Raw genomic sequence first — 55,393 nt, 5'->3', positions numbered from 1 at the left:
GGTCGGCTCGATAGGCGCGACCGGTTCGCTCGCGATGGGCGCGACCGGCGGCGTCGGCAAAATCAACGGCACGCGTGGTTCCTGGGTCGGCTCGAGAGGCGCGACCGGTTCGCTCGCGATGGGTGCGACCGGTGGTTGAATCGGCGCACGCGTGTCTGACGAGTCGGCTGGTTTTGGCGCTGGGGTAATCGGCGATTTGCGTCGCGCCACCGAGTCTGCTAGTTTCTGCGCGACCGTTTCACTCGGCGGTTCAATTTTCTTGCGCGTGACACTTGAGTCGGATGGTTTCGGCGCGGTGACTTGACTCGGTGTAATTTTTTTGCGCGTGACACCCGAGTCGGATGATTTCGGCGCGGCAGATTCACTCGGCGGCGCGATTTTCTTACGCGTGACACCCGAGTCGGATGATTTCAGCGCGCCAGGTTCGCTCGGCGGCGCAACATTTTTGCGCGTCACACTCGAATCGGATGATTTACGCGTGATTCTTTCCGGGGGCGGTTCTGCTGGGAGCATGGACTCGGGCGGAAGTGATTCCGGGGCGCGGCGACGCACGCGTAGCGGCGCGACTGGCTCGGATCTTTCGGGCGCTACCGCAGGAGTAGGTCGCGCGGCAGAGCGTGTCTCAGGAAGCAGTGGCGTGGCATGCGCGGGCTTGCGCATTTCCGGCGCGCTCGCCGGCGCGTGGCTTGGCGTGACTGGCTTGGGTTCGACGCGCGACTCTTCTTTTTTCCGGCGCATCCGAGAACGCGCTCCCGCTGGCACTACCGCAAGCATATCGGGAGTAGACGCGGATTCTTCGCTTTCCGCGCGCGCTGTTTGAACGATCGTCACCCCCTGATAATAGTGTTGCAGGATGCGGTCGAAAGCCGCGCCGCGTCGCGCCATCACAATCGCGCCGCGCTTGCACATCCCGACGCCGTGTCCACGCATCGCGAGAAAACCGCACGCACAATCTACCCCGCGCAAGTACGGCAGCGCCGGCATCAACATCTCTTCCGAATTCCGCGTATGTCCATCGCAATGTTCAAAGAAAAACGCGTTGATCAGTTTATCGTGATGGGTGAGCACCATGCCCCAGGTTTCGCTCACCGCGCGAAATACTTCGGGCGCGGTCACGGGATCAATGCGTTTCCATTTTTGGCAGTGCGAGGTCGTACAAACATCCGCGCCATGCTCCTGGTGCCGTTGCGTCGAAACGACATACGTGCGCGACGCGACTGCTTGCGCTTTCAACGCTTCGAGCGGCGCGGTCGCGCCAATTTCCGCGGCAACCGCGCCGGCAAGGTATGTTTCGATTTTCATTTCCTCGACGAAACCGGTCGGCATCAAGACACGAACTGAGTCGGGCAACATGATCGGCATAATCCATTTCCTACCTGATTTTAGAAATAATCCATTCCGCGTTCTGCAGGGCAATTCCACGCGCGCACAATTCGCCCAGCGTTTCGCGCGCCGCCTCGCGCGACCAACCGAACACGCGACCCAGCATCGGCGCGGACGTCGCGTACACGGTGGCGATGTATCGCCGCGCGATCATTCGCCGCGCTTGCTCCACGTCGAGTTTCTGCGCGTGCGCGGCTTGACGCGCGAACCAGCGCGCGGTGATTTCGAAAATCTGCGAGGTCCACGCGCCGCGTTCGTTCAGCGCGCCGACCGGCGAAACGACCAAGCGTTTTTGCAGTTCGTCCAACGCGCGGTGAAAATCGGCGCGCCGCACACCCGACGCTTCCGCCAACGCCATCGTCGGCGTCGGACCGAGCGCGGTGAGCGCATCGGCGACGCGTTTGGCATCGCGACTGAAATCGCCACGCGCATACGCGCGCGTCAAATCGTCCGGCGCGTTCACCGCCATGAGCGCCGGCAACATGGCGAGCGACACGAACGCCGGCTTGCCGTTTCCCAACACCTTACCGTAAAACGCGCGGCGCGTCGCCGGCAAATCATTTTTCCACACCCACACGCGCTCCGAATCCGCGTCCCAGTCTTCGATGTGCGCGTCGCGGCGACCCTTCACCGCTTCAAAGAGCGACGGCAATTCAATCGTCTGCGTCGAAGCGAACAGCCACGCAAAGCCGACGGCATCAATGAATTGCGCCGCGTGTTCCATCGTGCGAACGCGCCGCGTGGGGGTGCGCCGATAAAGCAGATCGCGTCGGCGTTCGATTTGTTCGAGCGTGATTGTCTTGGTCACAATAAAAAAACCAGCGCGGATTGGCTGGGGATGAAAACCGCGCGTATGCCGGGGTTGCCTCTCAATTGCAGAGGTCGTGCGGAATGAATATACCACGCCAACAAAGTGCTGTCAAACTTATTTCGATTCCGTTTCGAGTTGCGCGAAATCTGCCGGCGTGTCCACGTCAAAGCCAAGTCGCGCGTCGTCGAAATCCACGCGCGCGATTTCATCGCGATATAAATTCAGCACTTCGCGTCCACCCTGCTCGCCGGTCAATTGCAACAACGCGTCCATGTGTGTCCGGTCGAACAAGACCGGACTGCCGCGCTTGCCCGCGTAAAACGGCACGACGATGTGGGCGTCCGTTTCGTGGCGTCGCTGGATGATCTGCTCCAACACGCGCGGCGTCAGCAACGGTTGATCCGCGTTGACAAATAACACCGCGTCCACATACGGGGACACCGCGAGCAAGCCGGCGCGAATGCTCGATGCGTGCCCGCTTGCCCAGTTGGAATTGACGATTACTTGCGCGGGCGCGTCGTGAATCGCCAGACGAATTTCTTCGGCGTGCGCGCCGAGGACGACGATGATTTGTTGCGCCGGCGATTTCGCCGCGAGATCCACCGCGTTGCGAATCAACGGTTTGCCGCGCAAGGGGAGGAGTTGCTTGACGCGTCCTTCCATGCGCGTGCTCCCACCCGCGGCAAGCACGACGACCGCGACGCGGCGATGCGTTTCGCGAATCGGCTCCGGCATTTGCGCCGCGCCGAGCGCGACGGCGTTGATCGCGCCATAACCCAGCAACAAGCCCGCCAACGCGCGCGCCGCGTCGAGTTCCGCGGCACTCTCAACTTGGTTGACAAAGATGATCGCGCGCGCGTCACGCGGTTTATTTTTCAATCCGCCTTCCGCGTGCGCAAGCACGCGCGCAGCAATGTTCGGCGTGATCGTTTCGCCGAGATGCGCGCCAGCCAGCCGCGCGACGAGTTCCGCGCGATGCACGTGCTTGTCGTCGAGCGGCGCGCCAAGCACGCGCACGCCCATCACCGGAACCAGGAGCGTCGTCGAACCTGGGATGACCGGTTCGTGGTCGGCGGGCGCTTTGAACGAACGCGTCCGCGCGCCGTCCGCTTCGACGAGCACCGCGTCCACCGAGTCGAGCGCGATGAGTTCGTCCACGAACGCGGGCGGCACGCCGAGCGCCTTGCCGTCCTCAGTTTCCGCGCCGATCACCAACACGGACGATTTGGCGTCCAGCGCGTCGAGTACGCGCGCGCCAAATTCGAACGCGGCGTCGTACGTGAGCGCCTGCGGCGCGAGACGCCTCTGCGCGGCAAAGATGCGCGTCGTCGTCGTCGTGACGACGCGCTTGCCCTGCGCGACAAGTTCGTCGGCGAGACGAAACATCGCCGTGGTCTTACCGCCGCCGCCCACGAACGCGACGACCTCTTTGGTTTGGAGACGCAACGCTTCTCTAATTCGCATTTTCAATTTATGATGCATGATCTGCGATTTTCAATCCGTACTGTAACTACTCAGCCAACCCACATTTACGCCGATGAAAAAACAAATTTATCCGCGAATAACGCGAATTGCGCGAATAAGAAGAAAAAATTAGCGAAGATTCGCGTAATTCGCGGATAAAGGAACGATGGCTGAGTAGTTACTCCGTAATCGCAAATCCGAAATCCAAAATCACCTTGTCGTCTTTGCCGACCGATAAACGCGTCACGCTCGCCGGGTCGTACATGCCAACGACGAATGAGAACGAACCGCGCGCGTTTGGCGGAAGCGCGAGCGTGTGAACGTCCTTGACAACCTCGCGTGGATCCCAGATGGATGTGGGATAAATACCTTGCGCGGGTTGCGCGTCATTCTGCGCGATAATGTTGCCAGACGCATCAAGCAAATGGACGAACACCGTATAATTTTTTTCCGTCCGCGCAATGTCCTGCCAGTATAACACAACATTGACCGCGCGCGTCGTGCGATCTACGTTGACCGTATAGCGCGATAACTCGAACGCGTCGCCCACGCGCACATTCATCGGCGTCGCCGCGTCGAGTTCCGCTCCACTCGGCGCAGGGATCGGCACTTTGATGCGCGCGAGCGGCGCGTGCGCCAGGTGCAACGTCACCTCGCCGGTCGGCGATAAACGAAACACACTCGTCAAATCACCATCGGTGCGCCGAAACAAACCGAGACGCATTTCGTACACGCCCGGCGTTGCATTCGCCGGCACCGCTAGAAGCCACGCATCGCGCGCGACCAAGCCCGGCGACCAGCGTTGCAGTGGATACTTGTTATCGAACGGGTCGGCTTCAACCTGGTTGACTGCTACGCCATCGCGATTCACCAACTCGATGCGCCAACGCAACGTATCGCGCGGCGGATAGATGGACTCGACGTACGTGGTCAGTGTGATTGTCTCGCCCGGTGAGAATGTCGTGCGTGGCAAGTCGTAACCTAGCAGTTTAAACGTCGAACGAAACGTCCACTCGTCGCGAATGCTGGGTTGCGGTTTCGTCGCGCGCGGCGTTTCTTTTTCCAGGATCGCGCTCGCGCCATTTTGATACACGACACGCAGCGACGCGTCGCGCACCGCCGCCGCATCGCGCACAAACATCATCGGCGACCATCCTGGGTCATTCCGCCATTCCTCGAACGTTGCTGGACCCAGTTTCACTCCTGCCGGAATCCACTGAAACCATTCGTTCGGCAGAGTTTCGCCCCACAATCCAAACGCCAACCAGTACGCGCGCGTCGGATCGGGATCGCGATAATGGATTTGGTAGGTGTCGAGATTGTCTTTTGCCCATCGCGCGACCTGAATCTCCGATTCGGTGAACAACGTGTACGCTTGCGGCGGGCGAATCGTCAACACGAGCGCGCCGACGACGAACGTCATGGCGAGCATTGCCGCGCGTGGGAATCGCTCGACGCGCGGCGCGATGCGTTCGAGCAGGCGCGCGAGCGGCAACGTGGCGAACAGCGCGAGTGGAAACGCGAGAATGTAAAATGATTTGTCAATGCGATACGCTGAAATCGGAAAGAACGGTTGAATCGCCGCAAACGCCCCGAGTTGCAACAACCACGCGAGCAAAAACGCGACGAGCGTTTTACCAATCACGTTGCCGCGCCACGCGAACGAAATGCCGACCAGCACGAGCAATAAAAAAATCGGTCCGCCGAGCGTATCGAGCGAGGGATTCGCCACACCACCCTCCCCCACATCGCCGGTCGTCGAAACACTTGCTGTTTTGAATTGGAGGATACCGCCGCGTTCGAGCGCGACGCCGGCAAGTAGCATCAACGCGAGAAAAATCGCGAGCGCGATGAACGCGCGCCGCGACCGAAATCGCGCGAGCGTCACGAGCGCGAACAACGCGAGCGGCAGCGGCGCGAGGATCGGATACGTCACGACGACACCCAGCAATGCAACGCCGATGAGCGCGACCCAGAGCCAAGACGGTCGCTCGGCATAGCTCGCGGTGTACCACAACGCCGCGATGATGAAATAGTGCGCGAACGCTTGCGCGAAAAAATATTGTTCGCTCAAAATGATCCCGGCAAAATACGACCAGGGCACGAACAACAATGTTGGCGCGAGCAGCGCGACGATCTTGCCTGTTTTCGTCTTGGGTAACCACGCGCACGCGATCCCATACACCGCGCCCGCACTTGACGCGACAAACAGCGCGGCAGTCGGATGCAACACGCGCAACGGATCGGCAAAGAACCAATGCGCGAACGTCGCGGCGACGAACGCGCCGCCCGCCGGATACCAACTGACGAGTTTGCCTTCGGGGTACGAGAACATCACTTGGAGATAATGCCGCACGGCGTCGGATGAATGCGTCGGAGGGAGCAGCGTGGGCAATGCCGGCGCGACAAAGTACAGCCACACACCCACGATGACGAGGACAAAACCGGCGAACTCGAACGCGTCGCGCTCAAGCGTCACGCGTCCGCGCGCGAACCAGACCAGCGCGGTCATCCCGAATACGACGCCGAACAAGACGAGCCACGTATTCGACCGATAATCCGCGACCAGGTTTTGCAAATACCCGTTGAGCAAGATCAGCGCGAGAATCGCAAATACAAACGTGAAGCACGCAAACGAGGTGGAAAGAATCGGATGGGAGCGAGACATCGTTGACTATTCTAGTGCAGAACAGTCACGCGAGCAAATCAGCGCCAATCGAATCCGCCATACCCGAAACTGTTCGCGCCTTGGTCCAGCGCTTTGCTTGCGCGAACACGCGCGGTCTCGGCGATTCCGGAAACGCCAAGCGCTCTACAACGCGTGCCGAATGTACCGCCACACCACGCCGCGACTCGGCGCGAACAAGAACGCAACGAGGAAGATCATGGTCGCGATCAACACAACCGCCGCGCCGGACGCGACGTTGATGTAGAAACTCGCGTAGAGTCCGGCGATGCTGGAGAACGCGCCTATCGCCGCCGCGATGAACATCATCGGCGCGAGGCGACGCGTGAGCAAGTATGCCGTCGCCGCCGGGGTGACGAGCATCGCCGCGACCAACCCGACGCCGACGGTCTGCATCGAAACGACAATCGTCAATGCAAGGAGGATGAGCAAAACATTTCGCAACAATTCCGCCGGTAAGCGAATCGTCGCAGCGAGAACGGGGTCGAAGGAGATGACGAGAAATTCTTTGAACAACAGCGCAATCGTCGCGAGCACGATCACGGCGAGCGCTGCCGTCAGCAACAAATCGGTATCGCTCACGCCAAGCACGTTGCCGAACAAAATGTGCGACAAGTCCACCGCGTACGTTTTGATCGTACTGATGAGCGCGACGCCGAGCGCGAGCGCGCCGGCAAATAGAATGCCAATCGCGGTATCTTCTTTCACCGCGCCTTGCCGCGAGAGCAAACCGATCGCGAGCGCAACGATGATCGCGGCGACGAGCGCGCCGACGATCAACTCGCCTTTGAGCAAGTAGGCAATCGCAATGCCCGGCAATATCGCGTGCGCCATCGCGTCGCCCAGGAATGCCATCGAGCGCAGAACGACGTAACATCCGACGACCGCGCACAACACGCCGACGATGACGGATGCTAGCATTCCACGCTGCATAAACGTGTACGTGAGCGGGGTGATGAACCAGTCAAACAGCTCGATCATTTTGCAATCAAGTAACTGCCGGTCAACAAAGCGACGACACCCAGGATGCGCGCCGCATCAACTGGGTGAGCCGGAACATCCAACCAGCCGAAGTGATCAATCACAATGCCAACCAAGAGTTGCCCGACAATGATCAGCGCCACCGTCATTGTACTACCCAGACGCGGCAGAGTGATATTGATCGTTTGATACAGAATCACGCCAAAGATTCCCGCGCCCAGCATATACCAGGGCAAAGTTTGCCAATCGCGAATTTTCTCGCCACCGCGTAGAATCAACAGCGCGCCCGAAAGAATCATTCCGCTCAGATGCACAAAGAAACTGCCGGCAGTTCCACCGATCCGTTGTCCCATCGCGCCAGCAATCGGCGCTTGCATACCGACTGCCACGCCGCCAATCAAACCGATGAGCACGATCATCCCCAAGTCAAGCATACCTACCTCAGCCGATTTCCTAGATTCCCAACAATTCATCGTGCGGGCAACAATCGTCTACAACCGCGATGCCTTCGAGTTGCATCACGCGCGTACCAAATGCCTGGGTGAGATTCGCCGCCGTCAAGATTTCGCGCGGCGCGCCAAACGCGATCCGCTGCCGATTCAACAAGAGCACTTGATCGAAACGCGACGCGGCGAGATTGAGGTCGTGGGTCGAAACCATCACGGTGACGCTTTGCTCGCGCAGCTGATCGAGCAGAGCGAGCGTGGCTTCCTGGGTCGCGGCGTCCACGCCGGTGAACGGTTCGTCCATCAGCAAGATGTGCGGCTCTTGCGCGAGCGCGCGCGCGAGGAACACGCGTTGCTGCTGTCCGCCGGACAAATCGCCGATGGGCTGGGTTGCGAGATGCGGAATGTTCATCTGCTCCAGCGCGCGCGCGACGGCGGCATGGTCGCGTTTGCCTGGGCGACGCAACCATCCCAATTGACCAAATCGTCCCATCATCGCGACATCGGCGACCGTCACTGGAAAGCGCCAGTCCACCTCTTCGCGTTGCGGCACGTACGCGACACAATCGAGATGATGACCGAGCGACAAACCGTGAATCATCACGCGCCCCGCGCGCAACGGCAACAATCCAACGAGCGCCTTGAACAGCGTGGATTTGCCCGCGCCGTTCGGTCCGACAACCGCGACGCGCGTGCCATGCGGAACGCGGAACGACACGTCGCGCAAAACCGGTGTGCCGTTGTACGCGACCGTGATGTTTTCGATTTCGAGATGCGCGGGAGACACAGGCAATTCGGTCATTAAAATCGTTTCTCCCACGAAGAGCACAAAGGACACGAATTTTTTATATTATTTTTCGTGATCTTCGTGCCCGTCGTGGGCAAAAAAATTTATTTGAGCGAGTCCACGATCAACTTGACATTGAACTGCATCATCGCGAGATAGTTCGGCGCGGTGCCGTTCGCATCGGTGATCGAATGCGTGTGCAGCCCGGCTACGACCTTAGCGCCGGTCTCTTTCGCGATTTGTTGCGCGAGTTGCGGACTCGTGCTCGCTTCGAGAAAGATCGCTTTGGCTCGCGCGGCTTTGATTTGCTGAACGAGCCGCGCGACCTGTTGCGCGGACGGCGACGCGCCGGTGCTGACACTCGGCACGATCATGCCGACGACGCGAAATCCGTAGCGGTCGGCAAAGTAGCCAAACGTATCGTGATCCGTCACCAACAAACGGCGCTCCACCGGCAACACCTTGACTTGCTCGGCAATGGATTGATCGAGTTGCTTTAGTTTCGCGATGTACGCGGTTGCGTTCGTCGCATACGTTGGCGCGCCCGCGGGGTCCGCTTTGCTCAACCCATCGCGAATGTTTTCGACGTACTGCACGACGTAATTCGGGTCGAACCAAAAATGCGGGTCGCCCGCGTGTTGATGCCCACCGAGCGAACCAATCGCAAGGCGCGCCTTGTCGGTTTTGAAACCGGTCAACGCGAGGACGTACTCGGTGTCATGTTCGAGTTCGACGATGTTGCCCTGCACAAGTCCGCCACACTTGAGCGCGACCGATTTCTCGATGGCGAGTTTCTGGTTGTCCTTCGCCGCGCTGATCGCGATTTTGCCGGCGGCAATCGCAATGTGATTGTCGCCTTCGTCGTGCGCTTTGAATTTAACATAGCCGGCGAATGTGCCATCCGCTTGCTTGGTCAGCGCAACATCGAACGCACCTTCTTGCGCCGGCAAAGCGGTAGCATTGTTCGCAGCTTTGCCGGACAATGCGGCTTGCGGTTTCTCGTTGCCCACGTTCGCGCAAATCGCGTCCGCGATGTCCGCATCCGACATCGCCGGCGATTCGCTCTCTTTCGGCTTGCGACTCGTCAACCCAGTCGCCGCTTCGATCAAGGTGCGCGAGCCGCCGGCGTTTTTGAGTAACTTGTCGAGAAAATCCTCAAACCCCGCGCCGTTGGCGATGAGAATGTTGCTATCGGCGACGCGTTTAACATCGTTCGGCGTCGGTTCGAACGCGTGCGGATCAACGCCAATCGGCAAGAGCGCGCTCACCTTGACGCGCTCTCCCGCGACGTTCTGTGCGATGTCGGCAATAAAGGTTTCGGTCGCCAAGACGTTGAGATTCGATTTCGCACTGGTAGGTGTCGGCGCAACGACGGGAACCACCGTCACTGGCGCACTCGTCGGCGTCGCAGGCGTCGCGCATCCCACAAGCGCGAGCATCACGACGAGCGCGAACAAATGAAACGAGCGGAACATGAGCAGTCGCCTCCTCAAGTGTGATTTGCTCGCGCCCCGCTCTGTGATATAATCACATCCGCAGAGGCACAAGCGATTGAACAGATGGCTTGGTCTCTAGCACGTGCGCGCGCGAGGTCACAACTCGCGCGCGTTTTTATTTTCGCCGCGCGCGCAAGGCGCGCGTTTTGTTTTGGCAACTCGGACAGCGCCCCATCAACTCCAACACATGCACTTGAATTTCGTACCCGGTGCGCGCTTGCAGCGAACGCACGAGCGCGTCCAAATCGCAATCCGCAAATTCCTCCGCGCGACCACACACCGAACAAACGAGGTGATGTCCATGCGGGCGCGCGGTGGGCGCGTAACTGTGGCATCCCTCTTCGAGATGAATCCGCTGAATGTAACCCAGCTCGACGAGCAAGTCGAGCGTGCGATACACCGTCGTCAATCCGAGATTGGGATAGCGCGTTTTGGCTTGGCGATAAATGTCGGCGGGCGTGAGGTGATGACTTGCTTGCGTGATAATGTCGAGCACGGCTTGGCGCGAGCGCGTGAGTTTGCGATGGTTTTGCCGCAGTCCCGCGGCGAAGGGTGTCGTGGTCATCGTTACCTAAATGAAAATCGTTTTCAGTTAGAAATTATAGCCATTTTCGCGCGATTGTCAATCAAAAAAACGTAGGACAAGATTTTTGTCCCGTCCTACGCAATATCAATCTGTTCTGTTCTTGTCCATGAAATCAATCAGGAATTCGGTGGCTTTGCTCAACGCGGCGTCAATGACCTCTTTGCCGAATTCTTCGGTCGCCAGAGTCGCGTCGCCGAGCGCGCCGTTCGCGGTGATTTCGTCGAAGGTGTACGGCACGATGATGCCGCCGTTATTCCCTTTGCCAAGAAATTTGTACGGATAACCTTTGACCGCGCCGCGCGTGATGCGGTCGCGCTTGACGACGTGCGGTGCGAGATACATCGCTTGCGATGTCTCACCTTCGCACGCGTGCCCGGTGATTTCCGATTTGACGCGCCCACGTTTCACATCCGCCGCGAGCGCGGTAAAGCTCGACCAGGCGATATGCACGCCCAGTTCGTGGCGCAGTTTCACTCCCATCACTTCGAGCGAGGGTCGGTTGCCGCCGTGACCATTCACAAAAAAAAATTGCTTGACGCCGTGCTCGCGCAAACTCCACACGATGTCGTAGATGAGCGCGTGGAACGTTTCGGCGCGCAGGGTGATCGTGCCGGGAAACGCCATGTGATGAAACGATACGCCGAAGGAAATCGGCGGTGCGAGAATCACGCGGGGATGCAATCGCTCGGCGAGCAATTTGCCGAACGCGACCGCACGCGCCGTGTCCACCTCGAACGTCATGTGCGGACCGTGCTGCTCGAACGAGCCAGTCGGAATAATCGCGAGTTCAACTTTTTCAAGCGCGTCGCGCGCGTCTTCCCAGGTCATTTGCGAGAGAATCAATGATTTAGCCATCGTGCTCCTTGTAGAGTGAAACTTAAAACGTGGTACGTATTGCGTATTGCGTATTGCGTTTCAATTTTCTTTTTCGACAATCAAATAGACACACCCCATCGCGATAAAACTGATGGCATCAAACACGGTAAAGCGTAACGCGGTAGTCCAGGGAATCGGATGTCCGGCTGGCAATGACAGCGCAAGCCAAGTTTCGCCAACGACGGCGATGATCTGTTGGATCAGGATCACTCGAAACAAGGTGCGCTGCGCGAGCGGATCAACCAAGACTGGCGGATAGGTCGCGTTCCACATCAGAAAGAGAATGCCGAACGATTGAACGACGAGCCGACCGGGCAATCCTTCGAGTTCGAACGCGCCGGTGTACGATCCTGGGTCGAGGATGAACGAGAGCGCGCACCACACATTGACCGCGAACACCACGCCGACAATGATGCGGGCGAACCAGGTTACTCGAACGCGGCTAGTCATTGTATGGAATCTGATGTTGCTGCACAATCCATCGCCCGTCGTATTCCAAAAGTGTGATTGCGCTCAAACCATTCCCGATGCCTACGCCCGCCACATTGATCAGCAGTTTTCCATCCAAGGCGATGACGTGATGACCATGATAGTGTCCGTAGACAACCACTTTTGCATCCAAAGGTCCGTACACTTGCCGCAGTCTCGCGGACGGCGTCGTCGGTTCACAAGTCCGACTCCACACATTGTTTGGCGCGGCGTGACACAAAAAGATTTTGCGATGCGGCGCGATTTCAATCGTTTCTTGGATCGGCAAATCGCGAAGCAGGTCTAAATGAGCGGCGGATAAATTCGTGTGACACCATTCCACGTTTCGGCGAACCCTGGCTGGGTCAGTGGTTTGGTCGGCAAACGCATCAACATCAAACAACGCCTCTTCAGCATTGCCACGAATCAGATGCGCGTCGTAGCGAACGAGCAAATCCAGAACCTGGTCTGTGCCTACACCGCCTCGGATGTCGCCCAAAACATAGAGTGCGTCAAAACCCAGCTTCGTCAAATGAGTCAGTGCGGCTACCAGTCCCGCACTATTGCCATGAATGTCGGAGATCAATGCAAATCGCATGCGCCCTCTTTTGCCATGCGACAACTACTCCGCGACCGCGACAACCGCGGTGGACTGGGTGCGATGGGTAAGGAATCCTTCGACCGCAAAAATGATGAGCGAGACCCAAACCATCCCAAAACCGATGAACTGGGTTTGCGTGAACGGTTCGCCAAACATCAACACGCCGAGCAAGAATTGTAGCGTTGGCGCAATGTACTGCAGAATGCCCATCATCGAAAGCGGAATGCGCCGCGCGGCAGAAGCGAACAACAAGAGTGGAATCGTCGTTACCAGACCCGCGCCAATCATCAACGAATCCGCAATCGCGCCGGTGTGAAGAAACGCGCCTTGCCCGCTCACGTCCGCATACGTCAGCCACAGCAACGCCGGCACGAACAAGAGACTCGTCTCCAACGCTAACCCGTGAAGTGAATTGAGCGGCGCGGTTTTTTTGACGAGTCCGTAGAATCCAAAGGTCAGCGCAAGCGACAACGCGATCCAAGGCGGTGAACCATACATCACCGTCAAGTACACCACTCCAAGCGTTGCCAACGCCACCGGTAGCCACTGCCACGCGCGCAACCGTTCGCGCAAAAGAATCACACCCAACAACACATTGACGAGTGGATTGATGAAATAGCCCAGACTCGATTCGACGACAAAGCCGCTGGCGATTGCCCACAAATAGATCAACCAATTGACGCCGAGGATCACTGCCGCGACGAGATAGACGCCGAGCACGCGCCGGTTGGACGCGGACCGGCGAAATGCGCGCCACTGGCGCGTGAGGAAAATATACGCAATGAGAATCACGCATGACCAAACCAGGCGATGGCTCATCAGTTGAGGCGCGGGTACATAACCGAGCCATTTCCAATACGCCGGGAACAAGCCCCAGATGCTGTATGCGCCAATCGCGTACCAGATGCCTCGGTTCATTTCGCTTTCCTGCGCGATGCAAGCGGTTCCGGCGCGTAGGGCGCTTGACCATCCAGGTTCCCGACGAATTGCGGCAGGCGCGTGTGTCCCAGGTTTTGGCGAATCGCCATGCTCTCGCCGATGTGATACCAGTAGTGATAGATCGTTCGTTGCACGAGCGATCCGAAAAGATACCGGCTGGGCTTGCCATTCTTGATCACCCGCTCCAACATCTTCTCGGTCGTGAGCGAATCGAGAAAGACATCCGCCGCTTTGGTGATCTTGTTCCACGCTTTCCATGTTTCGGCGAGCGCGGGCGTGCTTGCCGGCGCGCCGTACGCGAACAACTCGTTCATCTCCGGCAGAAGCAGTTTACCTTGTCCGTAAAACACAAAGTATCTCTGCTCTTGCCAAGCCAGGTGTCCGATGTTCCAACTGATGCAGTTCATCGGCAAGAATCGTTGACGCGCCTCGTCATCGCTCAGACCTTTGAGCGCGCGTCTGAATTCGCTCCGCGTAAAGCGCAGTTGAAGTACGAGTGGGTGGGGCATAAAGTTACTCCTCGGACAAAAAGATTTGGATCGCGAAAACAACGAAAGTTACGAAAACCGCGAAAAGAAAACCGCGCACACCTTTCACGGATTTCATGTTATCTCGCGGTCTCAGGTGGCGTATTTACAAAACGACGCGGACGCAAGGGCTTTTCGCCGAAGTTGACGGGCAAGTCAAGTTTTTGATTCGCTTTGGTGATATAGAGCAAACATTGCTCTGCATCGTCCGGGCGAATTGCTTGCGCCGCTTTGGATTCCAAGAGCAATTCGTCGCGTTCATCCCAGCATTTGAAATCAACGCGGCGTTTGGTCACAATGATACCGGCATACACAATCGGAATCTCAACTTCGCGCGCGCACTGGACGCCGAACTGGGGCAAGGCGAGTTCGAGTGCGCGTTGATAATCCACTTCCATACAGTGCAAACCCAGTTGCTTTTGCACATCAATACACACGCCAATCACCTTGTACGACAGCGGTTCAAATTGATGCTTGGATGGTTGCGGCATGGCATGCAAATCCTTTCGCGGTTTTCACACGCTTTCGCGAGTTTCGCGATCCAACGTCTTACTCGAATCTCCACTTGCCTTGTGCTTTGAGCGCGTCTTGCAATTCTTGCGCGATCAGAATTTGTTTGATCTCGTCCGGCGTGCGATGGCGCGGGTACGCGCGGTCGTCCTGCGCGACACGCAACAATACGCGCGCGGCAACCATCGCACACTCGTGCATATCGCGCTCGTTCACCTTGTCGAGCGTGTCCATCGGCGTGTGACCGAAACCACGACCCATCGCGCGGTCGCTCGGTTTGGCAAGCATCATCACGGCGGGCACGCCTTCCATGAAAAATGGAAAATGATCGGACGCGGTTTCGATTTTCTCGCGCAAGCGCAACGCATAGCGCGTGTCTTGCGCGACATTCTTCAAAAATGTTTCCACATCGTCCAGCCCGCTAAAGGTAAACCCTTTCGGTCCGTCGCCCACACCGCTATCGAGATTCATCATGAACGCGACGTTCTTCATCTCGTCGCGATGTTGCTTGACGTACTCGGTCGAGCCGAGCACGCCGAGTTCCTCGCACGCGAACGCGATAAAGCGAATCGTGCGTTTGAGTTGACCCGCGAGCGGCGCGAACAAGCGCGCGAGTTCGAGCACGAGGCACGTGCCGGTCGCATCGTCGTTCGCACCTTGCGAAATGTCGTGCCCGTCGTAATGCGCGCCGACGACGATCACCTCGTCCGTTGTTCCCGGCACCTCGCCAATGACGTGATACGCGGTCGTCGGACGCGATTCGTTCTGCGCGTCCAGCGTAACCACCGTTTCGCCTTTGCCGATCAATCGCTTGAGCGCCGACCCCGTTTCAAATGAGACGGCAATCGCCGGGATTTCGCCGAGACGTCCGGCGCGTAACGACCCGGTTTCCGGCAAACCGCCCGGCAAATGGCGCGCGTAGATGAAACCAACCGCGCCCGCGTCTACCGCCCAGCCGTACTTTTCGCGGCGATGCGGTGCGCGTCCATCTTCCGGATTCGCGCTCGAACACACGACGATTTTTCCGGCGAGCATCCCTTTTTTCGCGGCGTACTCCTTTTCCGTACCCATGCCCACGTCTACAATCGGCGCGGTGATGCCATTCGCCGGTGTCGAAGGCGAATACACCAGCGAGATCGCGTCGAATGTGCGCGCGGTGGGTGAGGTGACACACAACGCGCACGTACCGCGCCACCAACCCAGGTAGTCGAACGGTTCGAGGCAGACACGTTTCAAACCGTACTGATGAAATTTTTCCTGAATGAAATCGCGCGCTTGCGCTTCACTCGGCGAGCCGGCAAAGCGGCTACCAAAATCGCACAGCGTTTCCAGGTTGGCATAGAGGTCGCGACTCGTCCAGGCATTGGCGATGAGTTGTTTGTCGAAGGTACTAATGTCCATGAGTTCTCCGGAAATGTAAAGGGTAGAGGGTAATTGGTAATTACTATTTACCAATTACCAACTACCTGATGCACAGAATCGCGCAACCACATCCCACAACACACGCGCACCGAATTCGAGATTCGCCACGCTGACACGCTCGTTGTGGTTGTGCGCGAGACCGGTCATATCGGGACCTTCGTAGCGCATCGGCACAAAGCCGAGCACCTTGGTTCCCAGTGTCGTCAGACTCTTCGCGTCCGTACCACCGGTGATGAGACCTGGGACAAGCGTCGCGCCTGGTTCGTGTTCTTCGACGACGCGACGAATCGTCTCAAACAGTGGCGAGTCTGGATCGGATTCGAGCGCGGGCGAGAACGGCGTGAATTCGAGTTCGATGTCGTTGCCAAGCACCGCGCGCAATTCCTGTTCGAGCGATTCGGGCGTCGTGCTGGGCAAAACGCGACAATCCACCTGGCATTCTGCTTCCCCGGGAATCACATTGATTTTCGACCCGGCTTTGAGAATCGTCGGTACGGCGGTGTTGTGGAGCGCGGCATTCAAGCGGCGCTTTTGCGTTTCGGGCAACGGCAATGCCGCGAGCGATTGCGCGTTCGTCCGCTCGTCAAGCAAGCCGAGCAAATTGGCGCGCGTCGCGCCATCCACGCCGCGCGCCATCGCTTCGATGTGACCGCGCGCAGATTTGCATACACGCAACGGCAACGGCGTTTCGATCAGTTTCGTGAGTGCGCGCGCCAAGTACAAAATCGAATGGTCTTGGTGCGGTTGCGAGGCGTGACCCGGTTTGCCACGCGTGCGAATCGTAAAACGCGCGGAACCTTTTTCGGCAGTCGAGCAAACGTAAAACACCTTGTCGTCGAGCACGATACTCGTCGGTCCGCCTTCGTTGATCGCGTACTCGGCGCGAATCAAATCCGGATGATGCGCCGCCATCCACCCCGCGCCCATCCGCCCGCCGACTTCTTCGTCGGCGTTCGCCATGAAAATCAAATCGCGTTTCAGCGGAATGCTGTTGCGCTTGGCGAGCAGGAACACCATCAATTCCATCGCGACCATTTGCTTCATGTCCGTCGCGCCGCGTCCCCACACAATCCCGTCCACCAAATCGCCGGAGAAGGGCGCGCGATGCCACTTGTCGGCTTCAGCGGTCACGACATCCACATGTCCCATCAAAAGCAGCGGCGGTAGTGAGCCATCGCCTTGCAATCGCGCGACGAGATTGCCGCGTCCCGGCGCAGACTCGAATACCTGGGATTCAACGCCATCGCGATTGAGCACACGCGCGATATGCTCAATGCACGGCGTCTCGTTGCCGGGTAGATTCGTCGTGTCAAAGCGGATCAGGTCTTGCAAGAGCGTGGTTGTTTCGTGAACGATGGTTTGCCAATTCATAGTTTCTCCATTTTTAATTCAAGTAAACAAGTAGACAAGTAAAACAGGTAGACAAGTCGTCTCCTGTCTACCTGTTTACCGGTCTCCCTATCTATGTGTCATTCTACATGATGCGGATCGAGCGCGTCGCGCAGTCCATCGCCGATGTAGTTGAGCGAGAGCACGGTGAACAAAATCGCGAGACCAGGAAAGATGGCAGTCCAGGGTGCGTAGGTCATTTGTGCTTGCGCGTTCTTGAGCATGTTGCCCCAGGTCGCGGTCGGCGGTTGCACGCCAAAGCCGAGAAAACTGAGCGTGGATTCAGTGATGATCGCCGCGCCAACGCGCAGCGTCGCGGCGACGATGATCGGACTGGCGGCGTTGGGCAAGATGTGGCGCAGGATGATGCGAAAGTTGCGCGCGCCGGACATTTTCGCCGCCTCGACGAACTCTTTCGCCTTGAGCGACAGGAACTGCCCGCGCACCAAGCGCGCGACGGGGGGCCACACGAGAATGCCGATGATAATGATGATCGGCATGGGTCCGCCGCTGATAGCGGGGTTGTTCGTACTGCGAAGCAGTTGCGCGAAAATCAACAGCAGGAACAATTGCGGAATCGAAAGCATAAAATCGGTGAAGCGCATCAAAACATTATCAATATTCCCGCCGTAAAATCCCGCGATGGATCCAATCAGCGTTCCAATTGTAATCGCGATCAACATCGTCGCAACGCCGATCAGAATCGAAATGCGCCCACCATCCCACAGACGAATGAACATATCGCGACCCAACTCGTCGGTGCCAAAGATGTGTTCGGCGGTCGGCGCTTCGCGCATGACGTCAAGATGCGTTTTGCCGGGATCGTAGTTGGTGAGGAACGGAACGACAATGCACAGCACAACGAAGGTCGCGATGACGATCAGCCCGGCGAGCGCGGGCTTGTGCTTACGAAAACGCCGCCAGATCAGCGCGCGCATGGATTCTTGCGGGCGCATGCGCGAGGACCAGTCTAAACTGATGGCGGTTGAGGAGAATTGGGCTTGAGTCATATTTAATCAAACCGGATCCGCGGATCGAGAAAACCGTACACAATGTCGGTGATAAGACCGAACGCCACAATCAGCGTAGCGCTCATCATCAGAATGCCCATCATCACCGCGTAATCGCCGCGCTCGATGCCCTGGGCGAAAAAGAGTCGCCCCATGCCGGGCCACGCAAAGATCGTTTCGGTGATCACCGCGCCGGCAAACAAGCCAGGAATTTCGAGACCGATGATGGTAATGAGCGGCAGAACAGAATTTTTGAGCGCGTGTCGCAGTAGCACGCCGCGTTCGCGCAGACCTTTCGCAAACGCAGTGCGGATGTAATCCTGGTGCAAAACGTCCAACATTCCCGCGCGCATGTAGCGAATATGCGTACCGAGCGAAAAAAAGGTCAACACACTCGCGGGCAGAATCAAATGCGTAATGCGGTCTTCGAATGAAAAATCCGCGCCAATCGTGTACATGCCGCCGCCCGGCAACAGCGGTCCTCCATTCGGATGTTTCAACGTCGCGTTAAACACAATAATGAGAATAAGTCCAAGCCAAAACACGGGCATGGACTGACCGAGGAAGGCAATCGTCGTCGCGAGATGATCGAACCAAGAGTACTGCCGCGTTGCCGAGACGATGCCAATGGGAATCGAAATCAACAAGGCGAAGAAAAATGCGGTCAGCGAGAGGTATAGCGTGTTCGGGAGTCGCTCCATGATCTCGGTGAGCGCGGGACGGCGCGTGACGAGCGAAATACCCCAGTCGCCGCGCAAGACGGACCAGAGCCAGTTCAAGTAGCGTTCGTGAATCGGCGCATCCAAGCCGAGTTCTTTTTTCAAGCGTTCGAGATCTTCGGGCGTGATATTGGGATTGTTTTCGTACGCGGCAAGTGGACCGCCGGGGATCAGATTCATCAATGTGAAAACGACGAAACTGATCACGAGTAAAAGCGGTAACGCTTGGATGATGCGGCGAATGATATATTGAGTCATCGTTAGATAGTTGGGTGGTTGGATAGTTGGATAGTTGGATAGTCACATCGTAGGTGATGCAACTATCCAACTTTTGAACTATCGAACTATCGAACTATTTGAGCGACCAGAGATCTGCATTCCAGCCGTTGTTGTCCCACGCGTTCGGGACCCAGCCGAGCAAGCGATCGCGGTACGAATCCATGTCGAGGCGTTGGTACAGGTAGATCATGTTCGTCGTTTCCTGACCAATCTTGGCGACCTGGCAGTACAGATCGCGACGCTTGTTGATGTCGGGTTCCGCGCCGGCTTTGTCGAGCAAGGAATCCACCTGGGGATCATTAAAGCGGGTATAGTTCACGCCGCCCTTGTTCGTTTCGCTGGGAATGTTCTTCGAGTAGAACAGGTTCAGCATCTGACCGTGCGGGTCAATGCTGGCATTCGTCGTGTACATGATGATATCAAAGTTGCCGTGACGACGCGGCGAACCGCCATCCCACGAACCGATCACCACCGACGATGGCGCGTTCTCGATGTACAACTCAACGCCAATTGCCTTCATATCTTCGACGACGAGCACCTGGGAGTCTTCGCGCAGTTTGTTGCCAGAGGTCGTCGAGTATTTCAAGCGCAAGCGGGTGCCATCGGGCGCGGTCTTGGAACCTTTTGCCACGCGAATACCGTCAGAACCGGGAACCCAGCCCGCTTCGTCCAAGAGTTTCTTGGCTTGGGCGACATCGTACCCGCGCGGTTTGAAATCGGCGCATTGGAAAAAGCCCGCGTTGATTTCGTTCGTGCCGGGTTTCGCTTTGCCAAAGAGCAATTTGTCAATGATGCGTTGTTTGTTGATGCCGTACTCGATGGCTTGGCGAACTTTGACATCGCTCAGGATCGGGTGCGGTTTTTTGGGATCGGAGGGGTCCTTGTTCTCCGCCATATTCAGGAACAAGCGCTCGCCACCGATCTGCAGTGGATCGGAAATTTTGACGCCAGTCATTTTTTCGAGTAGTGGGAAATCGGCTTCGGTGTTGTTCCACATAATATCCACTTCGCCGCTGGAGAGCAATTGCATCGCGACTTCGGACGAGGGAACGATGCGAATGACGACTTGATCGAGATACGGTTTGTCTTTTTCGCGATAATTCGGATTGCGCGACAAGACGATGTGCGAATCCGCGACCCACTCGTCAAGCTTGAACGGACCGGTGCCGATGGGCTTGCGATTGAATTCCCATTTTGTCATATCCTTGGGATCGCCGGTCGCGTGCTTGGGAAGCAAATCGTTGCCAAAGAGTGTGAGATACGGAGCGTAGAAATTCTTGAACCGGATGACAATGGTATTGGGATCGGGGCAATCCACCTTGTCCACATCCTGGTAACCGGTCGTCGAAACGACGCCAACGCCCGGGGTCATCCATGCTTGCAATGTGAATTGAAAATCTGCGCAAGTGACCGGTTTACCATCCGAATACACCAAACCTTCTTTGAGTTTCCACGTCACGGTTTTACCGTCCGCGCTCACACCGCCGTTTTGAACGGTTGGAATTTCTTTCGCCAGCGCCGGAACGCGTTTGCCGTCGGGTTCGACCTTGGACAAGCCCTCTTGCAGAAAGACGAGGACTTCGTCCATCACGGTTTGCGTACCAAGCAACGTGTTAAGCGTAATCGGCGATTGCCAGACTGCCATCGTCACTTTGCCGCCGCGTTTGGGCGCGGGTGCGGCAGGGGTCGGCACAGTCGTTGGGGCGGGGGGCTTGGTCGCTTCGGGTGCTTTGGTCGCGGCAGGCGCAGTTGTTGCGGCGGGGGCTTTGGTCGGTTCAGCCGCGGCGGGCGCTTTGGTCGGCGCGGGAACTGCGGTCGCCGGGACCGCGGTAGGCGTCGGCGCGGCGCACGCGACCAGAATGAATGCCAACAGCGCAATAATCCCTAGCATCTGAAATTTCGAACGCATCTTACTTCTCCTCCAAAAGTTTCGAATTTGTGGGAATCGTCGAGCGGTGCCAGGCTCATAGATGCGATTAGCGGGGAGAATCACCTCCTTCCTTGGGGGCGATGTTTGGCGCGATTATAAACGCAAGCAGAACGATTGTCAATGCGTGTGACGAGATTGTTACGACGGCAGACCTGAAGAGGGGTGCTTCGCGGAAACCCATCGGACCTCCGCAAGATTATCTCTACAAATCGAGCAAACCGTCAATCAACTTAACCACGAGACGTTTGCTTTCGAGGTTGATTTCGCGAATGAACTCGGGCACGGCGGGGATGAGAATTTCGCGCGCGCCATCGTGTACGACGTACACATCGTGCGCGGGCGTGTCGAGAATATCCACCACCTCGCCGAGGTCTTGCCCTTGAACTGTGACGACGCGCATTCCAATCGTTTGATAGAGGTAAACTTGATTCGGCTTGAGCGGAACGGCATTTTCGCGCGTCACGTAGATGTACTGCTCGCGCAATTTTTCCGCGTCCGCTTCCGAATCCACACCGACTAGCTTGAGGAGAATAAACTTGCCGTGCTGATGCGCGCGCTCGACCTGAAAAGATTTCGCGTCGTCCCCGAGGAAAACCTCGCGGAGCGACGCGAAACGATCCGGAAAATCGGATAGCACTTCAATTTTCAATTCGCCGCGATAGCTCCACGGTTTGAGCACGCGACCGATGGTGAGCAAAAGCGGCGCGTCGGTCATGCTTCGCCGGCGCGCGTGATGACATCGAGCATCACCCGCTTGCCCTCGCGCGCGGCGGCAACGCGCACGAGCGTGCGCATCGCGTTCGCAATGCGTCCACTCTTGCCGATCACGCGTCCCATATCGCCTTGCGCGACATAGAGTTCTAAAGCGATCGAACCGTTTTTTTCGTTCATCCGCACATCCACTTGGTCCGGATGCTCGACGAGCGTTTTCGCGATGAACGCGACGAGTACTTGAAGGTTCATAGTTTAGTTGAATAGTGCGATAGTGCGTTAGTACGTTAGTGCGATAGTGGGTGCTCTGAGAATCAACTATCGCACTACTGAACTATTGCACTATTGCACTAACTCTTGGCTTCGGCTTTTACGGCGGCGCGCGGTTTGCGTGCGGTGCGCGTCTTGACGTACTTGTCGCTAATGTTCGCATGCTTGAGCAACACGCCCACCGCGTCGGTGGGGCGCGCGCCCACGCCGAGCCAGTACTTGGCGCGTGCTTCGTTCAACTGAATCGTCGGCGGCTGCGAACGCGGGTCGTAATGACCGATGCTTTCGACAATGCGACCATCGCGCTTGCTGCGCTCTTCGGCGATGACCACGCGGTAGGTCGGCTGTTTCTTCGCGCCATAGCGCGAAAGACGAATTTTGACGGACATGGTTCTCCTTCAATTCCCCAAGTTCCTTTAGTTCCCTTATTTCCCTCCATTCCCTACGAAAGGAAATGAAGGAAATAAGGGAAATAAGGGAACCCGAGAGAGTGTAGTTAGATTCCTAGACCCGGAAATCCCGGGAACATGCCGCGCGTTTTGCCACTCTTGAGTTGTTGCATCATGCGCTGCATTTGTTTGAATTGACTCATTAACTGATTGACTTCTTGCACGGACGTGCCACTGCCCGTCGCGATGCGTTTGCGCCGCGAGCCGTTCAAGATGTCGGGGTGTTGGCGCTCTTGGCGCGTCATCGAGTTGATGATCGCTTCGATGCGCTTCATCTGCGTGTCGGTCACTTCGGCGGGCAAGTCCTTCGTGACCTGGTTCAACCCAGGAACCATTCCCAGCAATTGCGAGATCGGTCCCATTTTTTTGATCTGCTGAAGTTGCGACAAGAAATCCTCAAAGTTGAATTCCGCCTTGAGTAATTTCTCCGCCGCCTGACGCGCTTGATCTTGATCGAGATTCTCTTGCGCTTTTTCGATGAGCGTGAGGACGTCGCCCATACCGAGAATCCGCGATGCGAGCCGATCAGGAAAGAACTGTTCGAGCGCGTCAGTCTTTTCGCCGACGCCCAGGTACTTGATCGGCACGCCCGTGACCGAACGAACCGAAAGCGCCGCACCGCCGCGCGCATCGCCGTCAACCTTGGTGAGGATTAACCCGGTCAACCCGACGCGCTTGTTGAATTCATCTGCGACGCGCACTGCTTCCTGTCCGGTCATCGCATCCACCACAAGCAACACTTCTTGCGGCTTGGTCTTGTTTTTGACCTCTTCGAGTTCGTGCATCAACTCGTCGTCAATGTGCAAGCGCCCCGCGGTGTCGAGCAGGACGACGCTGTACGCGCCATCGTTCGCGTGCTTGACCGCGTTCGCGCAGATCATCGGAGGTGGAACCGTATTCGGTTCCGCATGTACGGGAATATCTAATTGTTTGCCGAGCGTTTGCAGTTGCTGAATCGCGGCGGGGCGTCGCGTGTCTGCTGCGACGAGGAGCGGTTTTTGCTGATGCTTTCGCAAATGCAACGCGAGCTTCGCCGCCATCGTCGTCTTGCCAGCGCCTTGCAAACCGATGAGCATGACCACGTGCGGCGGCTGACCCGATAGGTCAATCTTTGCCGGTTCGCCGAGCGTCTTGACGAGTTCTTCGTTGACAATCTTGACGACCATCTGCGCGGGCGAAAGTGATTGCATCACCTCGACGCCGACCGCGCGTTCGCGCACGCGTGTCAAAAAGTCTTTGACGACTTTGAAATTGACATCCGCTTCGAGCAACGCGAGACGCACTTCGCGCAACGCGGCGTCCACGTCCGCTTCAGATAGTTTTCCCTTGCCGCTCAGTTTTTTGAAAACGGCGTTGAGTTTCTCGGTTAGGTTATCGAACACAGTGCGCTATTTTAGCGGAGATTGGCGATTTGGTCAAACGTAACAAAAACCCGAAGGTTTTTGGAAACCCTTCGGGTCTAATGTTCAATCCGCGTAGAAATGTGGACGCAACTCATCACTCGAAACGTAACGACTCGCTTGACGCAGGATCGCCCGCAATGTACCCGTAGCAAGTTCCCGATGACGCGGAATCGTCAGTGTTTGTTTTTCGCCGGTCGCGATCATCCGTCGCAACTTGTTCTCCCGACAGGCGCCGCAGATTAGGCATACACTGGCTCCATCTCGAAGGTAATCAGCAAAGGTAGATTAGGCGCCAATCCTAATTCACTCAAGTCTTCGCCTTCCAGATGAAGTTGAATTGCCTCGCGCAGATTTTGCACCGTTTCATCAAGAGTCTTGCCCTGCGTGATAACCGCCAAGTCCAAACATTCACCCACGTATCCTTGTGCATCACCGGGATAGATTACTGCTTGAATTGTGTTTCGCTACTCCCATTGACGACACCTATCTTTGCGTGTAAAATCCCCGCCATTAAACGATTGTCGGCAAAGACATACTTTTCTCTCCGCAAAGGAGCGCTATGCAGAATCATCTTCGTGTCGCGCGCGAATCGGTCTGGCTCGAAATGATCGGGATCGCGGTGTTTGCCGGGCTGGTCGCGTTAGCGGCTAACGCTCTGCGACTTGAACTAAACGGATTGCCACTCGTACTCGCGGGCATCGTGCTCGCGCTCGTCCCGGCTCTGCTGTGGCTGTCCGCATTTTATCGGCAGGACCGCATCGAGCCGGAGCCGCGTCAATACGTGATCGGCATATTTATTTTGGGCGCACTGCTCTACCAAGCCGTCGGTCAGCCGCTCACTCGCGAGGTTTTCCGCGCGCAAGACTGGGTCGGCGCAAATTGGTGGATTGCGTTGAGCGGTTCGATTTTGGTCGGCGGTTTGATCACCCAGTTTTTGTTATACGCCGCAGTGCGCTACACCGTTTTCTATTCGACCGAGTTCGATCAACGGATTGATGGCATCATCTATGGCGCGGCGGCAGGGCTGGGGTACGCGACGATGCAAAATATCCAGTACGTCGTGAACAACGGCGGCGTTGACCTGGGTGTCGGCGCGATTACCATCGCAGTCGAGGCGCTATCGCTCGCGAGTTTGGGCGGCGTATCCGGATATTTCCTCGGACGCGCCAAGTTCGACAAAATGGGCGCACGCTGGTTGCCGCTCGGATTGGCGCTCGCGGCGATTCTGAATGGCGTGATTGATTTGGTTTTACGCCAAGTCCCATTCATCGGCGGCGACTTGAACATCAATCCGTGGTACGGTCTGCTTGCCGGGGTGCTCATCGCGGGCAGCACTTTTTTTGTCTTGTTTCGATTGATGAGCCGACTGCGCGGCGCAACCGAGAACGCGTCGAATGCGTCCACCGCGCTCGCCGAAGAACCGGAATGGATCGTTTGGGTCGTCGTGATCGTCGGCTTGGCGGCGGCATGGTTCGTGCGCGGCAACGTGCTTGACCAGGTTCGCACCACAAGCGTCGGTCAGGTCAGCGTGAGTTATCCGGCGTCCTGGTCGCGCGCGAGTGCAACCGGCGCGCTGTTCGCGGCAGAGGATCGCACGCACGGCGGCGTCTTTGGCGCGCGCATCAGCGTGCATCAAATCCCGCGCGCAGATTTATTTCCGGCGACTGGCGGACTGGCGGACGCCGCGATGAATTGGTCACTGGCGCGCGGTAAAGAATTGATCGCGTATCGCTTGCTCGAAATGAACGAGGTGAAATGGCAAGGGCGCGACGCAGTACGCGTGGACTATGCGTTTTTGCTCGATTCGCCGCAAGGTTCCGCATCGGGTACGCTACCCGCGCTGATGCGCGCGACAGATGTATTGGTCGTCAGCGGCGACCAGATTTTCGCGTTGACCTTTGCCGCCGAGCGTAACGAATTCGATCAGCTCGCCGATTGGCGCGAGCGAATTATCGCGACTTGGCGCGTGCCGTAGGGCAAATTGGAAATTTGGAGGAGCAAAATGAAACAATATACTCTGCGCGTGGCGTTGTTGGCAATTGCGTTCGTTCTGCTCGCGAGTTTGACACTCGAGTTGCCGACCGCGCACGCCAAAGACCCCGCGCCCGCGCAAATCGAAAACGCGATGCTGGCAGTCGTCAAAATCTGGATCCTGGGTCCGGATGGCAAAGCGTTCGGTGGTTGTTCCGGCACCGTCATTGATCCAGCCGGGTACATCCTAACCAACTTTCATTGCGTCGGGTACACGAATCTGTACGGCAAAGATGATTCCGGCTTTAACTTGAAACATGGCGATCTGTACCATTCCCAGGGTTGGCTCGTGGTCGGTCCGACCAAGGATCCGAAAAAAGCGCCCGTGCCAACCTACATGGCAAAGTACATCACCGGCGATCCCAAGTTGGATGTCGCGGTCGTCAAGATTTTTCGAATGTACAACGAGGGCGAGAAATTACCCGGCGCGTTACCCTTGACCGTCATCAAGCGCGTGGATTCGGACAATGCCAAGATTGGTGAATTTATCGCGACCGTTGGATACCCAGGTGTCGGTGGCAATCTCATTTCCTATCTGCCGGGACAAATTTCCGGCTTTGACGATCAGGACAACGATGGGAATTTGGATTCCTTCAAAACGAACGCGGAGATTGCGCCGGGAAATAGCGGCGGACTGGGTATGAATGGGAACGGGGAACAGATCGGCATTTCGACCTGGGGTAAGGTCTCTGGCGTCAGCAAGATTGACCGCTTCAAGATGATCAACATTGCCGAGCCGTTGATCAAAAAAGCGAAACAACTGGGCGACTCGACGACGAGTAGCGGGCTGGGCACTGCCGGAACATCTCCGACTACGAATACGGGCAATCCAACGTTTGGCAAACTGGCATTCTCAACCGCGTGCAAGGACGCGCCGATTAGCAATCCGGGTGCGACCTTTCCGGCAGGCACAAAAATGATCGCCGCCTTGTTCCCGCACAGTGGAATGCGAACCGGGACAGACTGGGGATCGGTGTGGTTCGTAGATGACAAAGCGGTCGCCGGCGCGGAGACGGGGCGAAGTTGGAAGGACGCGGCAGACGGCACTTTTTGCAACACGCTCGCGAACCAAGGCGAGGCGCTCCCGAATGGCAAATACCGATTCGCGCTCTATCTTCAAGGGCGTCCCACCACCGAAGCCGAGTTTATGATCGGGACAAGCACCACTCCTCCGTCGCCCCAACCGCCTGCGCCGCAGCCATCGCGTGGCGTCGCGCTGTCCGGTCAAATCGTGGATGCCGACACTCAGCGCGGCATTTCGGGCGCGGTCATTCTGGTGCTCGATCCGGATGTGAGCGTCGAGGATTTCGATGACGCCGAAGATATTGAGCCACTCATCATCGCCTCGGGCATCGCCGATTCAGCCGGCAAATTCCTGACCGCGCCCGGGTTGGAACGCGGAATCACGTATACACTACTCGTTGGACAGAAAGCGTACCAACGCCGCGAATTGGAATTGGATTTAACCGATGACGACCCAGATGTGACGAAACTCAAACCGATCGCGTTGAAGAAAAAGTAGCGCGATGAAACAAGAGACCCCAAGGGTTTTGCGAAACCCTTGGGGTCTTGTTCACTCGGACAACACTTGCTCCAGCACGCGCGCGTGGACTTCTAACGCGCGCGCGTCATACAATACGTAATTCACACGCGCAATTTCCGGATGTTCGCTGAGATAATCTACGATCACGCGAAACGCAATGTGCGCGGCATCCTCCATCGGATAGCCGTACACGCCGGTCGAAATCGCTGGGAACGCAATGGACGCGCAATTGTTTTGCGACGCGAGTTCGAGGCATGTGCGATACGCGCTCGCGAGCAATACCGGTTCGCCGTGCTTGCCATCGCGATACACCGGACCGACCGCGTGAATAACATGCCGCGCGCGCAATTGATAACCACGCGTGATTTTCGCGCTTCCCGTTTCGCACCCGTCCAACGTGCGACACTCTTCGAGCAATTGCGGTCCCGCTGCACGATGAATCGCACCGTCCACACCGCCACCGCCGAGCAGTGACGAGTTCGCCGCGTTCACTAGCGCGTCCACATCCTGTTGCGTAATGTCACCCTGAACAAGTTCAAGCGTTGATTCGCCGATTTCAACTTTCATTTTTCCTCCAGAACATTTCTTCTTGCCGCAAAGCTGGCTAGCGAATATTCCGTGTTGGGATTCTGGTCAACGCGCCTCAACCACATCTGTTTGGAGATATCGAGAGTGCACGGACCATAAGTGTAGATGCTGATTCGCCGTTTCTCTCCCACGCGTCGAAGTTGGCGCAACACTTGTTTCAACAGACTACCTTTGAAAGGTGTGAATAAAAAAAAGTGGGTCCCATCGGAGAAATCGGCAGTCCGCGCATCTCCCTTGATGAATTCGACGCGAGACAAATTTAGCTCGTGGGCGCACTTTTGCGCGTACTCGCAATAGCCGGGTTCAAGCTCGATCCCCTTGGCTCTCACGCCGGTCAACAGATGAACCAGGATGCAGACCTGCCCCAGTCCCGAACCGAGGTCATAGAACACCGCGTCCGGCGTGATCGTCATTTTCCCGGCAAGTTCCAAAATGATGTGCGCAGGAGTGGGCTGATAGAACACCATCTCCGGCTCGCGCGGCTGTGTCTCTTGTGGAGACACATTCAGCCGAAGCAAGCCACCCACCAGCACGTCGAGTGCATCATACTTGCCAAAGCCGTCCTGATCTCCACCATATTTATCGAGTTCGCGTTTCAACTTTTCGCCGGTAAGCGAACCTGACTTGATTCGAGCGCGCAGTTTCCGGAAGAGCCGCGCGTTGGTTTCTTCCAAACGATTTCTGAGCCGCTCGGCGCGTTCCTTCAATTGTATCGAATTTTTTGCGGGGCTGTCCGCGTGCGCGCTTTGAATTCGACCGAGAATGTGAAATTCGAGGCGGTCTATCGCTTCCACCCTGCCGAGAAAATTCGCTATGTCGAAAAGGGTGCGGTCCTTCTCAATCGCATCAATGTCCAATTGTATTTCGTGCCAGGGTGAAACATCCAAGACCATGCGGACCACGCGCGTTTTACTTCCTTTACCACACGTTGCGGATGCTTTAGCCGTTTGCTTGTCTGCCGGTGTACTTCTCCTCAATTTCCTGCACCTGCTCCACACACTGCACATCTACCGGGTCAGTTCCCATTGGCGTGGCGAACCACGCGTCGAGAATTTCTTGCGCGACGATTTCCGACGTAGCGCGCAAACTCAAACACAATACATTTGCGCGATTCCACATGCGCGCGCCCTTGGCGGTTTCCGCGTCGTGCGCGAGCGCGGCGCGAATACCCGGCACCTTGTTCGCGGCAATCGAAACGCCCGTCCCAGTCCAGCAAAACAGAATGCCCTCGTCCGCGTCGGCGCGCGCGACGGCTTCCGCCACCGCTTGCGCAACTAGAGTCCAGGTTGCTTTTTCCTCGCGCAAGGGTCCGAACAATTCGACCGCGTGACCGCGCGCGCGAATATTCTCGATCACGCGATCCGTCAAGTGCATCCGCTCATCCGAACCAATCGCGATCTTCATCCTCGCTCCGAACAAGTAGGACAAATTGGAAATTTGTCTCCCATCCCATGCGCGAACCTGGCAAGTTGGAAATTTGCCTCATCCATTACGCGCGATTTTTTTCTTCGTTCGCATTTTACCGCGAATCGCGCGAAACGTAAACCCTAATTCTATTTTTACGAATTTTGCGCGTGTCTTTATAATTTTGGCTTGACACGCTGGGAGCGCGGTGATACACTGCCGCCATGTTGGATTTGACCATCGCCAAACAAGTTCTCGCCGCGAATCCGCTCGCGTTCGTCATCGTCAAAGAGGGCGCGATTCTGCGCGTGGGCACGCGCGACGGCATCGGCGAACTCATCGAAGCGACGGACGCGCTCGGCGAGCACACGCGCAACGCCGCGCTCGCGGACAAGGTTGCCGGCAAGGCGCTCGCGATGGTCGCGCGCACCGCCGGAATTCGCGCGGTCTACGCGGCGTTGATGAGCCAAGCCGCGTGCGACGCATTCGCGCGCGACCAGATCGCGTTCGAGTACGCGCAACGCGTGCCGCTCATCCTCAACAAACGCAACGACGGACCGTGCCCGATGGAACAACTGACCCAGCCGATTGACGAGCCGCGCGCGGCAATGCGCGCGTTGCGCGAATTTGTGCGCGCACGTCAATCCGCGCGCATCGTCAAATAGATTTACGCGGCGTGGCGGGGTTGCCATTTGTCCCGTTTACGGCTATAATACGCGCGCGACAGTTCAGAATTCAAAATATGATTGTCGAAAATTGGTGTGCGGGAGAAAAACATGGTTCCGAGTCGAGGACCCGTTAGTCCTCAGGAGGGAAATGCCAACAAGCAAGGCGTAACCGCTGAGAACACCGGCATGAAGATGAGTGAACTCTCAGACCTGGATCTGGGATTCAAGCGACTCAAGTACGGCGACATCGTCGCCGGCACGGTCGTGCGCGTCGGTCCGCGCGAAATCTTGGTTGACATTGGCGCGAAATCGGAAGGCGTGGTAGACCACGCCGAGTTGGAAAAGATGAGCGGCGAGGCGATCAAGAAAATCCAAGTGGGCGACAAAATTCTCGCATTCGTCGTCAAATCGGAAAACCGCGAGGGCGCGGTCGTGCTCTCGCTGGTGCGCGCACAACTCGAACGCGATTGGTTGGACGCAGAGCAACTATTAAAGTCCGAACAAATCTTCGAAGCCCAAGTTGCCGGGTTTAACAAAGGCGGTTTGATCGTGCGCGTCGGCAAAGTGCGCGGCTTTGTGCCCGCGACGCAACTCGAAAGCATCGCGCGCAAAAAAGCCGAATCGCCCGAAGACGCCGCGGTGACCGAAGCCGACCTGAGCGCGCTCGTCGGCAAAAAGATCAAGCTCAAAGTCATCGAGCTGGATCGCGAGCGCAATCGGCTGATCTTGTCCGAACGCGCGGCGATGCGTGATCTACGCAAGACTGCGAAAGAACAAGTGTTGGGTGAACTCAAAGAAGGCGATGTCCGCACCGGCACCGTCACGAGCGTCGCCGATTTCGGCGTGTTCGTGGACTTGGGCGGAGTGGACGGCATGATTCACCTGTCCGAACTCTCGTGGACAAAGATCGGGCATCCGCAAGACCTGATCAAAGTCGGTGACAAGATTCAAGTCCAGGTGTTGAGCGTGGATCGCGATCGCGAACGCATCGCGCTGAGTTTGAAACGGCTCGCGCCGGAACCCTGGTCAACCGTCGAACAGCGCTACCAAGTGGGACAATTGGTCAACGGCACGATCACCAAACTTGCGTCCTTTGGCGCGTTCGCGCGGCTCGACGACAACATTGAAGGGCTGATTCATATTTCGGAGCTGGCAGACCGCCGAATCCAGCATCCGAAAGAGGTGGTCAAAGAAGGCGACACCTTGACGCTCCGGGTCGTGCGGATTGACGCCGCGCGCCGCCGTTTGGGTCTCTCGCTGAAAAAGGTCGCCGACAGCGAATACTCGAGCGATGTCACCGAACTGGACACGCCGGAAGAGGAATGGCCCGACACTGGAACCAACGACGCTCCTGAAGCGTAGATTCTTTAGAGACACTGGCGTCCCTGCAATCAAGGGACGCTTTTTGTACAGCGCGGGGCGTCACAAGCCACGCCTCCGAACTTGACTCCGCTGGCTTGCTTAATGAGGTGAAAGATGATGTCCGACAAATTGGACAAGTTTACCAAGCGCGCGCGACGCGTACTGACGTACGCGCAGGAAGAAGCCGCTCGCCTGAGCCATAATTACATCGGCACTGAACACATCCTGCTCGGGTTGATTCGAGAAGAAGAAGGACTCGCCGCCAAAGTGTTGCGCGACCTGGGAGTAGACCAGGCGCGCGTGCGCCGCGTGGTCGAAGATATTGTCGGACGCGGGCAAGCGCCGGCGGGCACGCGCCTTTCGCTCACGCCGCGCACCAAGCGCGTGATCGAACTCGCGGTGGACGAAGCGCGCCGCATGGGACATCACTACATCGGCACCGAGCACTTGCTCCTGGGTCTCGTGCGCGAAGGCGATGGCATCGCGGTGAACGTGCTGAAGAGTTTGAACGTCAGTCCCGACAAGGTGCGCGCCCAATTGCAACGCGCGGTGATGGAACAAGCCCCCGCGGGACAAACCCCCGAAAAGAAACGCGGCGATTCCAAAACGCCTCTGCTTGACCAACTGGCGACCGACCTAACCGCGCAAGCGGAAGAAGGCAAACTCGATCCGGTGATCGGTCGCCAAAAAGAAATCGAACGCGTGATTCAAATACTTTCACGACGTACCAAAAATAATCCCGCGTTGATCGGCGAGCCAGGCGTCGGCAAGACCGCGATCGTCGAAGGTCTCGCGCAAAAAATAATTCAAGGCGATGTCCCAGGTCCACTCCTCAACAAACGCGTCGTGCAACTCGATGTTGGGTCGCTCGTCGCGGGCACAATTTATCGTGGACAGTTCGAAGAACGCATGAAGCGCGTGATTGACGAATTGAAAGGCAGCAAAACGATTCTCTTCATTGACGAACTGCACATGGTCGTCGGCGCGGGTGCGGCAGGCAGCGCGGTTGACGCGGCGAACATTTTGAAACCAGCCTTGTCGCGCGGCGAACTGCAAGTCGTGGGCGCGACGACGATGGAAGAATATCGCAAGCACATCGAAAGCGATGCCGCGCTCGAACGGCGTTTCCAACCGGTCAAGGTGGACGAGCCGAGCGTGGACGAAACGATTGAAATTTTGAAGGGCATCAAGGAACGCTACGAGGCGCACCACGCGCTCAAGATTACGGACGAGGCGTTGACCTCCGCCGCGAATCTCGCCGCGCGGTACGTCACCGAGCGATTCTTGCCCGATAAAGCGATTGATTTGATTGACGAAGCATCCTCGCGCGTGCGAATGTACAAAGTGCCCAAGCCGACCGAGTACGTGCAAATGGACACGCGTCTCAAGGAACTTGAAAAAGAAAAGAAAGACGCGGTCGCGCAAGAAAACTTTGATCGCGCCGCCGAATTGATGGGGCAGGAAACAGACCTGCGCGAACAGATTCAGCAGTTGAAAGTGAACTGGCTCGAAACGATGGCGGAGAAGCCGCCCCAGGTCACCGGCGAAGATGTCGCCGAAGTCGTCGCGATGTGGACGGGCGTGCCGGTCACGCGCATCGCCGGCGAAGAGAGTGCGCGCTTGCTCAAGATGGAAGAAGAATTGCACAAGCGCATCATCGGACAAGACGAGCCGATCAACAGCATCGCGAAAGCGGTGCGCCGCGCGCGCGCCGGGTTGAAAGATCCGAAACGCCCGATTGGTTCGTTCATCTTCCTGGGTCCGACTGGCGTTGGCAAAAGCGAACTCGCCAAGGCGCTCGCCGAATTCATGTTCGGCGACGAAAAGGCGCTGTTGCAACTCGATATGTCCGAGTTTATGGAACGCCACAATGTTTCGCGATTGGTCGGCGCGCCGCCGGGGTACATCGGCTACGAAGAAGGCGGTCAACTGACGGAAGCAGTCCGGCGTCGCCCGTACTCGGTCGTGTTGTTCGACGAAATCGAAAAGGCGCATCCCGAAGCGTTCAACATGCTTTTGCAAATTCTCGAAGACGGGCACCTTGCCGATGCGAAAGGTCGCAAGGTGGATTTCCGCAACACGATCTTGATCATGACCTCGAACATCGGCGCGGACTTGATTCAAAAAGATTCCGTGCTCGGGTTCGGCGGCAAACGCGATGAAGCCAAGACGGAAGAAGACGCGTATCAAAAGATGCGCGAGAAATTGATGGGCGAACTAAAACGCTTGTTCCGCCCGGAATTCTTGAATCGTCTCGACAACATCGTCGTGTTCCGCACGTTGAGCAAAGAAGACATTCTCAAAATCGTGGACGTGCAAATTCGTTTATTCAAGCCGCGCTTGGACGAACATCAACTCACGCTCGAAATCACCGACGCGGCGAAGGCGAAACTCGCCGAGGAAGGGTACGATCGCAACCTGGGTGCGCGCCCGTTGAAACGCGTGATCCAGCGCACGATTGAAGACCCGCTCTCCGAAGGCGTGCTCTCGCAAGAGTTCAAACCGGGCAGTGTGCTCATCGCCGATGTGATCGAAGGCGAAATCAAACTCTCGATCAAAGAGAGTCCGCACAATGGCACGGACGGCGGCATACCGATGCCGGAACCAGCGTTGATGCCCGCGTGAGAGCGGATTGAAACGGATAACCGGATATTAAGACGGATGTAAGAAGGACACGGTGATGAACCGTGTCCTTTGCATTTCCAGTGGTGTAAATTCAATTTCACCGCCGAACGCGCAGAGTTTTTTAGAATTTTCTCCGCGTTCTCTGCGGACTCTTCGGTAAAATCCCAGCCAACCCCACTTACTCTCAAAGCGCCTGATCTTTCTCAACGCACGCTTGCCAACATGCTCAAACGCCGGTATACTTTTGCCGATCAATGTTTCGCTGATCGGTAGGGGTAAAAATGATTCAACAAGTGATCATCACATCTGAAGCGCCGGTCTCCATTAAACCGTTGGTGGAATCGGCAATCCGCAATCAACTAAAAACGTTGGAGCACGGCAGCAACCGCACACGCGAACGACTCGCCGCGTTCGAGAAGCAATTTGGTATGCCGTCCGATGAATTCGAGCACAAGTTTCAGGCGCGCGAGCTGGACGAGGATTTGGAATTCATTGACTGGCTGGGTGAGATCAAAACGCTTCGGCTTTTGCAGGAACAACTCATTTTCAGCGCGCCGATGGCACGTTGATCCTACGTTAAGACGACGCGCCTCACTTTCCCCATTTGCCAAATGCGCCGCACCACAAACACATTGGCAATCTATCGAGCGCCTTCTCTGCAAGTCCTCCCGATTTGGCAACCGTGCTCCGCAAAATCGAATCCTTGATTGCGTAATTCGCCTCACAAACCGTGATACGAATTTCATTTGACGCCCACGGCATCTCGTTGTAAAATGCGCTCGTAGAACAAACGTTTGATGCGAGGTTGCGAATGCCCCCCAAATCCAAATCGCGCGTAAAATGGACATGCCAGCAGTGCGGTTTCACGTCGCCCAAATCGTACGGCAAGTGTCCCGATTGCGGAACCTGGGACAGCATGGTCGAGACCATCGAATCGGCGAAAGAGCAAAAGGCATCTTCGCTCGCGTCGTTGATGCCGCGCGGCGCACCACAAAAAATTACGGACGTCGCGGTCGAAGGATTTCAGCGCATCCCGATTCCGATGCCCGAACTCGCGCGCGTGCTCGGTGGCGGCATCGTACCTGGGTCGCTCGTGCTCATCGGCGGCGAGCCGGGGATCGGCAAAAGTACAATCTTGCTTCAAATGGCGGCAGTGCTCGCGCGGTCGGTAGGCATTGTGCTCTACATCTCCGGCGAAGAGTCGGTGCATCAAATCAAAATGCGCGCCGAGCGGCTGGGCATGCAACCCGACACGCTCTTTCTCCTCACCGAAACGAACCTCGACGACATTATCGCACACATCGAAAACCTCAAACCGAAACTCGTCGTCGTAGATTCGATTCAAACCGTCTACCTCGAAGAACTGACGAGCGCGGCGGGCAGCATTTCCCAGGTCCGCGAATCGGCGGCACGATTGACGCAAACCGCGAAAGCGACTGGCATTCCGATTTTCCTCGTCGGGCACGTCACCAAAGCCGGCGCGATAGCCGGACCGCGCGTCCTCGAACACATCGTGGACACGGTGTTGTATCTCGAAGGCGAACGCTTTCACGCGTACCGCCTGTTGCGCTCGGTGAAAAATCGTTTCGGCGCGACGAGCGAGGTCGGCGTGTTCGAGATGACCCAGGATGGGATGATCGAGGTGGAGAATCCATCGCAGGCGTTTCTCGCGGAACGCGCACCCGGCGCATCGGGCAGCGCGATCGCGGTGACGATGGAAGGCACGCGCCCGCTCCTCGTCGAGATTCAAGCATTGACCAACTCAACCGCGTTTGCGTATCCGCGCCGCACTGGCAACGGATTCGATATGGGGCGCTTGCTGTTGCTCACCGCGACATTGCAGCAACGCGTTGGATTGAAACTCGGCGCGCAAGATGTGTTCGTGAACGTCGTTGGTGGATTGAAAATCACCGAACCCGCCGCCGACCTCACCGTCGCGCTCGCGATTGCATCGTCGTTCCGTAATCAGCCGGTCGCGGAAGACCTGGTCATCATCGGCGAAGTCGGCTTGAGCGGCGAACTACGCACCGTCGCGCACGCGCAACGACGATTGACTGAAGCCGCGCGACTCGGGTTCAAACGCGCGCTCGTGCCGCAGCTGCTCACGAAAATCAAGGACAAGCCGGACGGCATTGAATTGCTGGGTGCGCGCACGCTCACGCAAGCAATGGAACTGGCGTTGATAAGGTGAGTCAAGTAAACAGTGAGACAGGGAGCCAAGTTTCCGCAACCCATTTCCCTGATTTCCTTATTGCCCTGTTTCCTTGTCTACCTGTTTACCCCCAAACTTTTCTGTTCCCATCTTGACCCGTACCCAATTGAGCGTATAATCTTGGCACAGGGTACGTTGACGTGCCCATCGGTGTTTGCCGATGGGTCTTTTTGTTACCACGATGCCAGATACAACCCCCATCACCATTCGCGAATTGATCTCGCTTGGACTGCCCGCCGAAACGCGCGTGATTGCCGGGCACGCCCAGCTAGATCGCCCGGTCACGTGGGTCGTCGTGACGCCGGCGAATGACAGCACGCTGCGTCTCGCCGCCGGCGATTTTGTATTCCTCGTGCCGCCTTATCCCGATGATTTAGCGCAACGACTCGCGCGTCTCGCCGATCTCCGCGTGGCGTGCATCGCCGTGTTGGGCGAGCCAACCGTCGCCATGCCCGTCGCGATTCCAGTCGTCGTGTTGCCGCATTCGGCGGACGTGCGCCGCATCGAGCGCATCGCGTTATCGTTGTTGATCGAACGCAGCGCCGGTCTCGAACAACGCGCCGCGCACTTGTATCAACGCCTCACCGTGTTGATCGCGGAAAATACCGGGCTGGACGCGATGGCGGCGCTCATTCGTGAGACGACCGGCAAGAGCGTGTTGATTCAAGACAAACGCCTCGCGACACTTGCCGCGTCGTTCGCGCCCGACCTCGACGCGCGCCGCGAGGACATTGCGACCTGGGCTGGCGCGATGAGCAATTTGCCGGAGGAATGGCGCGATCGCAAACGCGCCGCGCAAAATCAAGAGGTCGCCCAGCAATCACTTGCGCTCGATCACCTCGCGCGGCTCGTCGCGCCAATCGTCGTCATGGGCGTCGCGCGCGGATTCCTTTCGTTGATCGCGACCGAAGACGCGCTGACCCAGTTCGATCACGCGGCAGCCGAGCAAAGCGCGGCGGCGTGCGCGCTCGAAATGGCGAAAGCAAAAGCGGTGAGCGAAGCGGAAAAGCGCGTGCGCGGTTCGTTCATCGACGCGCTCCTCTCCGGCAGTCTCGCGCCGCCCGAAGCCGCGAGTTGGGCGCGGCGCAATCGCTACGACCCCGAAGGATTGCATACCGTCCTCGTCGCGGACTGGTTGAAGAAAGCGCATCCGTCGCATCGCCGACTCGAAACAATGGTGCGCGAAGTGACGAACCGGCACGAACATGGTGCGCTCGTGCAAATGCGCGAAAACGAGGTCGTCGTCCTGGCGCGGCTCGATGCGCGTCAAGGCGTCGAAAGCGCGCGGCGACTCGCGGCAAACATTCGCCGTCGCGCGAGCGCTGAGTTTCCGAACGATCCATTGGCGATGGGCATCGGTCGTGCGGCGGAAGCGTTGATCGGTCTGCGCGATTCGTACCGCGAGGCGCGGCAAGCGCAAACGATGGCGCGGCGTCTCGCCGAACCGAACGCGCTGTACTTTGGCGAACTCAACGTCTATCGTTTGTTGTTTCAACTCGAAGACAATCCCGAACTCGCGACGTTCGCGGATGAAGTGCTCGGCAAGTTGATCGAGTACGACCGCGAGCAAGGCACCGATTTGGTGCAAACGCTCGCCGCGTATTTCACGCACAAGGGCAATCTCAGCCAGACCGCGGAAGCATTATTCGTCCATCGCAATACCCTGCTCTATCGGATGGAACGCATCAAAGAAATTAGCGGACTCGATCTCGACAATCCGGAAACGCGGTTCAACATTCAACTCGCGCTCCGGGCGCATCGGTTATTGAGCGCGCGCGAGGAGTAACCGAAAAGCGTTTGTGCACTTTGCACAAACGCTTCATCCTCCCCTTTGGCACATTGCCCGTAGACGCTCATCCCGTCCCGCCGTATAATGTGACGCACAAAAGGAAAGTCATCCAAATGTTCGATACCAGTTTCGGTCTCTCGATTATTGTCGTCCTTATTTCGCTTGTTGGCTTGATTCTTAGCAACAGGCGCAACTTGGTTTGGGCGGCAATCGTCGAGAAACGCCCTCGACGCAGACGAGTGCGATAAACGCACAACGACTGAATGCCAACCGCCTGAACCACTCAGGCGGTTTTAATTTTACGTAGGACAAATTGGAAATTTGTCCCACGCGGTAGGAGATGAAATGATCCAGCCAACTCATAACGAAAAACGTTCGATGCCGCAATTCATCATCGCCGCATCCGACGACCAGCGTCCGGACGCGCGTACGATGGAATTTCCTGCGTCCACGCGTTCCCGCCCCAACGACGCCGACTCGACCACCTGGGTGTGCGAACGCTTGACCGAGTGCTACAACAACTAGTAGACAGGTAAACAAGTGTAAATTCAATCTCAACTCGCTTGTTTACCTGTCTTCTTGTTTACATCTTTTGGAGAGGAGTTCTGCATGGCAATTTTGACCGGCGCTCAAATCATTTGGGAATGTCTCGTGCGCGAAGGCGTCGAGGTTGTGTTCGGTTATCCCGGCGGTACGATTCTGCCGGCGTACGACGCGATGCTCGATTATCCGGTTCATCACGTCCTCACGCGCCACGAGCAAGGCGCCACGCACGCCGCGGATGGATACGCGCGCGCGTCGGGCAAGGTCGGCGTCGCGATCGCGACGAGCGGACCGGGCGCGACGAACATGGTCACCGGCATCGCGACGGCGATGCTTGATTCGGTGCCAATGGTGTGCATCACCGGGCAAGTCGGCTCGTCCGTCCTGGGGAGTGACGCGTTCCAAGAAGTGGATGTGACCGGCGTCACACTGCCAATCACCAAACACAACTATCTCGTCACCCACGTCGAAGACATCGCGCCCACGCTGCACGAAGCGTTCTACGTCGCGCGCGAAGGACGTCCCGGACCCGTGCTCGTGGACATTACCAAAGACGCGCAGAATGCCAAGACCGAATTCGTCTATCCGACCCAGGTTCATCTGCCCAAGCGCGCGACGAAACCGATTCCCGAAGCGCAACTCGCGCGCGCGGCAGACATGATCGCGCAAGCCAAGCGTCCGGTCATTCTTGCCGGTCACGGCATCCTCCTCAGCGGCGCGATGCGCCAACTCCGCGAATTCGCGGAGAGAACGCAAACGCCGGTCGCGTTGACCTTGCTCGGCATCGGCGTGTTCCCACGCGAGCATCCACTCTGCCTCGGCATGATGGGCATGCACGGCGAAGCATACGCGAATCGCGCGGTGCAAGCCGCCGATCTCTTGATCGCGGTTGGGATGCGTTTCGATGATCGCGTGACCGGCAATTTGAAAACGTACTCGCCACTCTCGAAAAAAATTCACATCGAGATTGATCCCTCCGAGGTCGCGAAAAATGTACACGTAGATTTACCGCTGATCGGCGACGCGGCGGGCGTGATGAACCAACTGATGCCGCTCATCCATCCCGAGCCGCATCACGATTGGCTCGAACAGATTGACGAATGGCGCGATGACACGCGCGCGCGCGATATTATCGCGCGGGACGGCGACGGCAAACTTTTGCCGCCCCAGGTGATTCGCGATTTGTGGAAGGCGACGAACGGCGATGCGATTGTCGTCAGCGATGTGGGACAGAATCAGATGTGGGAGGCGCAGTACTATCTTCACAGCGCGCCGCGCACGCTGATCACTTCCGGCGGCTTGGGCACGATGGGCTTTGCGTTGCCTGCCGCGATGGGCGTGAAATTCGCGCGACCGGATGCCGAAGTCTGGGTCGTCGCCGGCGACGGCGGTTTCCAAATGACGCAAGCCGAACTGCAAACGCTTCGGCAAGAAGGACTCAAGATCAACATCGCGATTTTGAACAATGGCTTTCTCGGCATGGTGCGCCAGTGGCAAGAATTTTTCTACAAACGCCGCTATGCCGCAACGCCGATCACCAGTCCTGACTTTGTGAAACTCGCCGAGGCGCACGGACACACCGGCATTCTGGTGACGAAACAAGAAGAGGTGATGCCGGCGATTCAAGCCGCGCGCGAAAATGCCGGCACGGTCGTCATCGAATTTCGCGTCGAGTCCGAAGAATCGGTGTACCCGATGGTGCCCGCCGGCGCGGATTTGCACGCGATGATTCGCCGCCCTATTTTGGAACAAATCGGTAAGTGAGGGATTCTATGAAGCACACACTTGTAGCGTTAGTCGAAGACAAACCTGGCGTGTTAAATCGCGTTGCGAGTCTATTTCGTCGCCGCGCATTCAACATCGAAAGTCTCACCGTCGGTCACACGCACGAACCGAACGTCTCGCGCATGACGATTGTCGTGGACACGGAATTGACCGCGCCGCATCTCGTCGAAGCGAACTTGTACAAATTGGTGAACGTGATTGACGTGCACGACGTCACGCAAAAACCAACCGTGATGCGCGACCTCGCGCTCGTCAAGGTTCAAGCCGATGCGGCGGCGCGCGCGGAAATCGCGCAACTCGCCGACATCTTTCGCGCCAAGATCGTGGACGTAGCCGCCGACTCGGTGATCGTCGAAGTGACCGGCGACGAAGCCAAGATTGACGGCTTGATCGAACTCTTGCGTCCGCGCGGCATTGTCGAAATGGTTCGCACCGGTCAGATCGCAATGGTGCGCGGCAGCGTGAGCAACAACGGGAATGGAAACGGTACGCACTAAGTTCCCTCATTTCCGTTATTTCGCTTGTTTCCATGCCACAATGGAACTGAGGGAACTGAGGGAAATAAGGGAAATCGTTTTGGAATCCAATACCACGGAGCAATCATGGCAAAGATCAATTTTGGCGGAGTCGTCGAAGCGGTCGTTACGCGCGAAGAGTTTCCACTTGACAAAGCGCGCAACGTGTTGAAGGACGAGGTCGTCGCGATCCTGGGTTATGGCGTGCAGGGTCCCGCGCAGGCGCTCAACATGCGCGACAATGGAATCAACGTCATCGTCGGACAAAAGTCCGGTAGTCCAACGTACGACAAAGCAATCAAGGACGGCTGGGTCCCCGGCAAAACGCTCTTTTCGCTCGAAGAAGCCGCCGAACGCGGCACGGTACTCCAGTATCTCGTTTCCGATGCGGGGCAAATGATGACGTGGAATTCGATCAAGCCGCATCTGAAAAAAGGTGATGCGCTCTATTTTTCGCACGGCTTTGGGATTGTGTACAAAGATCAAACCGGCATCGTGCCGCCCGATTTCGTGGATGTGATCCTGGTCGCGCCCAAAGGTTCGGGCACGAGCGTGCGCGCGAACTTTTTGAGCGGCAGCGGCATCAACGCGAGCTACGCGATTTTTCAGGATGCGACCGGTCGAGCGACCGAGCGGACGATTGCGCTTGGCATTGCGGTCGGCGCGGGCTACCTATTCCCGACGACCTTCGCGCGCGAAGTGTACAGCGATCTCACCGGCGAACGCGGCATTTTGATGGGCGCGTTGGCGGGTGTGATGGAAGCGCAGTACAACGAACTTCGCAAACATGGTCACTCGCCCAGCGAAGCGTTCAACGAAACGGTTGAAGAATTGACGCAGAGTTTGATTCGTCTCGTCGCGCAAAACGGCATGGATTGGATGTACGCGAATTGTAGCACGACCGCGCAGCGCGGCGCGTTGGATTGGCGGCACGAGTTCCGCAAAGCGGTCGAGCCGGTGTACGAGAAACTGTACCAGAGCGTCGTCTCCGGCGAACAGACGCGCATCGTGCTCGCGGCGAACAGTCGCCCCGATTACAAGGAAAAACTCGGCGCAGAATTGCGCGAGATTCACGAGTCGGAAATGTGGCAAGCCGGCGCGGCGGTCCGCTCGCTGCGCCCGGAGAATTGGAAGAAATCGTAATTGGTTGCCATCATGTCATTGCGAGGAGCGCAGCGACGGAGCGATCCCCCAACCCGTACGGCGGCGATTGCTTCGGGCAAAAACCGCCCTCGCAATGACATGACGAATTACTATCGAACACCATGCTCAACGCTAAACCATTCGTCGCGCTGAACAACATCGCCATCCGCGTGCGCGACCAGGTCTTGTTCGAAGGTCTATCCTGGCAAATATTGGACGATCAGCACTGGGCGGTAATCGGTCCGAATGGTTCGGGCAAGTCTACGTTGATGAAAGCGTTGTGCGGTTCGCTCCCGGTCGTCAAGGGCAAGATCGTCTATCATTTTTTCCAGGGCGATAGACACAGCACCGCGCCCGATCAGATCGCGTACGTGACCTTTGAAAATCAAAGAGCAGTGCTGAGTGATGAAGCGTTCTATCAAGCGCGTTGGAACATCGGCGTGAGTGAAGACGCGCAATCGGTAACGGAATTTCTTTCCGAGCCAGGTATCCAGCGCATTAATCCGTATCACATCGTTGAAAGTCAATCCGACCCAGGATTTGATGCGCGCCGACAAACTGTTGTGGAACAATTGGAATTGGAACCGCTACTGAAAAGAAGCGTCATTCAACTTTCTAACGGCGAGCGGCGCAAGGTTTCGATTGCGCGGGCGTTGCTCAAGCAACCGGCACTCTTGATTCTGGACAATCCCTTCGGCGGATTGGATGAACGTTTCCGAATCAAATTAGCCAAGAACCTTGAAAACCTGATGCGAAGCGACATGCGCGTCATCATCGTCGGAACAAGTCGCGATGAAATTCCGGATGGTATCACGCACATCCTAGAATTGTCGTTTCGAGCAAAGCGAGAAATCTCTTTCGCGACATCTAGATTTCTCGTCGCAAAAACCGCTCCTCGAAATGACAATCATGGTACGCTGAAATTGGCAGACTTGGCGATTCGACCAGACGAGTCACCTGACCCAACGCGCAAGATTCTCATACAGATGAAAGACGTAAACGTCTCGTACAACGGAACGGCGATTCTTCATCAAGTCAACTGGACGGTTCGCGAAAATGAGCACTGGGCATTGTTGGGTCCGAATGGCGCGGGCAAGACAACCCTGCTCAGTTTGATCCTGGCAGACAATCCGCAGGCGTATGCGAACGACATCACGCTGTTTGGAAAACGCCGCGGATCGGGCGAAAGCATTTGGGAGATCAAGCAAAACATCGGCTGGGTCGCGCCGGAACTGCACTTGTACTATCCCAGGAATGCGACCTGTCTCGATGTCGTCTGCTCCGGTTGGTTCGATTCGATTGGATTGTATCGCCAATGTTCAGTCGAGCAACGCGAAATCGCGCTGGCATGGTTGCCGCGAGTCGGTCTCGCGGGACATGACGCGACAGTGTTTGAACAACTTTCCGAAGGAGAGCAACGCTTGGCGCTCCTGGCGCGCGCGCTCGTAAAAAGTCCGACGCTACTCGTACTCGACGAACCATGCCAGGGTCTGGACGCGAGTAATCGCGATCGAATTTTGCAAGCGCTCGATGGCATCCGCCGAAAAGATACGAGCATGATTTATGTGACGCATCGCGCGGATGAACTACCGCAAAGCATCACGCACGTGCTTCGGCTAGACCAGGGACAGGTTGTTGGTTGACTGTGGTGCGGGCAAGCTACCCGCCACTACAATGAACCATAAAATTGGAGTTTAGACTAATCTTCGATTCTGGCTATATTTTGAGCGTACAAGAGCCGAAAAATAGCGGGAAATCGCCTGTTTTTTGCAGTTAGTCTAAACTCCAAATAAAAGGAATTCGTATGGACAATAAATACGTTCGCATTTTCGATACAACCTTGCGCGATGGCGAGCAATCGCCGGGCGCATCGCTGACGAGCGCGGAGAAACTCGAAATCGCGCGGCAACTCGCGCGGCTCGGCGTAGACATCATCGAAGCCGGTTTTCCCGCCGCGTCGCCGGACGATCTCGAAGCGGTGCGCCGCATCGCAACCGAAGTCGGCAATCCGCGCGATGGTAGCCAACCGCCGATGATCGCGGGGCTGGCGCGCGCGAACAAGGACGACATTGACAAGGCATGGGACGCGGTAAAACACGCGGCGCGCCCGCGCATCCATACTTTTCTCGCAACCTCGGATATTCATCTCAAGTACAAACTCAAGATGACGCGCGAGCAAGTCGTCGAGCGCGTGCGCGAAATGGTTTCGTATGCGCGTTCGCTCTGCGCCGATGTCGAATTCTCGCCCGAAGATGCCGGGCGTTCCGATCCCGAATACCTGTGCGACGTGCTGGAGGTCGCGATTGAATGCGGCGCGACGACGCTCAACATTCCAGACACGGTCGGCTACACGACGCCGGAGGAATACGGCGCGCTCATCAAGGGTTTGATCGAAGGGACGCGCGGCGGCGACCAGGTGGTGTGGTCGGTACATTGCCACGACGACCTGGGTATGGCGACCGCGAACGCACTCGCCGGTCTGCGCGCCGGCGCGCGCCAAGCCGAAGTGACGATCAACGGCATCGGCGAACGCGCGGGCAACACCTCGCTCGAAGAAGTGGTCATGTCGCTCAAGACGCGCGCGGCGGTATTCGGTCTGCATTCTGGGATTGACTCGACACAAATTTCGCGCACGTCGAAAATGGTCGCAAATTACACCGGCATTCCCGTCCAGCCAAACAAGGCGATTGTCGGCGCGAACGCGTTCGCACACGAAGCCGGAATTCACCAGGACGGGATGCTCAAGAATCAAATGACGTACGAGATCATGCGCCCCGAAACGGTCGGCGTGTCCGCGTCGCAATTAGTCTTGGGCAAACACTCGGGACGACACGCGTTCAAAGCGCATCTCAGCGCGCTGGGTTATACGATGAACGAGCAAGACCTCGACAAGGCATTCGCGCGTTTCAAAGAACTCGCCGACAAGAAAAAATACATCGCCGATGCGGATCTCGAAGCGTTGATTGCGGACGAGTTTTATCAACCGAACGAAGTGTTCCGGCTCGAAGACATCCAGGTCGTGTGCGGACGCCACGGGATGCCGACGGCGACAGTCCGTCTGATCGGACCAGGGGGCTTGGACAAAACATTCGCCGCAATTGGCACGGGTCCCGTGGACGCGACGTACAAAGCGATTGACGCGATTGTCGGCGAGCCGTGCACGCTAGTCGAATTCAACATCCACGCGGTCACCGAAGGAATTGACGCGCTCGGTGAAGTGACCGTGCGCTTGCAAGCGAACGCGGACACCTCGCGCACGTTCGGCGGACACGGCGCGGATACGGACATTATCGTCGCGAGCGCCAAGGCGTACCTCGCCGCGCTGAACAAACTGATCACCGCGCAAAGTTCGCCGCGGATGCACGCGCAGCATTCGACGTTGGAATTAGTGAGCACTTAATTTCTGGAGGACAAAATGAATCACACATCTCCTACTCAAGGCGAACTCGATCCACTACTCGAGCCACACGATCACTGCAACGCGTGGGACGGCTCGGCGCTGGGTCAGCCCGCGCGCGATACACGCGAGCAAGACGCGCGCGCCGGCAAACTCGATCCGTCGCGTCAGCCGCGCGATTGCGCGAATGCCTGGGATACGTCCGCCCTGTACTAAATTGACACACTCGGAGCAAATGAATTGAATTCGACACCTCGCACCCTTTTCGAAAAAATCTGGGACCGTCACGTCGTCGCGCAAGAACCGAACAGTCCCGCGATTTTGTACATTGATTTGCATCTCGTTCACGAAGTCACCTCGCCGCAAGCGTTCCAGGGTTTGCGGACGCGCGGATTGCAAGTCCGTCGCCCGGATAAAACATTCGCGACGATGGACCACAGCATTCCGACCGACCCGCTCGCGTTGCCGATTGTGGATGAGCAAGCCGCGAAACAGGTCGCGCAACTCGCGACCAACTGCCGCGATTTTGGCGTGCCGGTGTACGCAATGGGCGATCCCCGTCAAGGCATCGTCCACGTCATCGGTCCCGAAATGGGCTTGACGCAACCCGGCATGACGATCGTTTGCGGCGACAGCCACACCGCGACGCACGGCGCATTCGGCGCGCTCGCGTTCGGCATCGGCACGAGCGAAGTCGAGCACGTCCTCGCAACGCAATGCCTCTTGCAAAAGAAACCGCAAACGATGCTCGTGCGCGTGGACGGCGCACTCGCGCGCGGCGTTTCATCGAAAGATATTATTCTCGCGTTGATTGCGAAAATTGGTATTGGCGGCGGTACGGGACACGTGATCGAGTACGCCGGTCCCGCGATTCGCGCGCTCTCGCTGGACGCGCGAATGACCGTTTGCAACATGACCATCGAGGGCGGCGCACGCGCGGGCATGATCGCGCCGGACGACACGACATTCGAGTATCTTGCCGGGCGCGAGTTCGTACCCCAGGGTTCGGCGTGGGACGCGGCAGTCGCGCGTTGGCGCGCGTTGCCCACGGATGACGGCGCGACGTACGATCAGACCATCACGCTCGACGCGAACACGCTCGAGCCGATGATTACGTTCGGCACGAATCCTGGGATGGGCATGGCGATTTCGGGACACGTACCCGATCCATCAAGCATCAAGGACACGAGCCAACGCAACGCGCTCGTTAAAGCATTGACGTACATGAATCTGCAACCAGGACAAGCGATGCTCGGTCAACCGATTGACGTCGTCTTCATCGGCAGTTGCACGAACGGGCGCATCGCCGATTTGCGCGCGGCGGCAACCGTGTTCAAAGATCGCAAGGTCGCGCCGAACGTGCGCGTGCTCGTCGTCCCAGGATCGCGCCAAGTCAAAGAGCAAGCCGACCGCGAAGGGCTGGGCAAGATTTTTCTCGACGCCGGTTGCGAATGGCGCGAGCCAGGATGCAGTATGTGCATCGCAATGAATGGTGACGAGGTCGGCGCAGGACAGTACGCGGTCAGTACGTCGAATCGCAATTTCGAAGGGCGTCAAGGCAAAGGCGCGCGCACGTTTCTCGCGTCGCCATTAACCGCGGCAGCGAGCGCGGTGGCGGGTCGCGTAACTGACGTGCGAACGATCATTCCATAGATTCCCTCATTTCCCTCATTTCCCTCAAATCAGGAAATAAGGGAACTGAGGGAAATGAAGGAACTTGGAGAAATAGTGGATAAACTGATTCAACTTACCGCGCGCGTCGTCGCGCTGCCGAACGAGAACGTAGACACCGATCAAATCATCCCGGCGCGCTATCTCAAAGCGACGGACAAACTAGGCATGGGCGATGCGCTCTTTGCCGATTGGCGCGCGAATCCGGATTTTGTACTAAACAAACCGGAATCGCTGGGCGCGCAGATTCTGCTCGCGGGCGACAACTTTGGGTGCGGCAGTTCGCGCGAGCACGCGGTTTGGGCATTGACCGGGTTTGGTTTTCGCGTCGTCATCAGCACGACGATCGCGGATATTTTTCGCAACAACGCGCTCAAGAACGGCTTGCTCCCGATCATCGTGGACAAACAAACGCATCACGATTTGTTCGATCTCGTCGCGGAGATTCCACACGTCGAATTGAAAATTGATGTCGCCGCGCAAACTCTATCCTTGCCCGACGGTCGCGCGGTGCCCTTTGCGCTCGATCCGTTCGCGAAAACATGTTTGCTCGAAGGCGTGGACGAACTGGGGTATTTGATCGCGCGCGACGATGCGATTTCCAAATTCGAAGCGGCGCATTCAAGCATTTAACTTGATCTGCAATGGAGCAGAGGAGCAAGGGCGCAGAGGTGATTGGTATTTCACCCCTGCGCCTCTGCGCCCCCGCTCCATTGTCCTTTAGGAATCATCGTATGAATATCCTGATCTACGATACCACGCTCCGCGATGGCTCGCAACGCGAGGGGCTTTCGCTGACTGTGAACGACAAACTTCACGTGGCGCGTCTGCTCGACGAATTCGGCGTGGCGTACATCGAAGGCGGTTGGCCTGGGTCGAATCCCAAGGACGTCGAGTTTTTCGAGCGCGCCAAATCGGTCAAGTTCAAGAACGCCAAGCTCGCGTCCTTCGGCATGACGTGCCGACCAAACACCGCGCCGGCAGACGACGCGAATATCAACGCGATGGTGGACGCGGAAACACCCGTCGTCACGCTCGTCGGCAAGACGTGGACTTTGCATGTCACCGATGTTCTGCAAACAACGCTCGCCGAAAACTTGCGCCTCATTCGCGAATCTGCCGCGTTCATCAAATCGCGCGGGCGTGAAGTGATTTACGACGCGGAACATTTCTTCGACGGGTATCGCGCGGATGCGGCGTACGCGCTCGCAACGTTGCGCGCGGCAATCGAGGGCGGCGCGGACTCGGTGACGCTGTGCGATACGAACGGCGGTCGCCTGCCCTGGGAAGTCGAGGAGGCGGTGTGCGCGGTACGCGCGGCTCTGCCCAACACGTCCATCGGCATTCACACGCACAACGACAGCGAACTCGCAGTCGCGAATACGCTTGCGGCGGTGCGCGTTGGCTGCAATCTCGTGCAAGGCACGATCAACGGGTACGGCGAGCGGTGCGGCAACGCGAACCTTTGCTCGATCATTCCCGATCTCGAAATAAAATTGAATCGGCGTTGTGTGCCGACCGAAAAACTCGCGCAGTTGACTGCACTCTCGCACGCGGTCGCGGAAATCGCGAATCTCGCGCCGGACGATCACGCCGCGTTCGTCGGTCGCTCGGCGTTCGCGCACAAGGGCGGCATTCACGTCGCCGCGCAACGCCGTAACGCGTTGAGTTATCAACACATCGAACCAGAACGCGTCGGCAACGAAGCGCGTGTGCTGATTTCGGAATTGTCCGGCAAAGGCAACGTGTTGAGCAAAGCCGAGGAGTTGAACCTGGGTGATGTTGGGGATACGCGCGAGGTGTTGCAACAAATCAAAGAACTCGAAGCGCGCGGCTTTCACTTTGAAGGCGCCGAAGCATCGGTCGAGTTGATGTTGCGCCGCCAACAACCCGATTATCACGCGCCGTTCGAGATGTTGGACTTTATGGCGGTCGTCGAACATCGCGAAGGACGCGGCATGTTCGCCGAGAGCAGTGTGAAACTGCGAATCAATGGCGAGATCATTCACACGGTCGCAGAAGGCAATGGTCCGGTGAATGCGCTCGACCATGCGCTGCGTAAAGCGTTGCGACCGCACTACCCGGCGATTGATAATTTCCAACTCGAAGATTACAAGGTGCGGATTCTCGACAGCGACGCGGGCACCGGCGCGACAACGCGCGTGATGATTGATACGGCGAATCATACGAGTCGGTGGAGCACCGTCGGCGCGGGCACGAACATTATCGAGGCATCCTGGCTCGCGCTCGCGGATGCGATCGAGTACGGAATCACGGTCGCAAAATAAAGAATCTTGCCAAGATGTGATCTTGGCAAGATTCTTGTCCGTGCTATTAAGATACGTTCGTACTCATCGTGCCTGCCAATCCAGAACCAGAGGATCGTATCGCCCTCAAGTAGACCAAGCACGCGATAATCATCGCTCACACGCGCGGAGTAAATCGGTTCTTCTTCACTCACCCGCTTTAAATGCAATCCTGGCATACTGGGATTGGTTTTCCAAATCTGGTACGCTTTACGCGCGCGTTGTTGCTCTTGATACGGCTATCGGTTGTATAATTTCCAGAATCGTGGTGCGGCTTTGGCTTTCATTTCGGAGCGAGTCGTCCATCATCGGTGATCGTGATGTCTGTAGCGCGACCGGCTTGGAATTCTTCACGCGCCTCGCGCGCCATTTCTAACATCGCGCGCTGTGCTTCGGGCTTGGCAAATAGTTGATCCCATTGGTCCTCCGTGTCGGATCGCGCGTCAAGTGTTTGAAGAAAGCGCGCAAAATCCAACAGTTCCACCGCGCGTTCGGGTGGCAACGTCCGGACAATGCTGATGAGCGTTTGCTCAAGCGTGGCTGGTTGTCCCATATTCTCACCTCTCGAAATCTATTTAACGTAACCGGTCTAATCCGTCAACGATACAAAATCAATTCTCACCTGGAGTTTGAATGAACGCTCACATCATCACCCTGCCCGGCGATGGCATCGGTCCCGAAGTTACGCGCGAAGGCGTGCGCGTCCTTGAACACATCGCGAAAAGATTTGGGCATTCGTTTGAGTTTGAAGAACACCTGATCGGCGGTTGCGCGATTGACGCGACCGGCGAAGCATTGACAAGCGCGACGCTCGACGCGTGCAAACGCGCGGACGCGGTACTGCTCGGCGCGGTCGGTGGACCAAAGTGGGACGACCCGCACGCGAAAACGCGACCCGAAGCGGGCTTACTGGGTCTGCGCAAAGGACTCGGTTTGTTCGCGAATCTGCGCCCCGTCAAACCACATCCCGCGCTCGCGTACGCCTCGCCGCTCAAGCCGGAAAAAATCGCGGGCGTGGATTTCGTCGTCGTGCGCGAATTGACCGGCGGACTGTACTTTGGCAAACCGCAAGGTCGCTTTGACGACGCGGAGGGTGGAAAAACGCGCGCCGTGGATACGCTGGAGTACTCGGACGTTGAAATCAAACGCATCGTTGACCTGGCATTTCGACTTGCCGCGCCGCGTCGCGCGCGCGTCACCTCGGTGGACAAGGCGAACGTGCTGGCGAGTTCGCGCTTGTGGCGCGAGATTGCGACCGAGACCGCGCGCGCGTATCCGAACGTGAAACTCGATCACTTGCTCGTGGACACGTGCGCGATGCGACTCGTCGCCGCGCCGGCGTCGTTCGACGTGATCGTGACCGAGAACATGTTTGGCGATATTCTCACCGATGAAGCCGCGGTGCTCGTCGGCTCGATGGGGTTGTTACCGTCGGCGTCACTCGGTAGCCACGCCCTAAAGGGCGTGGCTATGGGGGTTTACGAACCGATCCACGGTTCTGCGCCGGACATTGCCGGCAAAGCAATCGCGAATCCGATCGGGACGATCCTGAGCACGGCAATGTTGTTGCGCTATTCGCTCAACCTGGGACAGGAGGCAGACGCGATTGAACGCGCAGTCGAGCGCGCGATTGGCGATGGTTGTCGCACCGCCGACATTGCGCGCGAAGGAGAGCGCGTGTTGAGCACGCGTGAGATGGCGGATGAGATCATGGCGCGATTATGAAATCGAAAACCTTGCGCTGAAATTTCGGCGCAAGGTTTTTTGTTGTGCTAATATCGGTCGCCCTGCATTGACTTGATGTCTAAACTGGGTTATATTCTCACCAAGCGAACGATGCAGTCTAATCCGCCGTGTGGGGGCGGCGGACTATCTCCGCTATTCCCGGCGCTGCGCGCCGTCGAACAAGCGGATGCAGCCGACTCGGTCTCGCTCGCTTCGCGGCTCGACCTCGCGGCTGATCCGCCGCCCCGTTAGCCAGCTCATGTGAATCGTTTGGTAAGCAATGTCCATGTCTTTCATCTGATGGATGAGAAAGAAACATGAAAACAATAGGACAATATCTCTTTAGACTCCTAAAATCTGCACCAGTTATTGCCGTTGGGATTTTCGATATACTGCTATTTGCGCTCAACGCGGTTGGAATAAATATCAATGTTCCAACGTGGGGGTATTGGGCTTTCCTGGGCGCTGGCTTACTTATAGAAAACTATCGGATATATCTCGAATTGGAGAAGCAGAAGATTGATAGCGATATTGTTTGCGGCATCTTTTATGATAATCATGAAAGTTGGGGAGACGCTATTAGCTTTACCTGCCCGAAGAATCCAGATTTCCGACCAAGTTTCGGCTTAGTAGTCTCGACCAGTAAATCAGGTGCATTGTATAAAGGGGTTATGGCTACGTTTTCTTTTTACTGGAGAGGAGACCCTCCAACAAAAAGCATTGCAATATTTGCTCCTAAAAATGATGACCGATGGCAAGTAATATCTGGTCATATTACTAACGAACGACCCGCAACTTTGAAATTCAATGGGGAGCGAGAAGTCGTAACGAATGCCGCACCTTTGCTCCTTCAAAACCTCGCATTCCACATTTATGAGTCATTAAAAGGATATATTCTGATTAAATGCGAAATTACGAGCCTCAGTCCGCTTACGTCAAAGTCTGCTGAGACAGCAATCAATTTGTCGCCCCAAGAAGCTGGCTAACACAGCGTGCACCCGACTGGTGGGAGTCTGCGCGTTTTCAAGCAGTTTTCGTGGCTTGGAGTTGGTTCCGTCAAAGTGGCGTTATCTCCTCCCGCCCACCAGCGGGTAACGCCAGCCGTTCGAGCGGACGCTTCGCGCCGCTCGAACGGGGCGGCGGACTTCCATCCGCTGTTCTCGGCGCTGCGCGCCGTCGAACAAGCGGATGCAGCCGACTCGGTCTCGCTCGCTTCGCGGCTCAACCTCGCGGCTGATCCGCCGCCCCGTTAGGCGTTTGCAACTCTTAAGATGTATTGTTGTCAGCTAATCTGAATTTAGGAGAAATTAAAATGACAACCCGTACCATTGGAACATCGCCACAAGTTTATGCCCGAATTGCTGGCATTCTGTATCTCCTCATCATTGTCGTGGGTGCACTGGATCAAATTTTCATTCGAGGCAGACTGATTGTGTCAGGCGATGCCATGTCCACAGCAAAAAATATTATAGCTGCCGAGTCGCTGTGGCGCATTGGTATTGCTGGCGACATCATATTGCACGTGTTCGATATTCCTATAATGCTAGTTATGTATATATTGCTCAAGCCAGTCAACAAGAACCTGGCTTTACTTGCAGTGCTATTTAATCTAATCCAAACTGCTGTATTGGTCGTCAACAAGTTAAATCTTTTGATGCCACTGTTCTTATTGGGCAACGCAGATTACCTGAAAGCTATCGAACCCAGTCAGCTATATGCGCTAAGCTATCTCTTTGTCAGAGTACATGATTTCGGCTTTGGCATCGGGCTGATATTTTTCGGTTTTGCATGTCTGATCTATGGATATTTGCTTTTCAGCTCGGGCTATTTCCCTAGGGCAGTTGGCGTTTTGATAGTGATTGCGGGCTTGAGTTATTTAACGAATAGCTTCACGCTTATCCTCGCGCCCAAATACTCAGGGGCGATCCTCCCCGTTCTAGCGCTTGCCCTAATTGGGGAATTGTCACTTTCCCTGTGGCTCATCGTAAGAGGTGTGAATCTCCCAAAGTGGGAAAAACGTGCTCTTGAATCTGCATGACATAATCCATGCTGAAGGGATAGTGATAGCGTTGTTTTGGAACATAACAATAAAACCTAACAAGATATCGCCTTTTTTCAGGCGGTGAGTCTTGCACAACAAAGAACGCCTAACAAAGCGTGCAGTGGATTTGCGGGAGTCTGCGCGATTTACAAACATTTTTCTGACTTCGGGTTTTTCCTGCTCTCAGGCATTATCCACGCCCGCCCACACGCAGGTAACGCAAACCGTTCGAGCGGACGCTGCGCGCCGTCGAACAAGCGGATGCAGCCGACTCGGTCTCGCTCGCTTCGCGGCTCGACCTCGCGGCTGATCCGCCGCCCCGTTGGGCAGTAAAAGCACTTACTCGAATGGAGACAATCTCTAATGACACGGAATATCGCTAACACCACGAAGGGGCCAATTGAGTATCGTCTCGAAGGCAGTGGACCGACCGTCATGGTTTTGAACGGTGGGCATTGCAGTCGAGAGAGTCGGTTGTCACACGAGCGATTGATTGAGCATGGCTTTTCAGTTCTCACCCCTTCTCGCCCAGGTTACGACAGCACTCCTTCTGAAGTAGGAAGAACCGCTCAGGAGGCGGCAGACGCTCTTGCCGCACTGATGGACATGCTCCAAATTCCCGTGGCTGATGTGATCGGTATTTCTGCCTCAGGCCCAACGGCTCTGTCCTTTGCTCTGCGCCATCCCAGTCGGATTCGCAAACTAATCATGGAGTCAACGGTTACAACGGTCTGGCCAGACGATCAGGAAGTCAAGCGGGGTGCGCGCCTTCTATTCGGTCGTGCTGAACGTATCACTTGGGGGCTGATAAAAACGGTTTTGAGACTGGCACCAATGACGATGATGCGGTTGATGCTGCAAGAAATGACCACTTTGAATGTAGATGAGGTCATCCAACGCATGAGCCCAGATGACTTGCGATTTGTGCATTGGCTCATCAAAACGTCCCAATCAGGAACTGGATTTATGAATGACATCAATCATCGGGTGGATGACTTATCGGGAATTACCGCGCCCGTCTTGGTGATGCATTCGCCATATGATAAGTCAGTGCCGCTCAAGAATGCCAAGCGAGTCGCCGCAGAAGTTGCGATATGTGAACTCTATGAAGTAGCTGCCGACACTCATCTAATTTGGATTGGCAAGTCGGCGCAGGATGTCTGGCAAAAGCGATTAACGTTTCTCAAGTCCTAAGTTTGCTGGGTGAATATCCAAAAGAACTGCCCAACACAGCGTGCACCCGACTGGTGGGAGTCTGCGCGTTTTCAGGCACTTTCTTTGGCTCGAGACTGGTTCCGTCAAAATGGCGTTGTCTCGTCCCGCCCACCCGCGGGTAACGCAAACCGTTCGGCGGCATCACTATTACAGTTATAGCTGTTAAGATAATGATTTAGAATCTCCAACTGCTGGAATGGCTTGTTTTAGGCATTTTCGCGGCGGGGGATTCTAAAAGCAAATGTTAACCTCTATATCTTATTACAACTGTAACAGGACTTGACAGTATCGAAGTTGGAACTATAGATGTTAAGATAATGATTTAGAATCTCCAACTGCTGGAATGGCTTGTTTTAGGCATTTTCGCGGCGGGGGATTCTAAAAGCAAATGTTAACCTCTATAGTGACTGAGGATATTAAGATATGACTTTCATTGAACAAGTATATATTGAACTAATTAAAACAGCGTTTGCGCTCTTCGTACTTGGCCTGACGTGGTTCGTTGGGCAACGTATCTTGGCTTATTGGGAGATTAAGAAGAAACGTAAGGAGCTTGATATTGCAACCGCCACACAACCCCCTGTGCTAATATGGGGTGGTACAACTCTCCCTGACAATTAACTGTATAATGGGGGCAAGGGAGAGATCAACATGTCTCAGACTGGAACATCAACGACCGCACTACCT

54 protein-coding genes are annotated in these 55,393 nt (G+C 56.7%); 24 read left to right on the top strand and 30 right to left on the bottom strand.

The window, feature by feature from the left end:
- The 26 genes from HY868_05495 to HY868_05370 all read right to left on the bottom strand — a co-directional run.
- Positions 1–1,362 (bottom strand): SpoIID/LytB domain-containing protein (locus tag HY868_05495; protein ID MBI5301572.1); only part of this gene is annotated, 1,362 nt, incomplete at its 3' end.
- A gap of 10 nt (positions 1,363–1,372) precedes the next feature.
- Positions 1,373–2,191, bottom strand: a complete 819-nt coding sequence (locus HY868_05490; GenBank protein MBI5301571.1) for a hypothetical protein — start codon at positions 2,189–2,191, stop codon at positions 1,373–1,375.
- 117 nt (positions 2,192–2,308) lie between these two features.
- Positions 2,309–3,658, bottom strand: coding sequence for a putative selenium-dependent hydroxylase accessory protein YqeC (yqeC, locus tag HY868_05485; GenBank protein ID MBI5301570.1), 1,350 nt, complete (start codon positions 3,656–3,658; stop codon positions 2,309–2,311).
- 178 nt (positions 3,659–3,836) lie between these two features.
- A complete protein-coding gene (locus tag HY868_05480) occupies positions 3,837–6,326 on the bottom strand; it encodes a hypothetical protein (protein ID MBI5301569.1) in 2,490 nt (829 codons plus the stop codon).
- Positions 6,327–6,470: 144 nt separating this feature from the next.
- On the bottom strand, positions 6,471–7,325 hold the full coding sequence (locus HY868_05475) for a metal ABC transporter permease (protein MBI5301568.1): 855 nt from the start codon (positions 7,323–7,325) through the stop codon (positions 6,471–6,473).
- Positions 7,322–7,759 (bottom strand): DMT family transporter, encoded by a 438-nt coding sequence (locus tag HY868_05470; protein ID MBI5301567.1) that lies wholly within the window; start codon positions 7,757–7,759, stop codon positions 7,322–7,324. Before HY868_05470 ends, HY868_05475 begins: the two co-directional genes overlap by 4 nt.
- A 19-nt stretch (positions 7,760–7,778) precedes the next feature.
- Positions 7,779–8,558, bottom strand: coding sequence for a metal ABC transporter ATP-binding protein (locus tag HY868_05465; protein ID MBI5301566.1), 780 nt, complete (start codon positions 8,556–8,558; stop codon positions 7,779–7,781).
- 104 nt (positions 8,559–8,662) lie between these two features.
- Positions 8,663–10,033, bottom strand: coding sequence for a zinc ABC transporter substrate-binding protein (locus HY868_05460; GenBank protein MBI5301565.1), 1,371 nt, complete (start codon positions 10,031–10,033; stop codon positions 8,663–8,665).
- A 136-nt stretch (positions 10,034–10,169) separates the two neighbouring features.
- A complete protein-coding gene (locus HY868_05455) occupies positions 10,170–10,619 on the bottom strand; it encodes a transcriptional repressor (protein ID MBI5301564.1) in 450 nt (149 codons plus the stop codon).
- Positions 10,620–10,724: 105 nt separating this feature from the next.
- A complete protein-coding gene (locus HY868_05450) occupies positions 10,725–11,495 on the bottom strand; it encodes a creatininase family protein (GenBank protein MBI5301563.1) in 771 nt (256 codons plus the stop codon).
- A gap of 60 nt (positions 11,496–11,555) precedes the next feature.
- Positions 11,556–11,966, bottom strand: a complete 411-nt coding sequence (locus HY868_05445; GenBank protein ID MBI5301562.1) for a hypothetical protein — start codon at positions 11,964–11,966, stop codon at positions 11,556–11,558.
- Positions 11,959–12,582, bottom strand: a complete 624-nt coding sequence (locus HY868_05440; protein MBI5301561.1) for a metallophosphoesterase family protein — start codon at positions 12,580–12,582, stop codon at positions 11,959–11,961. The genes HY868_05445 and HY868_05440 overlap by 8 nt, the downstream gene beginning before the upstream one ends.
- A 24-nt stretch (positions 12,583–12,606) precedes the next feature.
- Complete coding sequence (gene rarD, locus HY868_05435) at positions 12,607–13,503, bottom strand: EamA family transporter RarD (GenBank protein MBI5301560.1); 897 nt, start codon at positions 13,501–13,503, stop codon at positions 12,607–12,609.
- A complete protein-coding gene (locus tag HY868_05430) occupies positions 13,500–14,033 on the bottom strand; it encodes a DinB family protein (protein ID MBI5301559.1) in 534 nt (177 codons plus the stop codon). Before HY868_05430 ends, rarD begins: the two co-directional genes overlap by 4 nt.
- A 98-nt stretch (positions 14,034–14,131) precedes the next feature.
- On the bottom strand, positions 14,132–14,542 hold the full coding sequence (locus tag HY868_05425) for a GxxExxY protein (protein ID MBI5301558.1): 411 nt from the start codon (positions 14,540–14,542) through the stop codon (positions 14,132–14,134).
- Positions 14,543–14,600: 58 nt separating this feature from the next.
- Positions 14,601–15,962 (bottom strand): M20/M25/M40 family metallo-hydrolase, encoded by a 1,362-nt coding sequence (locus HY868_05420; protein ID MBI5301557.1) that lies wholly within the window; start codon positions 15,960–15,962, stop codon positions 14,601–14,603.
- 54 nt (positions 15,963–16,016) lie between these two features.
- Complete coding sequence (locus HY868_05415) at positions 16,017–17,354, bottom strand: M20/M25/M40 family metallo-hydrolase (protein ID MBI5301556.1); 1,338 nt, start codon at positions 17,352–17,354, stop codon at positions 16,017–16,019.
- Positions 17,355–17,452: 98 nt separating this feature from the next.
- On the bottom strand, positions 17,453–18,328 hold the full coding sequence (locus HY868_05410; GenBank protein MBI5301555.1) for an ABC transporter permease: 876 nt from the start codon (positions 18,326–18,328) through the stop codon (positions 17,453–17,455).
- Positions 18,329–18,384: 56 nt separating this feature from the next.
- On the bottom strand, positions 18,385–19,359 hold the full coding sequence (locus HY868_05405; GenBank protein ID MBI5301554.1) for an ABC transporter permease: 975 nt from the start codon (positions 19,357–19,359) through the stop codon (positions 18,385–18,387).
- Positions 19,360–19,453: 94 nt separating this feature from the next.
- Positions 19,454–21,289 (bottom strand): peptide ABC transporter substrate-binding protein, encoded by a 1,836-nt coding sequence (locus HY868_05400; protein MBI5301553.1) that lies wholly within the window; start codon positions 21,287–21,289, stop codon positions 19,454–19,456.
- A 223-nt stretch (positions 21,290–21,512) separates the two neighbouring features.
- On the bottom strand, positions 21,513–22,025 hold the full coding sequence (gene rimM / locus HY868_05395) for a 16S rRNA processing protein RimM (protein ID MBI5301552.1): 513 nt from the start codon (positions 22,023–22,025) through the stop codon (positions 21,513–21,515).
- Entirely contained in the window at positions 22,022–22,273 is a 252-nt protein-coding gene (locus HY868_05390) for a KH domain-containing protein (protein ID MBI5301551.1), read from the bottom strand. Before HY868_05390 ends, rimM begins: the two co-directional genes overlap by 4 nt.
- A 98-nt stretch (positions 22,274–22,371) precedes the next feature.
- Positions 22,372–22,680: a 30S ribosomal protein S16 gene (rpsP, locus tag HY868_05385; protein MBI5301550.1), complete on the bottom strand. Its 309-nt coding sequence runs from the start codon at positions 22,678–22,680 to the stop codon at positions 22,372–22,374.
- Positions 22,681–22,787: 107 nt separating this feature from the next.
- A complete protein-coding gene (gene ffh / locus HY868_05380) occupies positions 22,788–24,122 on the bottom strand; it encodes a signal recognition particle protein (protein MBI5301549.1) in 1,335 nt (444 codons plus the stop codon).
- Between the two features lie 84 nt (positions 24,123–24,206).
- On the bottom strand, positions 24,207–24,356 hold the full coding sequence (locus tag HY868_05375; protein ID MBI5301548.1) for a type II toxin-antitoxin system HicA family toxin: 150 nt from the start codon (positions 24,354–24,356) through the stop codon (positions 24,207–24,209).
- Positions 24,357–24,382: 26 nt separating this feature from the next.
- Positions 24,383–24,598, bottom strand: a complete 216-nt coding sequence (locus tag HY868_05370) for a type II toxin-antitoxin system HicB family antitoxin (protein ID MBI5301547.1) — start codon at positions 24,596–24,598, stop codon at positions 24,383–24,385.
- A 104-nt stretch (positions 24,599–24,702) separates the two neighbouring features.
- Here HY868_05370 and HY868_05365 point away from each other — a divergent pair, with 104 nt between their 5' ends.
- On the top strand, positions 24,703–26,118 hold the full coding sequence (locus HY868_05365) for a PrsW family intramembrane metalloprotease (protein MBI5301546.1): 1,416 nt from the start codon (positions 24,703–24,705) through the stop codon (positions 26,116–26,118).
- A gap of 27 nt (positions 26,119–26,145) precedes the next feature.
- Positions 26,146–27,696: a trypsin-like peptidase domain-containing protein gene (locus HY868_05360; GenBank protein MBI5301545.1), complete on the top strand. Its 1,551-nt coding sequence runs from the start codon at positions 26,146–26,148 to the stop codon at positions 27,694–27,696.
- Positions 27,697–27,747: 51 nt separating this feature from the next.
- Here the strand turns inward: HY868_05360 and HY868_05355 are convergent, their stop codons facing one another.
- Genes HY868_05355 through HY868_05345 form a run of 3 tightly spaced genes read right to left on the bottom strand, consistent with a single transcriptional unit; the run spans position 27,748 to position 29,709 of the window.
- Positions 27,748–28,284, bottom strand: coding sequence for an O-acetyl-ADP-ribose deacetylase (locus HY868_05355; GenBank protein MBI5301544.1), 537 nt, complete (start codon positions 28,282–28,284; stop codon positions 27,748–27,750).
- The gene (locus tag HY868_05350) at positions 28,281–29,207 is read right to left on the bottom strand and encodes a class I SAM-dependent methyltransferase (GenBank protein ID MBI5301543.1); all 927 of its coding nucleotides are present in this window, start codon (positions 29,205–29,207) and stop codon (positions 28,281–28,283) included. Before HY868_05350 ends, HY868_05355 begins: the two co-directional genes overlap by 4 nt.
- Positions 29,208–29,244: 37 nt before the next feature.
- A complete protein-coding gene (locus HY868_05345; GenBank protein ID MBI5301542.1) occupies positions 29,245–29,709 on the bottom strand; it encodes an RpiB/LacA/LacB family sugar-phosphate isomerase in 465 nt (154 codons plus the stop codon).
- 224 nt (positions 29,710–29,933) lie between these two features.
- Between HY868_05345 and HY868_05340 the strand changes: the two genes are divergently transcribed.
- The 16 genes from HY868_05340 to HY868_05265 all read left to right on the top strand — a co-directional run bounded on the left by HY868_05340 (position 29,934) and on the right by HY868_05265 (position 49,707).
- Positions 29,934–30,374 carry a DUF1893 domain-containing protein gene (locus HY868_05340; protein MBI5301541.1) on the top strand — a complete coding sequence of 147 codons (441 nt, stop codon included), beginning with the start codon at positions 29,934–29,936 and terminating at the stop codon, positions 30,372–30,374.
- Between the two features lie 111 nt (positions 30,375–30,485).
- Positions 30,486–31,739, top strand: coding sequence for a S1 RNA-binding domain-containing protein (locus tag HY868_05335; protein ID MBI5301540.1), 1,254 nt, complete (start codon positions 30,486–30,488; stop codon positions 31,737–31,739).
- 117 nt (positions 31,740–31,856) lie between these two features.
- The gene (locus HY868_05330) at positions 31,857–34,364 is read left to right on the top strand and encodes an ATP-dependent Clp protease ATP-binding subunit (protein ID MBI5301539.1); all 2,508 of its coding nucleotides are present in this window, start codon (positions 31,857–31,859) and stop codon (positions 34,362–34,364) included.
- Between the two features lie 281 nt (positions 34,365–34,645).
- A complete protein-coding gene (locus tag HY868_05325) occupies positions 34,646–34,933 on the top strand; it encodes a hypothetical protein (GenBank protein ID MBI5301538.1) in 288 nt (95 codons plus the stop codon).
- A gap of 242 nt (positions 34,934–35,175) precedes the next feature.
- The gene (gene radA, locus HY868_05320; protein ID MBI5301537.1) at positions 35,176–36,555 is read left to right on the top strand and encodes a DNA repair protein RadA; all 1,380 of its coding nucleotides are present in this window, start codon (positions 35,176–35,178) and stop codon (positions 36,553–36,555) included.
- Between the two features lie 202 nt (positions 36,556–36,757).
- Positions 36,758–38,362: a helix-turn-helix domain-containing protein gene (locus tag HY868_05315; protein MBI5301536.1), complete on the top strand. Its 1,605-nt coding sequence runs from the start codon at positions 36,758–36,760 to the stop codon at positions 38,360–38,362.
- Positions 38,363–38,710: 348 nt separating this feature from the next.
- Positions 38,711–38,890, top strand: a complete 180-nt coding sequence (locus HY868_05310) for a hypothetical protein (protein MBI5301535.1) — start codon at positions 38,711–38,713, stop codon at positions 38,888–38,890.
- An 84-nt stretch (positions 38,891–38,974) separates the two neighbouring features.
- Entirely contained in the window at positions 38,975–40,672 is a 1,698-nt protein-coding gene (ilvB, locus tag HY868_05305; GenBank protein ID MBI5301534.1) for a biosynthetic-type acetolactate synthase large subunit, read from the top strand.
- Positions 40,673–40,680: 8 nt separating this feature from the next.
- The gene (ilvN, locus tag HY868_05300; protein ID MBI5301533.1) at positions 40,681–41,190 is read left to right on the top strand and encodes an acetolactate synthase small subunit; all 510 of its coding nucleotides are present in this window, start codon (positions 40,681–40,683) and stop codon (positions 41,188–41,190) included.
- A gap of 105 nt (positions 41,191–41,295) precedes the next feature.
- On the top strand, positions 41,296–42,351 hold the full coding sequence (gene ilvC, locus HY868_05295) for a ketol-acid reductoisomerase (GenBank protein MBI5301532.1): 1,056 nt from the start codon (positions 41,296–41,298) through the stop codon (positions 42,349–42,351).
- 122 nt (positions 42,352–42,473) lie between these two features.
- Positions 42,474–43,994, top strand: coding sequence for an ATP-binding cassette domain-containing protein (locus tag HY868_05290; protein MBI5301531.1), 1,521 nt, complete (start codon positions 42,474–42,476; stop codon positions 43,992–43,994).
- 161 nt (positions 43,995–44,155) lie between these two features.
- Positions 44,156–45,751 carry a 2-isopropylmalate synthase gene (locus tag HY868_05285; protein MBI5301530.1) on the top strand — a complete coding sequence of 532 codons (1,596 nt, stop codon included), beginning with the start codon at positions 44,156–44,158 and terminating at the stop codon, positions 45,749–45,751.
- Between the two features lie 15 nt (positions 45,752–45,766).
- Entirely contained in the window at positions 45,767–45,964 is a 198-nt protein-coding gene (locus HY868_05280; protein MBI5301529.1) for a hypothetical protein, read from the top strand.
- Between the two features lie 24 nt (positions 45,965–45,988).
- Positions 45,989–47,401 (top strand): 3-isopropylmalate dehydratase large subunit, encoded by a 1,413-nt coding sequence (leuC, locus tag HY868_05275; GenBank protein MBI5301528.1) that lies wholly within the window; start codon positions 45,989–45,991, stop codon positions 47,399–47,401.
- Between the two features lie 75 nt (positions 47,402–47,476).
- Positions 47,477–48,052 carry a 3-isopropylmalate dehydratase small subunit gene (leuD, locus tag HY868_05270; protein MBI5301527.1) on the top strand — a complete coding sequence of 192 codons (576 nt, stop codon included), beginning with the start codon at positions 47,477–47,479 and terminating at the stop codon, positions 48,050–48,052.
- A gap of 101 nt (positions 48,053–48,153) precedes the next feature.
- Positions 48,154–49,707: a citramalate synthase gene (locus tag HY868_05265; GenBank protein MBI5301526.1), complete on the top strand. Its 1,554-nt coding sequence runs from the start codon at positions 48,154–48,156 to the stop codon at positions 49,705–49,707.
- Positions 49,708–50,008: 301 nt separating this feature from the next.
- Here HY868_05265 and HY868_05260 read toward each other — a convergent pair whose 3' ends face one another.
- Positions 50,009–50,278 (bottom strand): hypothetical protein, encoded by a 270-nt coding sequence (locus tag HY868_05260; protein ID MBI5301525.1) that lies wholly within the window; start codon positions 50,276–50,278, stop codon positions 50,009–50,011.
- Between the two features lie 80 nt (positions 50,279–50,358).
- Between HY868_05260 and leuB the strand changes: the two genes are divergently transcribed.
- The 6 genes from leuB to HY868_05230 all read left to right on the top strand — a co-directional run bounded on the left by leuB (position 50,359) and on the right by HY868_05230 (position 55,327).
- Positions 50,359–51,450, top strand: coding sequence for a 3-isopropylmalate dehydrogenase (leuB, locus tag HY868_05255; protein MBI5301524.1), 1,092 nt, complete (start codon positions 50,359–50,361; stop codon positions 51,448–51,450).
- Between the two features lie 75 nt (positions 51,451–51,525).
- Complete coding sequence (locus HY868_05250) at positions 51,526–51,702, top strand: hypothetical protein (protein MBI5301523.1); 177 nt, start codon at positions 51,526–51,528, stop codon at positions 51,700–51,702.
- Between the two features lie 65 nt (positions 51,703–51,767).
- Positions 51,768–52,436, top strand: a complete 669-nt coding sequence (locus tag HY868_05245) for a hypothetical protein (protein MBI5301522.1) — start codon at positions 51,768–51,770, stop codon at positions 52,434–52,436.
- 326 nt (positions 52,437–52,762) lie between these two features.
- Complete coding sequence (locus HY868_05240; GenBank protein ID MBI5301521.1) at positions 52,763–53,488, top strand: DUF4386 domain-containing protein; 726 nt, start codon at positions 52,763–52,765, stop codon at positions 53,486–53,488.
- Positions 53,489–53,854: 366 nt separating this feature from the next.
- The gene (locus tag HY868_05235) at positions 53,855–54,685 is read left to right on the top strand and encodes an alpha/beta hydrolase (protein ID MBI5301520.1); all 831 of its coding nucleotides are present in this window, start codon (positions 53,855–53,857) and stop codon (positions 54,683–54,685) included.
- Positions 54,686–55,129: 444 nt separating this feature from the next.
- Entirely contained in the window at positions 55,130–55,327 is a 198-nt protein-coding gene (locus tag HY868_05230) for a hypothetical protein (GenBank protein ID MBI5301519.1), read from the top strand.
- Positions 55,328–55,393: the final 66 nt, after the last annotated feature.

This window comes from Chloroflexota bacterium, assembly GCA_016219275.1.
Lineage (GTDB): Bacteria > Chloroflexota > Anaerolineae > UBA4142 > UBA4142 > JACRBM01.
Note: the sequence above shows the minus strand (reverse complement) of the source record. Positions and strands in the feature narration are given on the sequence as shown.

Excerpts from the sequence above, each read along its gene's own strand:
- HY868_05390 (MBI5301551.1), bottom strand. The coding sequence starts at position 22,273 with ATGAACCTTCAAGTACTCGTCGCGTTCATCGCGAAAACGCTCGTCGAG.
- HY868_05415 (MBI5301556.1), bottom strand. The coding sequence starts at position 17,354 with ATGAATTGGCAAACCATCGTTCACGAAACAACCACGCTCTTGCAAGAC.
- HY868_05450 (MBI5301563.1), bottom strand. The coding sequence starts at position 11,495 with ATGGCTAAATCATTGATTCTCTCGCAAATGACCTGGGAAGACGCGCGC.
- HY868_05330 (MBI5301539.1), top strand. The coding sequence starts at position 31,857 with ATGTCCGACAAATTGGACAAGTTTACCAAGCGCGCGCGACGCGTACTG.
- HY868_05360 (MBI5301545.1), top strand. The coding sequence starts at position 26,146 with ATGAAACAATATACTCTGCGCGTGGCGTTGTTGGCAATTGCGTTCGTT.
- HY868_05280 (MBI5301529.1), top strand. The coding sequence starts at position 45,767 with ATGAATCACACATCTCCTACTCAAGGCGAACTCGATCCACTACTCGAG.
- HY868_05335 (MBI5301540.1), top strand. The coding sequence starts at position 30,486 with ATGGTTCCGAGTCGAGGACCCGTTAGTCCTCAGGAGGGAAATGCCAAC.
- leuB (MBI5301524.1), top strand. The coding sequence starts at position 50,359 with ATGAACGCTCACATCATCACCCTGCCCGGCGATGGCATCGGTCCCGAA.
- HY868_05230 (MBI5301519.1), top strand. The coding sequence starts at position 55,130 with ATGACTTTCATTGAACAAGTATATATTGAACTAATTAAAACAGCGTTT.
- rarD (MBI5301560.1), bottom strand. The coding sequence starts at position 13,503 with ATGAACCGAGGCATCTGGTACGCGATTGGCGCATACAGCATCTGGGGC.
- HY868_05430 (MBI5301559.1), bottom strand. The coding sequence starts at position 14,033 with ATGCCCCACCCACTCGTACTTCAACTGCGCTTTACGCGGAGCGAATTC.
- HY868_05410 (MBI5301555.1), bottom strand. The coding sequence starts at position 18,328 with ATGCGCCCGCAAGAATCCATGCGCGCGCTGATCTGGCGGCGTTTTCGT.
- radA (MBI5301537.1), top strand. The coding sequence starts at position 35,176 with ATGCCCCCCAAATCCAAATCGCGCGTAAAATGGACATGCCAGCAGTGC.
- HY868_05470 (MBI5301567.1), bottom strand. The coding sequence starts at position 7,759 with ATGCTTGACTTGGGGATGATCGTGCTCATCGGTTTGATTGGCGGCGTG.
- HY868_05400 (MBI5301553.1), bottom strand. The coding sequence starts at position 21,289 with ATGCGTTCGAAATTTCAGATGCTAGGGATTATTGCGCTGTTGGCATTC.
- HY868_05265 (MBI5301526.1), top strand. The coding sequence starts at position 48,154 with ATGAATATCCTGATCTACGATACCACGCTCCGCGATGGCTCGCAACGC.
- HY868_05365 (MBI5301546.1), top strand. The coding sequence starts at position 24,703 with ATGCAGAATCATCTTCGTGTCGCGCGCGAATCGGTCTGGCTCGAAATG.
- HY868_05315 (MBI5301536.1), top strand. The coding sequence starts at position 36,758 with ATGCCAGATACAACCCCCATCACCATTCGCGAATTGATCTCGCTTGGA.
- HY868_05460 (MBI5301565.1), bottom strand. The coding sequence starts at position 10,033 with ATGTTCCGCTCGTTTCATTTGTTCGCGCTCGTCGTGATGCTCGCGCTT.
- HY868_05345 (MBI5301542.1), bottom strand. The coding sequence starts at position 29,709 with ATGAAGATCGCGATTGGTTCGGATGAGCGGATGCACTTGACGGATCGC.
- HY868_05445 (MBI5301562.1), bottom strand. The coding sequence starts at position 11,966 with ATGACTAGCCGCGTTCGAGTAACCTGGTTCGCCCGCATCATTGTCGGC.
- HY868_05440 (MBI5301561.1), bottom strand. The coding sequence starts at position 12,582 with ATGCGATTTGCATTGATCTCCGACATTCATGGCAATAGTGCGGGACTG.
- HY868_05455 (MBI5301564.1), bottom strand. The coding sequence starts at position 10,619 with ATGACCACGACACCCTTCGCCGCGGGACTGCGGCAAAACCATCGCAAA.
- rpsP (MBI5301550.1), bottom strand. The coding sequence starts at position 22,680 with ATGTCCGTCAAAATTCGTCTTTCGCGCTATGGCGCGAAGAAACAGCCG.
- ilvN (MBI5301533.1), top strand. The coding sequence starts at position 40,681 with ATGAAGCACACACTTGTAGCGTTAGTCGAAGACAAACCTGGCGTGTTA.
- yqeC (MBI5301570.1), bottom strand. The coding sequence starts at position 3,658 with ATGCGAATTAGAGAAGCGTTGCGTCTCCAAACCAAAGAGGTCGTCGCG.
- HY868_05285 (MBI5301530.1), top strand. The coding sequence starts at position 44,156 with ATGGACAATAAATACGTTCGCATTTTCGATACAACCTTGCGCGATGGC.
- HY868_05310 (MBI5301535.1), top strand. The coding sequence starts at position 38,711 with ATGATCCAGCCAACTCATAACGAAAAACGTTCGATGCCGCAATTCATC.
- HY868_05475 (MBI5301568.1), bottom strand. The coding sequence starts at position 7,325 with ATGATCGAGCTGTTTGACTGGTTCATCACCCCGCTCACGTACACGTTT.
- HY868_05405 (MBI5301554.1), bottom strand. The coding sequence starts at position 19,359 with ATGACTCAATATATCATTCGCCGCATCATCCAAGCGTTACCGCTTTTA.
- rimM (MBI5301552.1), bottom strand. The coding sequence starts at position 22,025 with ATGACCGACGCGCCGCTTTTGCTCACCATCGGTCGCGTGCTCAAACCG.
- HY868_05250 (MBI5301523.1), top strand. The coding sequence starts at position 51,526 with ATGTCTAAACTGGGTTATATTCTCACCAAGCGAACGATGCAGTCTAAT.
- HY868_05290 (MBI5301531.1), top strand. The coding sequence starts at position 42,474 with ATGCTCAACGCTAAACCATTCGTCGCGCTGAACAACATCGCCATCCGC.
- HY868_05355 (MBI5301544.1), bottom strand. The coding sequence starts at position 28,284 with ATGAAAGTTGAAATCGGCGAATCAACGCTTGAACTTGTTCAGGGTGAC.
- HY868_05425 (MBI5301558.1), bottom strand. The coding sequence starts at position 14,542 with ATGCCGCAACCATCCAAGCATCAATTTGAACCGCTGTCGTACAAGGTG.
- HY868_05260 (MBI5301525.1), bottom strand. The coding sequence starts at position 50,278 with ATGGGACAACCAGCCACGCTTGAGCAAACGCTCATCAGCATTGTCCGG.
- HY868_05325 (MBI5301538.1), top strand. The coding sequence starts at position 34,646 with ATGATTCAACAAGTGATCATCACATCTGAAGCGCCGGTCTCCATTAAA.
- HY868_05235 (MBI5301520.1), top strand. The coding sequence starts at position 53,855 with ATGACACGGAATATCGCTAACACCACGAAGGGGCCAATTGAGTATCGT.
- HY868_05240 (MBI5301521.1), top strand. The coding sequence starts at position 52,763 with ATGACAACCCGTACCATTGGAACATCGCCACAAGTTTATGCCCGAATT.
- HY868_05340 (MBI5301541.1), top strand. The coding sequence starts at position 29,934 with ATGTTGGATTTGACCATCGCCAAACAAGTTCTCGCCGCGAATCCGCTC.
- ilvC (MBI5301532.1), top strand. The coding sequence starts at position 41,296 with ATGGCAAAGATCAATTTTGGCGGAGTCGTCGAAGCGGTCGTTACGCGC.
- HY868_05245 (MBI5301522.1), top strand. The coding sequence starts at position 51,768 with ATGAAAACAATAGGACAATATCTCTTTAGACTCCTAAAATCTGCACCA.
- ilvB (MBI5301534.1), top strand. The coding sequence starts at position 38,975 with ATGGCAATTTTGACCGGCGCTCAAATCATTTGGGAATGTCTCGTGCGC.
- HY868_05480 (MBI5301569.1), bottom strand. The coding sequence starts at position 6,326 with ATGTCTCGCTCCCATCCGATTCTTTCCACCTCGTTTGCGTGCTTCACG.
- HY868_05420 (MBI5301557.1), bottom strand. The coding sequence starts at position 15,962 with ATGGACATTAGTACCTTCGACAAACAACTCATCGCCAATGCCTGGACG.